Consider the following 57671-nt stretch of genomic DNA (forward strand, 5'->3'; position numbering starts at 1 on the left):
CCCCAGAGTGCCAGCTGAACCCCGGAGAGCTTGATCGTCTCGCCCTCGTACTGACCCATCGACGTGATGACGATGGTTCCGCCCTTGGAAGTCGCCTCGGTGGCCTGCGACACGACCTCGGCGGTCAGCTCGTCGACCGTGATGATGGTGCTGTCGGCGCCGACCCCGCGCGTGAGCTGCGTGACCAGCTCGAGTGCCTCATCCGCCGTGGCGGCGGTGTGCGTCGCCCCGAAGCGCTTCGCGCTCTCCCGTCTGTCCGGCGCGGGATCGACGGCGATCAGGTGCTGCGCGCCGGCGTAGGCCGCACCCTGGACCGCGTTGGTGCCGATGCCGCCGATGCCGTAGATGACCACGGTGTCACCGGGCCGGACCTCGGCCGAGTTGACCGCGGAACCCCAGCCGGTGGNCACCCCGCAGCCGACGAGGGCCGCCTTGTCCAGCGGGAGGTCGTCGTCGATCTTGACGATCGAGTTCTGGTGCACGGTCGCGTACTGACTGAAGGTGCCCAGCGTCATCATCGAGCCGTACTCGCCGCTGTTGCCCCTGAAGGGGAAGCGGCCACCCGGGAGAAAGCCTTCCAGGCCGTTCGCGCCGAGGTCGCACAGTCGGGAGTTGCCGGTCGCACACCAGCGGCACCGGCCGCACACAGGGTAGAACGAAGCGACGAAGTGGTCGCCGGGATGGAAACCGGTGACGTTGGACCCGGCCTCGAGGATCTCGCCGGCTCCCTCATGGCCGAAGACCATCGGGGCCCGGAAGGGCAGGTGGCCCTTCACCATGTGGAGATCGGAATGGCAGAGGCCGGAGTAGTCGTAGCGGACGAGCACCTCCTCGGCCCCCGGCTTGACGATCTCGAGCTCCTCGATCTCGAACGGCTTGCCCGNCTCGTAGAGGACTGCGGCCTTGGTCTTCACGTCAGTGGTCCCTCTCCTGCTTCAGGTGGATGGCTANGCGTGTCGACGCATCAGTCGCCCCACGCGGGGGCGGGGGTGGACAGTGCGAGGCCGTAGGCCCGCTTCTGAATGTCCGGCTCCATGCTGATCTGGATGGACTTGGCCTCCGTGTAGGCGTCGAGGGCGTTCACGCCGAGTTCGCGANCCACCCCGCTCTGCTTGAACCCACCGAACGGGTAGTTCTCGTTGGCCATGTGGAAATCGTTGATCCAGACTGACCCGGCCTCCAGCCGTCGGGCCACGTCCAGTGNGGCGTCCACGTTGCTGCTCCAGACGCCGGCGGCCAGGCCGAAGTCGCTGTCGTTGGNGATCTCGATGGCCTCGTCCACCGTGTCGTAACGCAGGACGCACAGGACGGGGCCGAAGATCTCCTCCCGAGCGACCCTCATGTCGTTCGTGACGTCGGTGAGGACGGTCGGCTCGACCCAGTACCCCTTGTCGGTGCCCGCGGGCACGCGCCCGCCGCACGCGACGGTGGCCCCCTCCACGCGGGCCAGCTCGACGTACCTGAGGACCCGGTCCCGCTGCGCCGCGCTGATCAGCGGGCCGAGGTTGGAGGTGGGGTCCAGCGGNTCGCCGATCCTGACTGTGGCCAGCCGGTCGACCAGCCGTTCGACGAACCGGTCGTGGACCGAACTCGGCAGCAGCAGGNGGGTCCCGGACTCGCAGGCCTGTCCGGCGTGCATGAGGAAGCCCCAGATCGCGCCGTCGACCGCCATTTGCATGTCGGCGTCCGCCAGCACGATGTTCGGGCCCTTGCCGCCCAGCTCGAGCGTGACTCGCTTGAGGTTGCTCCGGCCCGCGGCCTCGGCCACCTTCCGGCCGACCTCGGACGAGCCGGTGAAGCCGATCTTGTTGACATCGGGATGGGCGGCGAGGTGGGCGCCGACGACCTCGCCGTCCCCGGTGACGACGTTNAACACGCCGTCCGGCAGACCGGCGGCCTGCAGCTCCCGCGCCAGTTCGAGGGCGCCGATCGGGGTCTTCTCGTCGGTCTTGAGAACCACGGAGTTGCCCGCCGCGAGGGCGGGGCCGATCTTCCAGACCGCGAGGGCCAGCGGGAAGTTCCAGGGCACGATCGCCGCGCAGACGCCGATCGGCTCCCTGCGGATGACGCCCCCGTGCGCGATGCCGCCGACGACCGGCCCGGGAGCCTCGAACTGGTACCGGCGGGCCAGCTCGGCGAAGTACCGGAGATTGGACACCGGCGTGATCGCATTCAGGCCCATGGAGAGGTACAGCGGCGCGCCGCCCTCGCGCGTCGCCGTCGCCGCCAGCTCCTCGGAACGAGCCTCGAGAGCGTCGGCCACGGCTTCCAGAACCGCCGCGCGGCGCACCGGCGGAAGACTGCGCCAGATGCCTTGGTCGAACGCACGGCGGGCCGCCGCGACGGCGGCGTCCGCCTGGTCAATGCCACCTTTGGCCGCCGTGGCGACCGTCTCCTCCGTTGCGGGATTGACGATGACGTACTGTTCCGAGGTGTCGACCCATTCTCCGTCGATGAACAGCCGATAATGTGGGACCGAGACCTCGCTGGACGTGAGAGCGGGGCTTTCGATGGTGGAAGTCATAGCCTGTCCTTGCCGAGAGGGGCCCTTGCCGAGAGGAAGGACGGTTGCTCGCGAGGGAGCCGTCAGCTGGCGGGAGTGAACTCCACGATTAGAGATTCGGGACCGCGGGTGAACAGGCCCGCGTCGGTGGGTTCGATGCCGTCCGCGAAGCGGATGTCCGGCATCGCGGCGAGGATCTGGTTGATGGCCGTTTCGGCCTCGCGCTTGGNCAGCAGGGAGCCGACGCAGAAGTGGCGGCCGAGTGCGAAGGCGATGTGGTCGGCCGAACCGGCGAAGGCCTGCCTGATGTTGATGTCCGTGCGGAAGATGTTGTATGTGTCAGGGTCATCGAACCGACGCTCGTCCCGGTTGGCCGCGCCGTTGACACAGCCGACGACGCTCCCCACCGGGATCACGGTTCCCNCCACCTCGACGTCGTCGGTCGTCGTGCGGAGGATGATCTGCACGGGTGGGTGGTAGCGAAGCGTCTCCACCAGCGCGCGGGTCGCGAGTGAGGGGTCCTGGNGGACGGCCTCAAGCTGCTCAGGGTGCATGATCAGATATTTGAGCGTGCTCGCGATCGACTTGTCGGTGGTCTCGCCACCCGCGATCAGCAGCAGGCCGATCAGGGCCTTGATCTGCTCGTCGGAGAACTGCTCGTCGTTGATTTCGGCCTGGGTGAGGCGCGAGATCAGGTCGGTACCGGGATTCCGCCGACGCTCGGCGATGATCGGCAGAATGTAGGCCGGATACTCCTGCTGGGTGCGCATTCCCCAGGCATGGATCTCCGGGTCGTTCGTGAGATTCGCGAGGAACGCCATCAGCGAGGAGTACCACTCGTGAAACTTCGGCAGATCTTCACGGGGCAGGTCGANCATCTTGACGATCACGTTGATCGGGAACCATTTGGTGAAATCCTCCGCCAGGTCGACGCGACCGGCGGTCCGGAACTTGTCGATCATCTCGGTCGCCAGTTCGTCGACCTGGGGAAGCAGCTCCTCAAGGTAGTTGCCGCGCAGGGCCGGCGTGATGAGCTGCCGGTTGATGGCGTGTTCGCGTCCACCCATCTGGATGACGGTCTTGCCAATGACGGGCTCCATCTGGAACGCGTAGTTCTCGTTCGAGAAGCCGACCGAGTCCTTGTAGATCCGGGCCACGTCCTCGTACCGACTGACGAAGTAGTAGCCGCTGACCTCGTGGTGCAGCACCGGATAGAAGTCACGCATGATCTTGTAATAGGTGTGCGGGTCGCGAGCGAACTCCGCGGAGAGGACGTCGGGCTTCTCCGGGACGGTGGTGGGGGTGGTGGTCACCGTTCTCCCAACTCTCGGTGGTCGGCTGGCGGGGCCGGTCGATGTGACGAGCGTCTCCCTCTGGACGCCCGTCGTCTTGCGCGAAAACACCTGATCTGACACCTGACCCGGCACCTACTCGTCGACGGACGTGCGTGAAGAGTCACAGCGTGTGACGAGGTGCGACTGCGCATATCGGTGCAAAGCCGGCTGGAGGTAAGCGCTGGTCGGGCGGGCGGTGCGACAGCGGCTCGCCCCCGAACACGTGAGCAACCGGGNGTTTTCACCTGAGACACAGGTCACCAGGCGATGGGACAGTCCTCGACGTCACGAGGGTGCCTCGCACCGGCCTGACCGCCCTCACCGGCCTGACCGCCCTCACCGTTCTGACACCAGACACCAGACACCAGCGCCGCTGAAGCGGCCGGCGGCTGCCCACATTCACTTTGGGCTATCGGAGGACAGCAGTGCGTACGAGAAAGANGATCGGCCTTAGCCTGGCGGCGGCAGCAGTGCTTGTGGGCGTCGCCGCGTGTGGCTCGAGCGGTTCGTCGGACACCGCCGGCGCGTCTGGCGCCGCCGAACCGCGGAGCACGGCCAGCTCGTCGTCGGAGGCGGCAGAATACCTGGCCAAGGTCGTCGCTGCCCCGCCGGGGATCGGCTACTCGACGCCGATCACCAAAAAGGCTCCTCCCGGGCTGAGAGTGGTCGTCCTGGAGGCCAATGTGCCCATCGCTCGCCGTATCGACGAGGAACGCGCGGCCGCCGCGGAGGCGTTGGGCTGGAAGTATTCAAAGATCGTCATTGGTACTGGCGCGGAGGACGCCGCCAAGGCGATGTCGCAGGCTCTCGATCAGAAGCCGGACTTCATCTTCGAGGCCGGCTACAACATGTCGGCGTTCGGCGACCAGGTGGCCCGCGCGCAGAGCCAGGGCGTGAAGATCATCGCACAGTGCATCACCGACAAGCCGTCCGGCCCGCTCATCGCCGTCGACTGCGACCTGCACTCGACCGACCTGATGGNGAAGGCCACAGCCGCCTATATCGCGGCTCACGGCAACGGCGAGGACGTCATCCAGCTCCTTTCGTCGACGGCGTTCCCCATCGACGACTACTACGGGAAGTCGCTGGCCAACCAGCTCAAGCCGTGGTGCCCCAAGTGCGAGGTCAAGACGGTGTCGTTCCAGCTTTCCGACCTCGGGACGAAGCTGCCCGGCATGGTCGTCAGCGCGCTGCAGCGCGATCCCGACACCACCTACATCGTCTCGTCCTTCGGTGACGCCCTGACCGGGGTCGAGCCGGCGCTGGCGGCGGCTGGGCTGACCGGCAAGGTCAAGATCGGCGGCTACCTGCCCGGCGTCGACCAGTACCAGGCACTGCGCGACAAGAAGCAGGTCTTCTGGGCCCAGGATCAGGCGCCGATCGCTGGTTGGCGAGAGATGGACATCGCGGTCCGGGCCNCTGTCGGCGATCCCATCAGCACGGTGACGAACACCGCCCCGGTGTCCCAGGTGCTCACGTCGGACAACATCGGCAGCGCGTCCTTCGACACCTCGGGTTTCTGGCTCGGCGTGCGCGACTTCGCCGACACCTACAAGAAGCTCTGGCTGCTGTCCTAGCAGTCTCGCCCACTGGGTCGCTTACGATTGAGGATTCTGGATGAGTAACTCGTCGTCACCAGCCCTGCGGGTGGTGAACCTTGCGAAGACCTTCGGCGGGGCCCGGGCGTTGAAGGACATCAGCCTGGAGATCGCACCAGGCGAGATCCACGGGCTCGTCGGCGAGAACGGGTCAGGGAAATCCACCTTTGTGAAGATCCTTTCGGGCTACCACAGCCCGGAGCCGGGCGGTGTGATTGAAGTCGGTGGGAACGAGCTTTCCTTCGGTAAACCCGCCGATTCGCACGCCGCCGGGCTCCGGTTCGTGCACCAGGATCTTGGGCTTATCGACGACCTCAACTGCGCCGAGAATCTGGCCCTCGGCCGGGGATTTGACACCGCGTTCGGCCGACGTATCCGGTGGCGCTCCGAGCATGAGGNGGCGCGCAGGGCGCTGGCCGCGCTCGGTTACGAGATCGACGTCCGCCGGCCGATCGGCCGCCTGTCGGTCAGCGAGCGAACCGCCATCGCTGTCGCCCGGGCGGTGTCCGACCACGGCGGGCGGACATACGTCATCGTCCTGGACGAGCCGACCGTCAATCTGCCCAAAGCGGAGATCCAGCGGCTCTTTCGGCTGCTCCGACTCATCCGCGACCGGGGCGTAGCGCTGATATTCATCTCCCATCATCTCGAGGAGATCTTCGAGCTCGCCGACCGTGTGACCGTCCTACGCGACGGCGAGGTAGTCGTGAGCCGTTCGGTGACCGAACTCAACCATGACTCCCTCATCGAGCTGATGCTCGGCCGTGCGCTACGCGCCGTGCGGAGTGACGCGCGGGCTGCCGCCGGTGCACCGGTGCTGACCGCGAGTGGCGTGTGCGGNCAGGTCGTTCAGGACGTCGACCTGACTGTCCACGCCGGCGAGGTGGTCGGCGTGGCGGGCATCACCGGATCGGGCCGCGACGAGCTGGCTCGGCTCATCGCTGGCAGCGCGCCTTTCACTGGACGCGTCGCCATTGACGGTGAGCCGCTGCGGTCCAACCGCCCGGACCTGTTCATCAGAGCCGGCGTGGTGGGCGTCCCGGCAGAACGTACGGTGAACGCCGCGCTCCCCGACCATTCAGTCCGTGAGAATCTGACGATCTCCCACCTTGCGCCGTACTCCAGTTTCGGATTGCTGCGGCGCTCTGCCGAGCGCACCGACGTGCGCACCCTGCTGGAGAAGTTCGACATCCGCCCCGCGCGTCCGGAGCAGCCGATCGACTCGCTGTCCGGCGGTAACCAGCAAAAGGTCATGATCGCCCGAGCGATGCGGCTGGGACCGAAAGTGCTCGTCCTCGACGAACCGACGCAGGGCGTCGATGTCGGAGCGCAGGCAGAACTGCACAGACTCGTCCGCGCGTCCGTCGAGAACGGTCTGGGTGTGNTCGCCTGCAGCTCCAGCAGCGAAGAACTCTCAGAGATCGCCGACCGGGTGCTGATAATGCGCAGCGGCCGCGTCGTCGATGAGCTCACGGCGCCGCTTGTCGCCGACGATATCAGCGCCGCGACTCTCGCTAAGCAGAAGGAGACAACGTGAGCACCACCGACACCGCGGCAACTTCGGAAGCGACGCGAGTAACCGGCCGCGACTCGGCTGGCCCCACGAAGCGCTCAGGCCGGATCATTCCGCGGCTGGGCCTCGATCGGTTCAGCGGCCTGTACGTGCTGGCCGCCTTGATCATCGCCTACGGCATCTGGCTGCCCGACACGTTCCTGACGAGCCAGACGGCGCGCAGCGTCGCGGACGGCCAGGCGATAGCCGCCATCGTCGCCCTCGCGTTGGTGGTGCCGCTCGCCGCCGGAGTCTTCGATCTTTCCGTCGCTGCGACTCTAGGGTTCAGCGTCTGCCTGGTGGCGTGGCTGNAGGGTCATCATGTCAATGCCATTCTTAGCGTGCTGACTGCTGTTGCTGCTGGCATCGTCATTGGTGCTNTCAACAGCCTCGTCATCATTGTACTTCGGGTCAATTCTTTCATCGGGACCCTGGGGATGGGCAGCCTGCTGGCTGCCGGCTCCTACTGGATCACGGATGGCCAGACGCTGATCAAGGGTTTCTCGCCCGATCTACTCAAGGCCGGGCGCGCGCAACCAGCGGGCATTCCGGTGACGGTGTGGTACCTGGTTGGTATCGCCCTGGTCCTGTGGTTTGTCCTCGAGTACACGCCGGTGGGCCGGTATTTCTACGCGGTGGGCGCGAACCCGCAGGCCTCTCGGCTGGCCGGCCTCCGAGTGGACCGCCTGGTGGCCCGCTCGCTGATCCTCGCGGGGTTCCTGTCCGCCCTGGGAGGCGCGATTCTCGCCGCCAAACTGGGGCTCGGCAGTCCCGACGTGGGGCCGCCCTACCTGCTGCCCGCCTTCTCGGCCGCGTTCCTCGGCGCGACGCAGATCAAGTCAGGACGGGTCAATGTTCTCGGCACTCTTGTCGCCGTCTACCTGCTAGGTGTGGGCGTGAAAGGCCTCCAGCTCGCCGGCGCACCGTCGTACGTCGGTGACCTGTTCAACGGGGCTGCGCTCATCATCGCCGTCGCNCTCGCCGCCCGGACGAGCCGGAAGTGATTTGGCCGCTGGACCGACCACAGCCAGGGAAGGTGCTGCTTGGCCTGTATCTCCAGTACCCGGTGTTCGGTGTCGTGCAATGTCTTCGCCGGTTGAAAAATAACTGGGGGGCGAGGCGGCAGGCGATCTTTCGGCCGGCACGGCTTCATCCCGACCAGAATCAGCTTGACTCCGACCGCATCATAGGTTCCACGCGCGCGTGCATCCCTTGTCGCGAGGGCCAGGCCATGCGCTTTGGCGGCGAGCGCCACCAGCCCGTCATACACGGCGCCCCCGGCGATGCCGAGTTGGCTCAGGGTCGTGTGGATTTCCTGGGCGGGCGGGCCGCTCAGCGCCAGCGGCGCCGTGAACCTCGCGTCGAGCAGGCGTGNGGCGTCCGGCCCGGACAGCCGGGCGTCGCCCGGCAACCTGGTGAGTACCGAGTAGGTCTCCGCCAGGGCGTGCCCACTCAGCGTGAGNTGCTGTCCGTCCCACCATCGCGCTACGTCCGTGTGATGTTGATGTGAGCGGACAAGCAGAGGAATGGCGACGCTTGTGTCGACGGCAATGGTCACTTGCGTCCCGCGTCGATGAGGCCGAACAGTACATCGTNATCGACAGGCNTGTCGCCGGCCGACACGAGCACGCCGTTCTCCTCGACGAGGCGCGCGGTCCTGCCGGCTGGCACGACCTGCACACCAGCCCCGTAAGGCGAGATGTCCACCTTCGTGCCCGGGAGTAGGCCCAGCGCGTCGCGGATGAACTTGGGCAGCACGATTCGNCCCGCCTGATCCACAACAGCTTCCATGGGAGGACGATACCATTCCGATCCCAGCTGCGCCGCTGCCACTTCGATGCTCATCGGAGACCCGCACGGCCGTGGTCAGCTGCCAGGCGTCGGCGGGTCTCTGGGGTGGGGCTGTCTGCTTCGCCCTGGCTGCTTCCGTACCGGTTGCCACACAGGGGCGGAACGATGGCGCGGCGCTGGCCCTCTGGGGAGCGAGGGATGTGTGGCAGTGCAGGTGGCAACGCTGGCCACCAGAGGGGTACTCCAACGGCCGGATATGGACGCCAGGGCACGTGTGCGGACGTTCCTGGACGGTAGGGACCGGCCTGAAAAGCGGAAGGTCGGCGGTTCGACCCCGCCCCTGCCCACGCGCTGGCTTTCGCTGCTCGCCGCCCTTTGGGCGGCTTCGCCGGGGCCGTTATGCTGGCCGGGGGGCCTAGCCCCCCGAACCCCCCGAGGGCGTGCTCCAATCCCGGCGGGGATGGTTCCCGCGAGGTTGTGGATGTCGCAGGCTGGCCTTCCTGATGTGGGTGGAAGGCGTCGAGCACCAGTCTCGCCACCCAGCGGCTCGTCGATATGGCGAGGATTTTCTCGTAGCTACGAACCATGTGCCTGCTCACCGGACTGTGGAGCAACNCTGGCCGTGATTCGAGGCCGGGGCGGGGAATGTCCATCATGGCGACGCAGTTCCGCGCAGCGCAGAGTCCGGGTCCAGGTCGGACGATGAACGCCGCCGTGTGGGTCTACGGTGACCGGCATGGTCTTGTCGTCCTTGTCCAGCTTTGAGGTTGCCGGCCGGCCGGTCGTCGTGGCCACGGGCCCGAAGACGCAGACCATCAACGTGTGCAGGCCGGCGAAAAGGCGGTGGGCCCGTGGCTCACAGGGGTGATTCCGATGGTNGAGCGGGCGATCGATGAGCTGGTCGACGACTTTGTCGCGCATCCATTCCGGCATCGGGTCGAGCATTCCCTGCTCCTTCAGCTGTTTCGCGCGCTCGTCGCGCATATCGAGCTTGATGCCCCCGTTCGGATCGGTGTGTCGAGCTTCAGGACTGGTCTGGTCCACAAGGAGTGGCCCATGCCGGTGGTCGACGGTGATCGTCGCGGGCTGTTCGCCGATGTCTCGACGGCTGTCGGTGGACTGCTCGCCATGTTCTCCGTCGTCGTCCCGTCGGCGAAGGCGATGCGTCGGCATCGGCGACGGCGGGCGCCGACGGCCGCCGGCCGCATCGGGGGCGCCTGGAGGGAGCCCGTCGACCGGCTGATTGAGACCAGCGTGAGCGCCCCGTCCGCGCTTACCCGCTGCGAGCTCGCCGACGCGGCGCGGGCAGCCCATTCGCGCGCCCGGCTGTCTACAAGGGCGCGGCGTTGCTTGGGCTGGTGTCGGTCCTCATGGCCGATGTGGACAGGTGTCGCCCACTGAGAGCGTCGCGAGTACGGATCGCTGGTCCCTCGTCGAGGGCCCGGTGCTGCCGCCCGAAGGCGGTGTCTGGCCGTCGGCTCCGTCGCCGTTGCGATCCTGGCCGCACGAGGACGCCCGGACAAACAGCCCACGNGGGAGGCCACAGGCCCTGCATCTGGCGGCGTACANTCGGCGCCATGAAGCGGATGGTCCAGATCCCGTACGAGCTGGAGCAGACCGAAGACGGCACCTGGGCGGNCCATGCGTCGTTCCCCAGCGGTGGGGCGCATGGGCTCGGCNACACTCCCGAAGACGCCGTGGCCGATCTCTATGAGGCTGTCAGCCTGGTCATCGAGGAGTTCGGTGTTCCACCGGTCCTGACGATCGTGCAGGACGTCGCCTGATGCCGCCCCTTCCTGTGCTGTCTGGCGGGGAGGTGGTCAAGGTCCTTGAGAAGCTCGACTTCGAGGTGGTCCGCATCAAGGGAAGTCATCACATGATGAGGAACGCCGAAGGTCNCTTCACGGTCGTACCTGTTCATCCGGGCCGTGACATCCGGTCGNGACACTGCGTCGGATCATTCGTGACACGGGCCTGTCGATAGCGGAGTTCGTCGCCACGCTTTGACCCACGGCCCGTTGGTGTTCCGACGGTCAGCGCGAGTGGGGGATCGGGACAGCGGGGCGACTGCAGTAGCCGGAGCAGTTGATATTGGATGATGCCGGCTGTCATCCGCGGGTCGTCGTCGAATGCGGAGAGGTCGCTGCCATGAGGGAACGTCTGGNCGGTTGGCAGCCACCGGAAGGTGATGACCAGCAGATCTCCCGTCGTGCTGGCCTCCAGTAGGTCGACGTCCGCCCATGGGGTCGGCGGCGCAACCGGCGGATTCCCGGTCAGCGGGGCGCAGGCCTGCCATCCGGACGCCTGATCCGGGCGTGGCGGGCTGTCTGNGGCCGGCTCTCGATCCCGATCATTGTGGGAGGAGTTCCGGCAGTAGGCGGTGAAGGCGTCCCGGAGCCGCCCGGCTGATGCCCGGCCCAGACCCGGCAGCGGCCGGTTGACTCGAGAGGGCGCGCTTCGCGCCAGCGCGCCGACCGCCGGCGCCCGCCGCCGACCCGGCGCGGCGCCGACCTAAAGCGGAGTATCCATGGACGGTTCGGAACCGGTGCACATCCNGATCACGCAGTGCCTGCAGAACGATTTCTTCTTCAACCTCAACTGCCGGCTGCACTTACCGGAGGATGCGGCGGCCAAGCTGCTGATCCACCCGGACAGTCGCAGCGGCTTCGGCCTGCGGCGCGGCCGGCGCGTACTGGACGCGCGCACGCAGCGGTCGGGCCCCCTCGGGCGGATGCTGTCGGCGACCGTGGGCGCGCGGCTGGGCGGCGGCGGCCGGGGAGTGCTGCACCTGGTCAACGTCCGGGACTGGCACGTGCCGAGCGACGACTACGATCGTGAACGGAGTGAGTACGGCACCCACTGCGAGGCCGGGACCTGGGGCGCGGACTATCCCGACGCGCTTGTCGGCCTGCTCGACCCGACCGGGACGCGCCCGCGGGCCGGCGGGCCAGGAACGGCTCCGTTCGACCCGACCGGCCGCCGCCGCGGCTCGGTCATCGTCCATCACGTCCATTCCAACACCCTGTTCGACCTCCGCGAGGATGCCTCCGGCCTGGACCGGTCGGAACTGGGAGAGGTACTCGGCGCGATACTTCCGCCGAGCGGGCACCAGGACGTCCGCATCGCCGTCGTCGGGCTCTACACCGACATCAAGGTGCAGCTCCTCCTGCAGAGCCTGCGGACTTCGTTCGGCGGGGCGCGCCAGGTCGTCGTCTCCGACTCGCTCACCGCCGGCGTCAGCCTGGAACGGCACCTGGCCGCCCTGGACTTCGCGCGCAAGGTCCTGCGGGTCGAGGTCATGCAGGGCGTGTCCGACCTGGCGCGCCTGCTCGGCACCGACCCCGGTCAGGACGAGGAGCTGGAGTCGGCCGCCGGTGCGGTCGCCTTCGCCGACTACGCCGAGTACTTCCAGGCGAAGCAGCGGATCGTCTCCTCAGAGGACGCGCAGTCGCGGAGCTACCGGCAGCAGATCATCGGACGGCTGGACGCGACGGTGCGCCTGGTCACCCTCACCAACGTCTTCCTCATCGTCTGCGGCGCGCTGACCCTCGGCGCCGCGGTGGTCCTGGCGGTGCTGGCCGCCGCGGCGCCGGGCACGATACCGGTGGCCCTGCCGGCGCTGGTGCTGGGNCTGTCCGCAGTGCAGGTGGTCTCGGTGTTCTTCCACCGTCCCGCGCAGAGCCTGATCCNGCTCCTCGGGAGAGAGGNGATCGTCCGGATGTCGCTGGAGAGNCGCAGCCTCCGGCTNGCCCTTGCCCGGTATCACCTGACGACGCCGGACGCGCTGCACCCGGACGAGGGCTCAGGACTGCGGGCCGAACTGCTCCAGCGGCAGATGGACATCCTCGCCCAGATGGACCGGGCGGACATCGAAGCGATCGAGAAGCTGGGCGGCCCCGTTTCGCCCCCTGATGCGCCGCCCGTCGAGTGAGNCGGCTAACCGGCCGCCGTTTCGTCGCCGGGCGGGATGTGCGCCAGTATCGCCGCGCCGATCTCCGGGTTCCGTGCCACGAAGTGAATGTGCCACGAGGCGTCCCGCGCGAGCTCCACCTCCAGNCTCCCCCATATCCAGGTGAGGCTGGTCATCGGGTCGAGGCCACCCCGGCCCGCGCCGAGCAGCGGGAGGGCGATCGAGGTGAGCGGCGGGTTCAGGGCCCGGTTCTCGGTCCGGGCCAGCCGGAAGATGTTGGCGACCGCGAGCCCGACGGCGGCCGGGTCGGTGTCGTACTCGTTGGTCCCGGCCCGAGGGCAGGCCACCGCCGCGTGGTAAACCCGCCGGACACCCTGGTGGCGCAGCTCGCCGCCGCTGGTGGCGAGGACGGTGCCCGGTTCCACCGCCAGCCCGGGCGCGCACTGGGCGGCCAGTTCGCGCGGCACGACGTCGTCGGCCACCTCGCCGGCCGGGCCGCGCACGGCGGCGCGGCGCCGGATCGCGGCCGAGACCGACGACTTGAACATCGTCGCGGTCGCGAAATAGACATTCTCCGGCGAGACGAGAATGTCCACGCCGCTGATCAGCTCAATCGACCGGTGGTGGACCGAGATGGGCACCGAGCGGCCGCCGAAGACGACATCCAGAGTTCGGGAGCTGGTGAGGCGATGGGCGTCCGGCGGCCGTTGTCGCGGGGACTCCGGCCGGTCGCCGGCGACCGCCGCCCGGCATATCACGTGAATCGCGTCGGCGACCTCGTCGACGATGANGCGCTCGTAGTGCTTGCGGAACCGGTCCGTGCCCACCCGATAGATCTCGGCGCTCTTGCGCCGCCGGTCGTAGGCCGCCCAGTCGCGGGTGCCCGGCACGAGGCCGAAGGTATAGCGCGCTGCGTCCCGCAGACGGCCCGGCTCGAGCCCGTCGACCGCTCGGCGCAGCAGCGTCTCGATGGTGACGGGATCGGCTTCGGCCTCCTCGACCAGCCCGACGGCTTTCTCCAGCGCAGCCAGCGGGACCCGGCGTGCCGCGGCCAGCCCGATCTCCCGCAGGGCACGAAGGTCCGTCACGAGGTCGTCGAAGGTCACGGTCATCGGCTACCGGCTCCGTTCCGTTGCGTTCCGGTGAGCGTGGGCGTTCACCGGTCACGCTGCCGTCCCTTGCGGGTCGGCGCTCCCGGTCTGACCGGCCGTGGCCGTGCCGGGTTCCCNCTCCCGGGCAACCTGCCGATCAAGGTCGGGTTTCTGGTNCGCGGACGAGACACGGGCGTACGCCACAGACTCTCCGGCGGCGGGGGTCCGGTCGACATCCCCGACGATGATCAGCTCGCCGATCGTGCGGGCCGGGACGGGCAGCTTCCCGGCGTTGAACCAGCGGTGGGCCGTCACCTAGGCAATGACCTGCGACCCGGCCCACTCCTTGAGCTTCACAGGAACATCCTAGAACGCGCCCAGCGGGGTAGTACCGCTTCTTTCAGCATCCGAGGTGGACGTAGCCGNCCCAGCGCGGGATGCGCGAGCCGGGCGTCCGACAACGCGGCCAGGTAGCGACCTGCCTGGGCCGCGTGTGACGGCCGGGGCACCCGCGGTCTGGTCCCGGCCGCGGTGTCGGCGTCAGGGAGATCGTCGCGATCAGCACCCCCGACGTTGACCGACCGCGACGATCCGGGCCCTCACGCCATCGGCGGGAAGCATTGTCACTCAACCGCCGGCGGCCGGTCGGCGGCCGGGTGGGATCAGGGCGGAAGTTGGGTTTCCCGGATGTCTCCAGAGATCTCCGGAGACTATGGCGGTGGCACTGGCCGGGGCGACGTTCACAGCGCCCGACGAACTGAGTTTCCCGTACCCGGATGTCGTGGCTCTCGGGGCACCGGAAGGGGGTCTCGTGCCCGGAAATAGGTGGCCGAGAAACGAGGACGGACGGGCACCACGGCGCAAGGCGGCGCGTTGACGTGCCCAGGAGCGGACGGGTCGGATTTCCGCAAACGCATTGGTGTACATTGCAGACGGCATCGGTCGTCGGAACGGGGAACGACGGGCGGTGGCNGCGCGTCGCGGTGGCCAGGACGGTCCGTGCGTGGAGGCAGCATGCCATTCCCCGTTCCGGCNTACGGGGAGGGTCACGCCGATGAGCACACCGACGCCACCCGGCGTCCCGTCCTTCTCCTTCCTGGGCGCCCGGCCGCGGGCTGGCGTGCGCGGGGACGTCTACGAGCTGAGCTGGGTCGCGACCGGCGCCAGTCGGGTCGAGATCGACGGGTACGGCATCCACCCGCCGGAGGGCTCGACGCTCGTCGCCTTCGACGGCACCGTCTCCCGCCGGCTGGCCGCGCGCGGTCCGGGAGGCGTGAGCAACCGGTTCAGCCCGCCGGTCTGGACTCTCGAGCCGCCCGATCCACGGCTGCCGCGGCGGCCGAATGCCGGTCGCGCGCTGGGCCGCGCCCGGCCTGGCAGCGCTGTGACCACGGTGCCGCAGGTACCGCGGGCATCCGAGCTGCTGGCCGACGCCGCCCCGCCGTCGCCGGCCGGCGCGGGGCGTGGGCCGGGGCCGGCCGACGGCGGTGATCCGCCCCGGCTGGCCTGGCAGGCCGCGAACCTTCGTCCGTCCCGGTGGTTCTGGGCGAGCCGTCGCCGCGCCGACGGTGGCGGGCGCGGCTGGGGCCCACCGATGTGGACGCTCCTGCCGCGCCGCCGGCCCGGCCGCGCAACACCCACCGACGCTCGCCGGGACACTGGCAAAAATCGGGCAAACAGGACAGGACGCCAAGCATCATGACGTTCAGGGAGCGGCTCGCTTCTCCGTTCCGGCTATTCGGTGAGCTCGCGCTGTGGTTGTCCTCAGCCGACATGGAAATCCTGGAGCGGTTCCGGGCGGNCCGGGCAAAGTTTGTCGGCCTCGGCAGCGCCGTAATCATTACTTCCGGGATGGCGGGGTTCTCCGCGGCGTTTGCCGTGCACATGGCCCTGAAGCTGCCCGTCGTGGCCTGTGTGATCGTCGGCCTGCTGTGGGGTGCCGCGATCATGGCATTCGACCGGTGNCTGGTCGCCACCGCGAGCCGCGGCAACCTGTGGCTCCTGCTGCCGCGCTTCCTGCTGGCGCTGCTCATCGGCGCCGTCGTGTCGACCCCGTTCGTCCTGCGCGTCTTCCAGCCGGAAATCCTGGACCAGGTCGCGTTGATGCAGCACACGCGGCAGAGCGACATCACGACGCAGGCGCAGTCCGATTCCACCGGCACCCGGATATCGGCGCTGCAGCTCGACGAGGCGAAGCAGAACGCGATCATCGCGGCGGGCGGGCCGCCGCTGACCGTCGAGGACGATCCACAGGTCAAGGGCCTCGAAGCCAAGATCGCCCCGCTGCAGGCCAAGTGGGACCAGGCCAACGAGGCGGTGATCTGCGAGGAGGCCGGCAACAGCAACTGCGGCGTGGCCAGCACGGGCGTCCACGGCGACGGCTTCATCACCGCCCAGCGCAAGGCCGCGCGGGACCAGATCGGGGCTCAGCTCGATCCGCTGAAGGCCAGCCTCCAGGCCGCACGTGCGGCGGCGACCGTGAACATCGCCCAGCAGAAGGCGAAGGCCGTCGTGGACGCCCAGCAGAAGGTCAAGGCCGACCGCGCCGAGCTGGCGCGACTCACCCCGATCCAGGACGCGGACACGAAGCGGCGAGNGGAGGCGAACAACGGCAACACCGGCCTGCTGATCCGGATGGAGGCCCTGAGCGCGCTGACCAAGCACAACCCGACGATGCGCACGACGCACTGGACGCTGTGGGCGTTCTTCACCGCGATCGAGTGCTTCCCGCTCCTGTTCAAGCTGTTCATGTCGCTGGGCCGACCGACCCGCTACGAGGAGGCNCTGGCCCTGCAGGAGCGGGCCGACCTGGACGTCTCCCGGCAGCGCACCCGCCGCCAGCGCGCGACGGACCTNCTCAACGACGCCGACCCGCTGGCCGAGGCCCAGGCCGAGCGCGAGGAGAAGGACACCCAGCTGGCGAGGCTGACCCGACAGACGATCCGGGCCCAGGCGTCGCTCGCCGAGGAGGCGCTCGCGCTGTGGACCGAGCAGGAACGGGAGCGGATGCTGGCCAACCCCGGCGAGTACCTGCGCTCCGGCCCGACGGTGTCGCCGCCGCCGCGGTTCGCCTCCCGGGACCAGGCCGCGCCCGACAACACCGGGACCGGCGTCGCCCGCCCGTGGCCACCGGCCCCCCGCGAGCAGCCGCGCGGTGCTCGGCCCCGCCCGGCGGCGGGCAGCCGTCCCGCCCGCGGCCCGGCCCCCTTCGTTGCGCCCACCGGGCCCGTCCCGTCCACCGTCCCTACGACCGTGCCCCCGACGCCGATGGCCGGCACGGAGTCCGTGAACAGCACTGTGCGTCGCAACGACGCTGTGTCCGGCAACGGCGCTGTGTCCGGCAACGGCGCTGTGCCAGGCAACGGCGCGGAGCCGGCGACCGGGACGGCACCGGCCGACGAACCGCCTGGCTACGNCGATGCGGCTGCCGGGCGCGAGATCGACGGTTTCACGGTCGGNCGCATCGACCGTGCCCGGCAGCCGGAAACCGACGCCGACGCCGACGCCGACGCTCCGACGGTCGTCCCGGACGGCTCTGTAGGTACCGACAGCTCTGTCGGTTCGGCCGGCTCGGTCGCTCCGGGCGGTTATGCCCCGCCGGCCGCCTACGGCGTCCCGGCGACGTATGTCGCTCCGGCCGCCTACGACGCGCCAGACAGCGGCGTCCCGCTGGACGGTTATGGCGATGAGGTCACGATTGAGCGTGACCTGTCCGAGGAGGAAACCTACTTCCCTGGCCGGAGCCAGCCGCCTCGGCCGGGACGCGGCGAGGACGGCGGCGAGCCGCGGTGACAGGCGTCAGCCGGCCCGGCAGCCTTCCGCTCAACGTCGCCGCGACGGCGACGGGCACGCGGGCGCTGGGCCCCGGTGTCCGGTCGGCGGTGTGGGTGCAGGGCTGCCCGTTCGACTGCGCGGGCTGCGTCGCCCCGGACTGGATCCCGGACCGGCCGGCCCGGGCGGTGACGCCGGAGGTCCTGGCCGAAGAGCTGTGCGCGGACCCCGCCGTCGAGGGACTGACCTTCTCCGGCGGGGAGCCGATGGCGCAGGCGGCGGGCCTGGCCGAGCTGATCCGCCTGGCGCGGCTGCGCCGCCCGGAGCTGTCGCTGGTCTGCTTCACGGGCTACCGGCTGCAGCGCCTGCGTGCGGCTGCGCCGTCGCCCGGCGTCACCGACCTGCTCGCCGCGGTCGACGTGCTCATCGACGGGCGGTACGTCGCGGCCCTCAACGACGACCGCGGCCTGCGCGGCAGCTCCAACCAGCGGATCCACCATCTCACCGACCGGCTGCGCGGCGAGGCCGACTACTTCGACGGCCCGCGCCGCGCCGAGATCCGGCTCGGCACCCGGGATGTCCTGGTCGTCGGCGTGCCGCCGCGCGGCCTGCTCGATGCCGTGGACACAGCCCTCAACGGCCCGCCCCGGTCGGGCGCGGGTTCGGCAGTCGCGGCGCCGGGCGGCCGGCCTGCCGAATCGGTGGAGACGGGAGACCAGAGATGAGCTGCGTCCAGATCAGCTTCGTGTCGCTCGCCGGCAGCGGGACCCGGGCCGCCAAAGCGGCCCGAGCAGCTCGGGCGGCCCGGGAGGCCGCAGCGGCGCGGGAGGCGGCGGTGGCCGCGCGGGCGGTGGCTCGGGCGGTGGCCGAGCGCACGCGGGAGGCCCAGCGCCAGGCCGAGGCCATGACCGAAGCGATCCGTGTAGCCGCCCAGCGTGACCTGGCCGACGCCCTGGGCCCCGTGGAGGCCCGTGCCGCCGCGGCCGAGGCGGCGACCACGCGGTTGTCCGCGGCGGCTGCCCACATCGAGCGCCAGACCAACGCCCGGCTCGCCGAGCAGGCCCGCCAGATCGCCGGTCTGCGCGTCGAGACCGCCGAGCGGTTCGACGCCGCCCAGCGAGAGTTCCGGGCGGCGTTGCGGGCCGAACGCGACGGGCGCGAACAGGCGATGGAGTCGCTGCGCGCCGAGATCCGCTCGGCGCGGGCCGGGCGCGGCCTGGCGCTGGAGGACGCCGGACGCTGGCTCGACGACGCCGGTGTCCTCGTCGAGCTGATCGGCGCCACGCTGCCGCACGAGCGATTCACCCCCGGCCGGCTCGCCGCGCTCGGGCGGAACCTCGGCCGGGCTCGCGAGAACGTCGAAGCCGGCTTCGCCGAGGCCGCGCTGGCCGCGGCGCAGGGCGTCTACCAGCAACTGTCCGACCTGCGCGTCGAGGTGGAGTACCTCGACCGGCAGTGGCGCACGCTGCGGGCCGGGGCGCTCGACGCGCTGGGGATCGTCGTGGACCTTCTCGAGCGCGGGGCGGTCCAGCCGGTGCTGGACGAGGACGGCGACCCGCTGCCCGGCGTGACCCTCGACGTCGACCGCTGGTCCCGCGGCGAGCTGACCGCCCTGCGCGCCGAGGTCACCACCCTGCTCGCCGACGTCCGCGCCGACGAGCCAGGGCCGGCCGGGCTGGCTGGGCTGGCCGGGCCGGGCTCGTCGGCTGGGCCGGCCGGGGGCGCGCGGCGGCTGGACCCGGCCGACCTGCGCGAGGTGGTCGAGACCCGCGCGCCGGCCTACGAGGCGCGCCTGGCCGCGGTCATCGAGGCGGCCGGGACAGCCCAGCTCGGCTCCCAGCTGCGGGTGTCGATCGCCGACGCCGTCGTCGGGACTCTCGTCGGCGACGGCTTCGTCCTCGCCGACCACACCTACGCCGGCCAGGACGACCGCAACGGCTTCTACGCCCGCGTCGAGCACCCCGACGGCGGGATCGTCGTCGTCGACGTGTCGCCGGCCGAGGACGATCCGGGCGCATGCGAACTGCGGGTCCTCAGTTACGACGACGTCGGGGCCGAGGACATCCGGGCCGACCGGGCCCGCGCGCTCGCCGGCGTGCTGCGCGCGCAGGGGCTCGAGGTCACCGACCCGGCGCCCGGGCCGATGCCGGCCGAGGTCGCGCTGCGCGATCTCGACCGCGTCCGACGCGGACCGATCCCGCGGGAGGCCCCCGCGGCCGGCGGCGGCCACGGCCATCACCACCAGCAGCACCATCTCCACCACCACCACCACCACCAGCACCAGCACCAGCACCACCACCAGCACCACCAGCACCACCAGCACTGATGACCATCCACAGGTGCCAGCGCGGGCCGGTCCCGCCGCTGACAAGCGGAGGTGCCCGATGAGCGGCGTGAAGCGGACCTATGTGTCGGTCGACCAGACGGCGTGGGCCGAGGCCCAGCGGGCGGCGGCGCGGCTGCGCGACGTGCGCCGCGACCTGCCCCGGATGGTCGAGGGCGTCCGCGAGCAGGCCCGCCGGGACGCACAGGCGGCGATCCGGCCGGTCGAGGAACGAGCCCGCGCGGCCGAGCGCCAGATCGCGAAGCTGTCGGCCCGGGCCCGCCGGTTCGAGCGCGAGACCCAGGTCCGGCTGGATCGGCAGCGTCAGGACCTTGCCGGCCTGCGGACGGACACCGAGAACGCGTTCGCCGCCCAGGAGCGGCAGTTCCGGGCGGCGATCCAGGCCGAGCGCGCCGCCCNCCAGAAGGCGGTCGACGAGCTGCGCGCGGATGTCGATGCCCTGCGTGACGAGCGGAGCCGGGCGCGGGACGCGGCCCGGGAGTGGATCGCCGACGCCGAGGGGCTGGCCACCCTGATCCGCGACACGCTGGCGTCCGAGCGCTTCCGGCCGGGACGGCTCGCCGGGCTGGAGCGTGATGTCGCGACGGCCCGCCAGAACGTCACGGACGGGTTCGGCGAGGCCGCNCTCACCGCCGCCCAGCGGGCCTACGACGGCCTGTCCGACCTGCGGTACGAGCTGGAGGTGACCGACCGCGAGTGGCACGCCGCCCGCGACGCGGCCAACGAGGCATTGCTGCTGGTCGGCCGGATCGCGCAGGAGCAGGGCGTCCAGCCGGCCCTCGACGAGGACGGCCGGCCGATGGCGGACGTCACGCTGGACGTCGACCACTGGTCGAACGGTGAGCTGGCGGCCCTGCGCGCCGAGGTCGAGACGCTGCTCGCCGAGGTGCGCGACGACAGCCCCGGGGCCGGGNCCCGGGCCGGGCGCGAGGTGACGACCCGCGAGGTGACGACGGACGAGCTGCGCGAGATCGTCGAGGAACGCGCGCCGGAGCTGGAGGCCCGCCTGGCCGACATCGTCGAGCGGGCCGCGCTGAACCAGCTCGCCTCCCAGCTGCGGGTCAACGTGGCCGACGTCGTCGTCCAGACCCTCGTCGACAGCGGCTTCGCCCTGGCCGACCACACCTACGCGGGCGAGGACGACCGCAACGCCTTCTTCGCCCGCGTCACGCACCCCGACGGAGGTGTCGTCGTCGTCGACGTCTCGGCCGCNGAGACGGCCCCGGCCTGTGACCTGAAGATCCTCAGCTACGACGAGGTCGGCGCCGAGAACATCCGGCTCGCCCGCGCCGAGGAGCTTGCCGCCGCGCTGCGGGCGCAGGGCCTGGACGCGGCGGCACCGCGCGCGGACGCGGCGCCGCCCGACGAGTCGCTGCACCACGACCTGAACCCCGTCCGGTATGCGCCGCCGGCGCGGCCCGTACCGCTCGCGACGCCCGTGGCCCGGCCCCGGTAGCGCTCGATGACCGTTCCGACCGACCCGGCGGGCGGCGGCGGGTCCCCCCGCTCGGCCGAGCGTTTGAGCAGCGCGTTCCGCTACACCGGCGACCCGCTGTTCGTGCTCCACGGCCCCGGCGTGCTCGACGCCCTGGTCTGCCGCGACTACCTGGAGCGCGACTTCGAGGCGGCCCTGTGGGAGGAGCTGTCCGCCGCGGGCTTCGAGCGCATCGTGTTCTGGACCCCGTGGGAGAAGGGTCTCTACTTCCGCGACGCCGACTCCTCGGCCGGGCGCCCGCGGGGGACCGGGAGCCCGCTGGGGACCGGGAGCCCGCGGGGAATCGGAGCGAGCGAGACGGCGAACGCGGCGGGGCCGGTCCCGCCCCCCGCCGCCCCGGGCGGTCCCGCCGGCGGGACCATGCGCTTCTTCAACGGCCCGATGGGTGCCGTCAACCGGCTTGGCGCGGGCCGCCTGGGGCCGGGCAGGCCGAGCGGGCCGGGCGGGCCGGGTGCGGGCGCCGCGGTCGGTACCGGCCGCCCGCCGGCGGCGAGCACGGTGGGCAGCATGACGGACGGGGCCGCGGTCCGGCTGCTGGCGACCTGGCTCAGCCCGCGCGGCCCGCGCAACCCGCTGCGCACCGCGGCCGTGTTCCTGTCCACCCCCGAGCTGCTCACCCACCTGAGGCCGGAGGCGGTGCGGCCGTTGGCCGGGCTCTTCGGCGAGCTGACCGGCGGGCCGCGCACCGACCATCTGTGCGTGCTGATCTCCGGGGAGTCGGACCGGTCCCGCATCATCGCGGAGGTCCGCCGCACCGGCCTGTTCACGACGCTCGCCGACTGGCTGGAGGGCACCGCGGCGGACGGCTGCTACGGCTACGTCGGGCACGCGCCGCCGGCCGAGATCGAGCGCGCGATTCACCGGACCCGCCTCGTCGACGGGCTGGACATCGGTGACTGGGCCGGGCTGCCACGGCTGGCGGCCGCGATGTCGGCCGAGTCGAACGCGACCCGCAAGTGGCTGAGCACCATGCAGTTGTGGGCGCGTGAGCGACGTCCCCTGGACGGCCCGGAGCTCGCGAAGGCCGGCCATCTCACCGGCGGCTCACCGGACGGGCGCTCCGCCTGGGAGCGGCTCGACGCGATGACCGGCCTCGGGACGGTGAAGGAGCACGTCCGCCGGCTGGCGGGCGCGACGCGGCTGCTGGCGGCGCGGCCGGCCGGGTCGGGCCGGCGGGCGCAGGCGGGTTCGCACCATCTGGTGTTCACGGGTGGGCCGGGCACGGGCAAGACGACGGTGGCCCGGCTGATCGGCGAGATCTACCGCGCGATCGGCGTTCTGCGCCGGGGTCACGTCCGCGCGCCCGAGGTCTCCCAGCTCGTCGCCGGCTACGAGGGTCAGACCGCGATCGCGGTGAACCGGGAGGCCGACGAGGCGCTGGACGGTGTGCTGTTCATCGACGAGGCGTACCGGCTCACCGAGCGTCGGGACAGTCCGTTCGGGCAGGAGGCGGTCAACGCCCTGCTGAGCCGGATGGAGAACGACCGTGAACGGCTGGTCGTCATCGTCGCCGGCTACCAGGAACACATGAGGCGGTTTCTGGACGCGAACCCGGGGCTGCGCGGGCGCTTCCCCGAAGCGAACATCATCCACTTTCCCGACTACGAGCCCGACGAGCTCACCACCATTCTCCTGCGCCAGCTCACCGCCGGCGGCCTGACCTGGGAGCCGGAGACCGAACAGGCGCTGCGCGCCGTTGTCGCCGGCATGTACCGCCGCCGCGGCGAGGACTTCAGCAACGCCCGGGCCATGCGGTCCCTGGCCGACGAGCTGCGCGCCCGGTGGTCCGGCCGTGTCCTGGCCGACGGCGGCCCGGGCGGCGACCCGGCGCGGCTGGCCGCGCTGTGGGAGCGCCCGCTGCTGCCGGCGGACATCCCCGAGCGCCTCCAACGGGACCTGCCCGGGCGGGTCCCGCCGATCGAACAGGTACTGGCCGCGCTGGACGCGCTGGTCGGCATGGGGCCGGTGCGCGCAAGCCTGGAGGCCCTCCAGCGCAGGCTGCGCCACCGCCAGCGGATCGGCGCCCCGGGCGTCGTGGCGCCGCACCTGCTCTTCCTCGGGCCACCCGGGACGGGCAAGACGACCGTCGCCCGCCTGGTCGGCGAGATGTTCGCGGCGCTCGGCCTGCTCAGCAAGGGCCACGTCGTCGAGGTGAAGCGGGAGGACCTGGTCGCCGGCTACCTCGGCCAGACCGAGCAGAAGACCAGCGACGCCATCGCCAAGGCGATCGGCGGGGNGCTGTTCATCGACGAGGCGTACGCCCTCGCGCGGGGCGGCCCGCAGGACTTCGGCCGGGAGGCGATCAACACGCTCGTCCCCGCGATGGAGAACCTGCGCGGGCGGCTCGTCGTCATCGCCGCCGGCTACCCCGGCTCGATGCGGGAGTTCCTCGCCGTCAACGAGGGCCTGCCCTCGCGGTTCGGCGAGACGATCGAGTTCCCGGACTACGAACCCAACGACCTGGTCGAGATCCTGGAGCGGATGGCCGGCGCGGCGGGCTACCGGCTCGACCCGGCGGCCCGCCCGGCCGCCGCCGACTGGTTTCGCCGCCGGCGGGACGCGGACGGCCCCGCCTTCGCCAACGCCCGCACCGCCCGCGGCCTGCTGGACCGGATGGAGGACCGGCTGACCGCGCGGATGGCGCAGCGGCCCGACGCCGACCAGGCCGAACTGACCACGTTGACCGAGGCGGACCTGCCCGCATGACGTCCCCGACCCAGCCCAGGGGCCAGTTGGGACCGGTCGATCCCGTCGGTTCCGTCGGTTCCGTCGGTCCGTTCTGCCCGGTCTGCGAGCTGGCCATCCCGCCCGTGCTCCCCGGCCAGGCCGGCGAGCAGCGCTGCGACGGGTGTGGCTGGACGCTGCGCGGCCCCGTCCTGCTCGGGCCGCTCACGCCCGAGGTGACCGCCGCGTTCGACCGGCGGCTCGGCGCGGCCAGCCGGGGTTACGACCTGGGCGCCGCGGCCCGGGTCCTCGCCGCGTTCGGTGACGCCGAGCCGGGCTTGGCCGACGAGCTGGGACGCGCGGTCCGGGCCGGCCCACCGGCTCCGGGCGAGCTCGAGGCCGCGCGTGCGGAGCTCGCCGCCGCTGCCCGCGCCGCCGGCCGCGGAGCACGGCCGCGCGGCCCGACGCTGACGACGGCGCTGCTCGGCCTCGTCGGCCGGATGGGCCGGGCCGGACTGGGCGGCGGTGTCCGGCCGGGCGTCGCCGAGGTGACGGCGGATGCAGTGACCCTGTCCGTCGTCGAGGTCGACGAGCTGGGGCTGCCCGTCGCCCGCGAACTCGTCCGCCGCGACTGGGCGGAGTTGCTCCCCGGCCTGCCGAGCGACCGGCCGACCCGGCTGCTGCGGCTGGCCGGCGGGGTCGGTCCCGTCGGCGCGGTGCCGTCGGCCGCCGTCGGGGCCGTCACCGGCGCGCTGAGCGCCGCCGGCGTGACCGACGTCGTCGTCGCCTGGCGGCTCGACGACGGCTGGCCGCCGCTGGAGCGCTTCGCCGAGGCGCTCGCCGAGCCGGGGGCCTTGCGCGCGAACGTCACCTGGTGCCGGGCCTGGCCCGGCGAGTCCCCCGCCGCCGTGCTGGCTCAGGCGCCGCTGCCCACCGGGTACGGCCTGGTCGTCGCCGAGGTGGCGCAGGGGAGCCGGAACGTGCGGCTCACGACCGTCCCGCTGTTCGACGCCGGGCTCGTCGTCGGACCGAACGGGACGCCGTCCGTCGAGGTCACCGTCGGCGCGCCGCGGGGAGGCTTCGAGCTCGCGCTCGTCGTGGTCGCCCGCCCGGGTGGCACGACGGATCCGGCAGCCTGGCGGCCGGTGGCGATCGGCCGGTGCGTCGCGGCACCGGGCAGCACGCTGCCCGTCCGGGTGGCGCTCGAGGGCCCCCGGACGGTCCGGTTCCTCGAACCACCCGGGACCCGCTCGGAGCAGGTCCCGCCCGGCGGCTCGGCCGGCCCGGACAGCCCGCTGGCGGCGTCCTGGCGCGAGCTGCGCGACGGCCAGCCGTCGACCTACGGCGCCGAGCCGCTGGACCTCGTTCTGCTGGTGGAAACCGGCGGGCTCCCCCGGACGGTCGCGGCGCGCCTGTCGTTGGCCGAGCGGCTGCTGGAGCTGGTCGGCCGCGAGCACCCGGAGCCGGAAGCCGTCCGGGTAAGTGTCATCGGGTACGCCGATCACGACGTGCTCGACCCGCTCCGGGCCGGGCAGCCGGTCGTGCGGTCGGTGATCGCCCGTGCGCCCGCCGAGGCCGCAGGGGCGCCGCAAGGGTGGCGGACGCCGCACGTCACCGACGTCGCGGCGCCGATCGAGGACGCGCTGCACACGGCGCTCGACCTGCCGTGGCGGCCGGACGCGTACGGTGTCCTGATCACCATCGGGGCCCGCGGGCCGCACCCGCCGACGAAGCGAGGCGACACCTCGCTGGCAAACGAGTGCGAGTTCGGGCACGACTGGGAGCGGCTGCTACGCCGGTTGGTGGAGCGGGTCGACCCGGTCCGGATCGCCGCGCGGGGCGGCCTGGACTTCGTCCCGACCGAGCGGAGCAGCGAGGACGTGGGCCGCGCCGAGCGGGCCTGGGCGGCCCTCGGCGAGCATGGCCAGCTCCCGGCCGGCGCCGGCTACCGGGAACTGGCCGAGCTCGCCGAGCTGCTCGAGGACGGCCCCGCCGGCGCCGGCCGGCGCGGACGAGCTCTGGCGGTCCCGCTGCTGACGCCGACGCCACCACCGTCCGCCGGGACCGAGCCGGTGAGCAACAGATCCAGGCGGAGCCGTTCGACCGGGACGGCCGGCCTGACCGGCGCGACCGGGCCGGCCGGCTCGGGGTGGAGGGTGCCATGATCGACGTGCGGATCGGCCTGTGGGGCGCACCGAGNAGCGGGAAGACAACCCTGCTCGCGGCGTTGCCCCTGGCCGCGCAACAGTCCCGGATGCCGGGTGACAGCTGGAACGTCTTCGGGGCCGACGCGCGGGCGACGTCCTGGCTCAACGAGGAGGTCGGCCGGCTCATGGGTGGCCGGTTCTCGCCCGCGACGGCGCTCAGCACCCGGCTGAGCCTGGTCATCGCGGGCGAACGTCAGCCGGACTACGGCACCCGGGTGCTGCGGACCCGCATCACCGTCGACGTGCTCGACGTGCCCGGGGACCTGTTCCAGCAGGGCGTGGTCGTGGGGGCCGCGGGGGCCGAGGGGGCCGCGCAGGAGGTGAGCTTCGACGGCGCGCCGGCCGGCGGTGGTGGGCCCCCGGTGGCCAAGCAGGCGAGCGGCTACGAAGAGCTCCTGCGGCACCTCACCGCCTGCGACGGGATCATCCTGCTGTTCGACCCGATCCGCGAGATTCGGGACCGGAACAGCTACACCGCCTTCAACGCGGTGCTGAGCGAGCTGCTCCAACGTTGCTACCAGGCCGGGCGGGTGCAGGGCGGCAAGCTGCCCCACCACCTGTTCGTCTGCGTCACGAAGTTCGACGACCCGCGGGTGATGAACGCGGCGCTGACTCCGGGTGAGCTGGCGGAGCTCAGCCGGCGAGCGGCTCCCGTGATCGACCAGTCGATCGCGGGGCGGTACTTCGACCAGCTTGCCGACCGACCCGGCACCGGCGCCGGCCACGTCCGCGCCGCCATCCGTTCGGCGTTCCGGCGCGAACGGGTCGAGTTCTACGCGACGTCCTCGATCGGCTTTCGGGCCGGGCCGGGCCGGCCCTTCAACCCGCATCACTATCAGAAAACGGTGCTCACCCAGGGTGAGACGCGCATCGTGGGCGAGGCGGCGCCGGTGGGGGTCCTGGAGCCGTTCCTGCGGATGGCGGGCAAGATCACTCGTCAGCGCGGCGGGCCGGCGGCGTGAACGGGCCCACCGGCACGGTCGAGTTCGACTGGGCACTGTTCAGCAAGCGGCCTGGCCAGCGCGACGACTACACGGTCATCGCCGCAAGCGCCGCACGCGTCCGCCCGGCCAGCCTCGCAAAAATGATCACGTACTTCGCGGTCGGCCAGCCGGCAGGTCCGGCGCCGGGCCAGCCGGGGGCGCTGCCCTGGGTCACCTTCACCGCGGCGACCGTCAGCGGCACCCCGTACATNGNCATCGCGATCAAGGAATGGCCGGCGGCACCGACCACGGACGCCACCGGCCGGATCATNGTCCCGACCCGGTTCTTCTGCCTTCCCGAGGTCGACTTCCACCGGGAGCTGGGTAGCTACCTCGCCTTCCACGACGCCGTGCGCGACGTGGCGCCCGACGGCCTGCCCAGCCAGATCGGCACCGGCCTGCTCGCTCTGCGGGTCAGCCGCCTCGACCGGCGCACCGTGCTCGCCTCGCCCGCCTGGGAGCCGGTCGGCGCCGGCCGCGCGGCCAGCCTGCGCGCCGCGCTGGCCACGGCGGCACTGCTCGTCGAGCGACCGGTGACGCTGACGCCGGCGCGCGTCGTCGACCTGCGAGCGCGAGTCTCCTACCTGGATCTGACCGCCGCGATGCTGCCGGCGGGAGCCGCCGGTGCGCTGGCCGCCAGCACGTGGGCCGATGTCCGGGCCAGCCAGCAGGTGCGGCTGGCGTTCGGCGACGACCTGGGCGCGGGTGAGGCCGCCCGGCTCGACCCGGCCCGGCCGCCGAGCCTGCGCCAGCTCGCCACGGCTTCCGGCACGGGCGGCGCCACGGCTGCCGGCGCTTCGACGATCGGCGCCACGAATGCGGGCGGCCGCTACGCCGCCGTGCTGGCCCATCTCGTCGGCGCCAGCCGGTCGGCGCCGGGCGGCGAGGACGAGCCGGCGACCGAGCGGCTGCTGACCGGCCTGGTCGAGGCGCTCGCCGCCGACCTGACCCCGCGGGCGTTCAGTCGCCCGCAGGAGTTCGCCGAGCACCTGGCGGTGACCGCGGCGACGAGCCTGGCCGCAGCCGTCCGCTCCGGCAGCCGGAGCCCGCGTGACGCCCGCGGCTACCTGGCCTCGATGCCGGTCGGCTCCGACCCGTCCCAGTGCCTGTTTCCCCTGCTCCTCGACGGTCCCGAGCCCGACGACCTGCGTCTCGCGCTGCGGCAGTGGCCCGGGCCCGGCGTGGCCGGCTCGACGCATCCGGCGACGGCGCTGGTGCGCGCGTTCGTCGGCGCCGGCGTGCCGGTGGGGATCATCGAGGAGCGGTTGACGGACGCGCCGACCCCGGTACGCGCCGCGGTCGTCGCCGCCCTGCTGGAGCCGCAGTCCGGCGAGACCGCGCCCCGCGAGGACGCCGTCAACCTGGCCGCCGAGCTGATCCGCGGCAGCCAGCCGGGCCGGGACGACGACGACTGGGCCGCCGTGCGCTCCCGGCTGCTCGCCGCGCCGGAGCTGGCCCTGCTGATCGTGCTCCGCCACATCGAGGCACGCCCCGGCGTCGGCCTCAACAACCTGTTCCGCTGGCTGGAACCGGGGCCGTCGTCGCGTACGGCCGGCGTCCTGAAGCCCTACCGGCTGCTTGCCGACAAACGGCCGCCGGCCGCGGCCGACCTCACCACGCTCACCCTGGTCGACCCGGCGGTGGTCGATCGCGCGATGCAGGCGCTGGTGAGCCTCGCCGCCGCCTGGCGGCTGCCCAGGTACGTGCTGCCCGCCGTCGGCGGCTGGCTGGAGACCGAGACCCAGTCCGGTCAGCTCCACTTCGGGCCGCGCCGCAAGGAGGAATGGCGGGCGCTGCTCGAGCGGCTGGACGAGGAGCGCGCCGAGCGGGACCGGTTGCTGCGCCTGATCGGCGCCCTCCCACCCAAGCAGTCGAAGTCGCTGCTCAAGGGCGGGAAAGGACGGAAGGCGGCCCCCGTCACCGTCGCCCTCGGTTGGCTCGGCGGCACCCAGGCCGTGCTGCGGACGGAGGACCGGGCGCTGATCGAGCTCGTCCTGAGCCACCTGCCCACGGTGACGGACGCGGACCCCGGCGCGGCCCGCTCGCCCGGCGAGCCCGACGCGACCGAGCTGTCCTTCGCCGGGGACGGTGCCGGGGTGGCGGTCGCGATCGCATACTCGGCCTCCGGCGGCTGGCGGGCCGGCCATACCGAGTTCGCCCCCTTCGTCGCCGCCGGGGGGCGGTTGGTCGAGTTCTGCGAAACGGTCCACACCCGCCTGGAGACCGGCGGGGAGCCCGGCAGCATGACCCTGCCCGGCGTGGCGGATCCCCTGGTCGTCGCCCGGCTCGCGGGCGAGGTCGCGGCGTTCGGCTTCGCGGCCGTCGCCCGGGTCGCCGCCCGGCTGCTCGAGGGGCCGGTCGTGATCGTCACCGGGCCGGACCGGCCGCCTCTCCGGCAGCGCCTGACCTTCCTGCGGGCCGTGTTCGCGCTGCTGCCCGCGGGCGTGTCCGCCTCGATGACCGTCGCGACCTGGGCGGCGGACCCGTCGCCGTTCCGGCTCGCGTTCACCGCGCGGACGCCGAGCACCGACACCACCGCTGTCAGGTGGCCGCCCCGGCCGGACGACGGGTTGCACGGCCTTGCCGGCATCTACGCCGACCGGNTGGGCTGGGCCCGGGCGCTGAGCGAGGGCACGGAACCGATCGTCGGCCAGCTCGCCGCGATGACCGACGCGGTGACCCTGGACGACCTGGCGGACCGGCTGGCCCTCGTCGGCGGTGCCAACCAGGCGTTCGGGCCGCCAGGGGAGTCCCGGCCGGTGGCGCTGGCCACGGCGAGGGAACGCCGCCGCGCGATCCTGGCCGGCCGGGCCGACACCGTCGAGGCCATGGTCCGCGCGCTGGTCGTCCTGCTTGCCGACGGCGGGGTCGCCGATGTCGAGGCGGCGTACCGGCTCGCCGACCGGGCCCGGCAGCAGGGCCGGCTCGACGACGTTCTCGCCGCCCTGCTCCGGCGCTCGGAGGCGGACCGGGAACGGCTGGCCCGCGTCCACCGAGGCGCCGTCCGGCTCGGGCTGATCCTCCCCGGCGAAGGCCTCAGACTCGTCCTGCGCGAGGCGCTGCAGGCGACACCGGCGGCCGCCGTCCGCCTGCTCGTCCAGCTCGACCTCGACGGCCGTGGACCCGGCGAGCTGGCGGAATGGAGCCNCTGGCTGCGCGCCGACGGCCAGCTCGCCGACCTCGCCGCGTTCGACGCACTGCTGGCCGACCAGCCCGCCAGCGAGGCGGCGAGGACCCGCGCCGAGGCCTACGGGCCGGACGCCCGGGCGCTGCTGCAGCGGCTCGCGCCCCGCGAGTCGGCGGTACCCGCGCCGCCGGCGGCCCGGCTCCCCGAGCCGGCGGCCACCGAGCGGTCCGATGCCGTGCCCACCGAGCCGGCGCCCACCGAGCCGGCGCCCACCGAGCCGGCGCCCACCGGTGCCGTGCCCGGTGTGCCGCCGCCTGCCGAACCGGCGGGGGTCGCCTCGGCCGGGTCCGGCGGCTGGGCCGGTGACGGTGCCCAGGCCACCACCGCCCACAGCGCCGGCGGTCCGGGCGAGCAGGCGGTGGCGGGCACCAACCCGGACGAGCCGTGGCGCAGCAGCGGCTGGCGGCCCGGCGGCTGGTCGGCCGGCGGTCCTTCGGGGGGAGCGGGCTGGTGACGGCCGCCTCGCCAGCCTCGGCCGCCCCCGGTACGGCGCGTTACGCGGCCTACGCCGCAGCCGGCTGGGCGGTGGGCCGCGGCCCGGCCGTCACCGCGGCGCTGCCGGACGAGCAGGTCGGCCGCCCCTACCTGCTCGTCTGCCAGGTCGCAACCGCCGCTGCGGCCGCCACACTGGTCGGCCTCGGGACGGTCGCCTCCGGGGCCCGACTGGTCCGGATCCTCGGCCACGAGACGGCCAGCGGTCCGGGCGCCGCCTGGTTCGCGCAGCGGGCCGGCGCCGGGGACGGCCACGCCGCCGACCTGGCGGCGATGGTCGGTGCCGGCGGCGCCAGGCTCTCCGAACTGCTCAGGCAGGCTGCCGAGAGACCGCGGATACGGGGCAGCGCGGTGGCGGCGTTCGGGCCGGCGAGCGAGTTCCGCCTGACCCTCGGCGATCTGCTCGACGGCTCCGGGCCGGTCGGGGCGACCGCCGAGGCCGCCGTCCGCGCCGTCCTCGAGCGCCGGGCCGACCTGTTCACCGGCCGGGATGCCCCCGGGTCCGTCGGTACTGCCGGCGGCGGTCCGATGCTGCAGGGACTGGTCGTCGGGCCGCTCGGGGTGCTGCCCTGGCTCGCGACGGCGGTCAGGGCGGCGGCCGTCGAGCGACTGGCGGCCGTCGATCGGCTGGCGGCCACCGGCGCCACGGCCGCGGTGGAGATACTCGCCGCCGACGACCCGTCCGGTGCGGCCGCCCGCGGCGACGAGCTGGTCGCCGCCGGGCGCGCGCACGTCGTGGACCGCTGTGAACGCGCCGTCCGGCTGTACACGCACCAGGTCCGGGACGGGCGGCTGGCCGAGGCCACGATCGCCGTCGCCGCGGCCGGCGACGCCTGGCCGGAACGGGTCACGACGGACGCGGGACCACTGCTGGTCCGCGTCGACGGGGACGCCGCGGTCGAGATCGCGGTGGAGGTGCGGCCGGCCGACTCGGGCCCGGCCCGGCGCGCGCGGCTGNGGCTGCCCGGCGGCCTGGCGGCCGGTGACTACCACGTCGGCCTCCGGCCGGGCCGCTACCCGGCCGGCGGGCTCGTCCTGAGCCCGGCCGGCGGTGGCGAGGCCCGGGTGCTGGAGATCCCGGCCGATCCCGACAATGAACATCCACGCATCTGACCATCCCGGGGCACGCCGGTACCGGCCGCGCCCGCCCATCAGCCAGGGGGGTTCCCGATGTCCGAAGGGGCGTTCGACGCGCTGCGCGCGGGGCTCGCGGACGCCGCGAAGACGCTGCGGGCGCTGACCGAGAACGGCGATGCTGACCGGCTTGACCTGCTGAACGCCGTCATGGGACTCGACGACGCGATGGGCGACGCCGCCGAGCTGCTCGCCACGCTGCCGGCCTTCCTCGCCGCCGCCGAGCCGGTTGAGCCGATCCGGTCGGACCTGGCCGACTGGGCGTCCCGGCAGGCCGAGGCGGCCCGGCGCGTCGCCCATGCGCGGGCGCTGCTGGACGCGCGGCTGGCCGACGAACGCCAGCTCGACGGGCTGGCCGCCGAGCACGCCGAGCTGACCCGGCGGCTCGCCGACCTCGAGCGGGCCGAGCGGCTCGCCGCGTCGCTGCCGGCTCTGCGCGAGCAGCACCGAGTGCTCGCGGAGCGGGTCTCGGCCTTCTCCGACCCGGCGCTGCGCGCCGAACAGGCCGTCGAGCTGGCCGCCGTCCAGCTTGACCTGCTGACCGGCCTGCGCGCCGGCGGCTGGCGTGCCGAGCTGGCCGACGCGCTCGCCGCGGCGGCGGCCGCGCAGGCACGGCTCGCCGAGCAGCTCGCCGTCGACCGGGAACGCCTGAGCGGGCTCGAGGGCGAGAACGACCGCACCCGCGCGGAGCTGGCCGTCATCGACGAGCGGGCCGCCCGGCTCGAGGACGAGCACCGCGAGCTGCAGGCCCGGCTCTCGGCGCGGCTGAAGGCCAACCAGCGGGTCGCGGGCAGCATGGCCGGGCTACGCGAGGCCGACCGGCGCCTCACCGAGATCGACGGCATGCTGGCCGCGGCCCTGCGCGAGCGGGAGACCGCCCTGGCCGACAGTCGTCGCCGGCGGCGCAACGGCGAGGCGACCTGAGACGCGCACTACTGCCTGGGCAGGTATCCCTCGATCATGTCCCGCCAGGCCCTGGCCGTCTCGCTCGGGAGCTTCGGCCGTCCGAGCAGGTAGGTGCGCACCGCCACGCGCAGGCTGTCCGGGAGCATGTGGCCGGTGTCCCGGACGAGGCTCTCCAACAGCCGCAGCGTCCGGTCGGCGACGGCGAGGTCGGCCGGCCAGCCCTCGGCGTCCAGCGACCTGCCGAGCTCGTGCAGCAGCCGGACGCCCATGTCGGAGGCGAACCGTCTCGTGAGACCCATGACCGTCCGATGCAGCGCGACGCCGTAGTCGGGCACCGTCATCCGTGCCGCGATCGGCCGGACCGGGCGCCCGTCGAGCAGCAGCGCCACCGCGTCGGCCAGCGCCACCGCCGCCAGCTGGCCACCGGGCCGGTTGGCTCCGGGTGCGCCGCCGGTTCCCTGGCCGGCTGACGCACGTAGCTCACCNGCCCAGGCCGCGGCCACCGGGGCGGCCAGTGACCTGGCGGCCGCCTGCTCCAGCAGCCAGCGCGTCATCGGGACGCGCAGCGGCTCCCCGACGCCGACCAGCCTCNCCAGCCGCGAGAGTGCCAGCAGATACCGGTGGTCGGCGAGCAGCGGCAGGCCCGCCTCGCTGCCGGCGGCCGCGAACACCTGCCCGTCCGGCCGGTTCGAGAGGACCTCGACGAACGGCCGTACCGCCTGGGCAAGCGCGGGCTCGCGGACCAGCCAGGCCAGCCAACCCACGCTGTGCGCGGCTGCCTGGCCGCCGTCGAGGCCTGGGCCGCCATTGCGGGCCGCAGCGCCCGCAGGGCGGGCACCGGCGGCGCGCTGGTCGTCCGCGACGGCCAGCCGCGCGAGCTCCAGCGACACGTACGGCGCGCCGTGGTGGTGCGCGAGCGCGGCGCGCACCGCGTCGTCCTGCTCGCGGGTATCCAGGCCCGCCAGCTTCCCCCGCAGCCGCTGAGCGCGCAGCAGGGCGGAGGTGTCCTCGGCGCTCCGGAGGGCAGCGCGTCGGCGCGCCTGCTGGTCCTCGGTGCCGGCCGCGGCCCCCGCGTGGGCGCGCCGAGCCCGGGTCAGGACCGGGACCAGCGTCGCGAAGAAGGCCGGCCCCGGCAGGTCAGCCAGGCTGAGCAGCGCGTGGCGCGGGTCGGCGATCGGGTGCGCGCCCTGGTAGGCCGGCTCGGTGAGGTGCGCGACGATGCGCTCCACCGGCTCGCCGTACCGGTCCCGCAGACCGATGAGCAACCGCTGGTACTCCGCGGCCACGTCGGGCAGCGCCGGCAGCTCACCCGGGTGACCGCCGACGGGCACCCGGGCCGCCACCGCGCCGGGCCACGCCTGGTCGCTGAACGCCAGCCGGATCCGGTGGTCGGCTCCGGAACGCACCCAGGTGGAGGCGACGAGCTGGGCCCGTTGGCCGAACGGCAGCAGCGCCGCCACCGCGTCCAGCAGCCGCAGCCGCTCCGCCACCCGCTGTTCCGGCGGCAGCGCGGGCGCGCCGAGCAGCGCGACCGGGCCGCACAGCACCAGGCCCGCGACGCCGGCGGCGAACCGGAACCGATCCTCGTCGGCCAGGTACTGCGCGACCACCGCCGGGTCGAGCCCCGGGAGGTGCCCGAGCCGGGCCGGGGCGCCGGCCTCCGCATCGGTCGCGGCGTCGGCCTCTGGGCGTAGGACCGCCGCGACCGCCGGGTCCAGGCGCAGCGCGCTGTGGAGATCCTCGTACGTCACCTGTGCGGCGGCGAGCTCGTCGAACGGCGCGCACAGGTAGGTGGTGCGCGCGATCCGCCGGCCCGCGCCGTCGACCTCGGCGGTCCAGTCGCACCGCGCGACCCCGAGCAGACCGCCGCCCGGGCGCGGGGCGTAGCTCACCGTCACCCAGGGAAGTCCACCGGTGTCCGGCCGGCCAGCGGCCTCCGGCGGGGGCGGGGTGCCCGGGGTGAAGCGTCGCAGGATCGCCCCGTAGTCGCCGCGCCCGAAGTAGACCGAGCTGCACCGCAGGACCGCGTAGTCGGCGAAGGTACCCGGCAGCTTGCCCTTGACCGCCCATCCGGCCTCGATCCGCGCGGGCGGTCGACCCGCGCGCGGGGGCTCGTCGGGGGGGTGGTCTCCGCCGCGGTCGGCGGCCCCTCCGTGCATGGCGCCAGCCGCCTACAGGACGAGCGGGCCGGGTGGCGGCGGCGGGTTGAAGGTCCCGTCGCCCGCGCCGCCGGCCGGGCGGGGCCAGTCGCCGCCCGTTCCGGTAGGGGGCCCGAGGCCGTCGGGGTTGTCAGGGCCGTCGGGACCGCCGAGGTCGTCGAGGTCGTCGAGGTCGTCGCCGGGCTCGCGGGGCCGCGTCGGCTCGACGGCCCGCGGCGGGCGCGCGCGGCGGATGGAGTCCNCCAGCCAGAGAAACGGCTCCAGCACGTTGACCGGGCGGGCCCGGCCGCGGATCCGATTGACGCCGCCCACGCCGTCCTCCACATTCCGGAAGTCCTGAATGCGGAAATAGCCACTCGGGCCGATGTAGAAGCCGACGGAGGATGTCGCGAAGTAGCGAATCCGGTCAGGGTGGAAGTACCGCTCGAGCATGNCGCGGACCAGCACACCGCTGCCAGCCCGGCCGCCTCGGCAGAGCTCGGCGAAGAAGTCGGCCGCGTCGTCGTCGACGATCTCCGGCTGGAGCGTCTCGTCCTCGCTGATCCCGACGAAGCCGCCGTCGTAGGCCTGCCGGAACACCTCGGGGTCGTCAATCTTGGTGACGCAGATGGCCAGGTAGTGGGGGAGTTTGCCGTCCGGGAGCCGGGAGAGCTCCTCCGCCCGCAGCGCCACTCGTCCGAGCATGCTCTCGAGGAACTGGTAGGAGTCACCCCGGCCGGCCTCGCGCAACGGATCGAACAGATAGACCATCCCGTCCGCCCGGGCCAGATGGTCCACGAGGTTCTCGACGTCGTCGCCGGCCTCGGGTGTCTGGGCGAACAGGTCACTCACGTAGTCGTCCGAGGACGGGNCGAGGACCGCCTCCTCAGGCTGGTTGCGGAACATCGTGCCGCTGACGTCGAGCAGGGTGATGCGGAAGTCACGGCGACGGGCGCGCTGGCGCAGCATCCGGGCCAGCCACGCGCCACGCGACCGTGGCCGGAGCATCCGCAGCGACAGCGGCTCGGGGACGTCAGTGCTGGCCTGCGGAAACTCGCCGTTGGCGAGCTGGGTGCCCGCCTCGGCCAGGAACCTCGACGTGCGCGCGTTTCCCGGGAACATCAGCCAGTCCTGCTCGCCGCCGCGCTGGCGGGCGACCGCGACCTGCAGAGCGGCGAGCATCGTCGTCTTGCCGCTCTGCGTCGCGCCCCACAGCCCGATCCGGCTGCCGGTCTCCGCTTCGTTCTCCTCACGCCGGCCGGTCCGGCGCCCGCCGGCCGCGGGGCCGCCGCGATCGGCCGCGCCGCCGAACCCGGCTGCGCCGACACGGCGGCGTTCGCGCGCGCGGTCACCTCCCCGCCCAGGGCGAAGACCATCGCCCCGCCCGGCGGGGCCGCGCCGCCAGCCCCGGGCGCCTCGCCCCGGGCCGGTCGGTTCGGCCGGCTGCGTCATCCGTTCCACCACCGGGTACCGGCAGGATCGCCGGACTCGTGCCAGGTCATGATTCCCCCGTACTCGTCTCGCGGACGATGCCNACCACTCCACCTCGTTCGCAGCCACGGCGAAGATGGGTCTGGCCGGATAAATCTACCATTTACCCGGTGTCGGGGCTTCGGGTGCCGGTCCGCCGTCACGGTCCCCGCGAGCCGACCACGGCGCTGCCGGCGGTGCTGTACGTCCATGGCGGCGGCCGCAGGGGAAGAAGACTCGGCGAAAAGCGACCGGACTCCGTCTCAGCGCGGCTCCTGCCAGCGTGGTTCCTCAAGCGTGGTTCCTGGAAGCGTGGTTCCTGGAAGCGTGAGTCCGGTAGGCGTGGTGCCGCCTGAAGAAGCATTTTCGTGTACGGGTGCCGTGGGTTGTCGAAAACCGCCTTCGCGGCTCCTTCCTCCACGACCTCACCGTCTTTCATGATGAGTAGTCGGTCGCTGACGTGTGTTACGACGGTGAGGTCGTGAGTGATGAACAACCTGGCGATTCCCAGCTGCCGTTGCAGCTCGGACAGCAGGNCGAGCACCTGGGCCTGCACCGACACGTCCAGCGCGGAGACGGGCTCGTCGCAGACTGGATGAGCTGGATGCGCCGCCAGCGCCCTCGCCTGGACCGCGCCGCTGCCCCTGACCAGGGCTGCCCGTGGAGCAGCACGCGTCCCTGGTCGGGGTGGGTCAGACCCGTCACCGTCCGCGCGAGTGTGCTCTTGCCGGAGCTGGACTCGCCGACCAGTCCGACGGTCTCGCCCNCCCGCGGTGTCAGAGACACCTCGGCCACCGCACGCCGGTCGCCGAAGGACCGGGTCACGCGGTCGACCTCGACCAACGGGTCGCCGTCACGGACGCGGGCGCGGGTCGCGCGTGTTCCCCGCGCGATGTCGAGCGGATACTGAAGGGACCCCCGCTTCTCGTGGTCAGATGGATCAGACGGAGCGGATGCGCCCCGCGAACGGCGAACCGCGAACGGCGAACCGCCGGCGGCCGTGAACCGCGTTACCTCGCGGGCGCNGGACCGAGGCCGGCGGCCACCGCCAGGCGCCGCAACGAGTTCCGTCGATCCTCGGGATCGTGGATGTTGGAGATGGCCATCACCTCGTCGGCCCCGCTGGCCGCGACGAGTTCGCCAAGCCGACTCGCCACCCGGTCGACGCCGCCGACCACGTCACCGCGGACATCCAGCGTGTCGCGCGCGGCCCGCTGGGCGTCGGTGAGACGCCGGGCCAGCGCCCGCTCGACGGGCTCGAGCGGGCTGGGGTTGCCGGTGAGATGGTCGAGCACGGCGAGCCGCTCGGGGGCGGCGAGGGCCTCCGCGTGCTCGTCGTCCTCGCCCACCCAGACCCGGGCGGCGAGGATCCCCAGCGGCCGGTCTCCCGGCGCGGCCGGCACGAAGGACTCGCGGTAGCAGCGCAGCGCGCGGGCGGCCACCGCCGGGTCCTGGTAGACGCAGAAGAAGCCGTACCCGAGCCCGGCCCGAGCGGCGAGCTCGGCGCTGCCGACACTGGAGCCGAGCAGGAACACCGGAGGCAGCGGGACCCCGGCCGGTGACGCGACGAGCGCTCGGTGGGGATCATCGGCGGGAAGCTGGCAGCGCCCGCCGATGCCGAGCAGGTGCCGCAGGTGGTCGCCGAACCTCTCCAGTCCGTCCGGGGTGCGCAGCAGCGCGTCGCGGGTGGGGTCGTCGCCGGTACCGGTGGACCGGCCCACCCCGAGATCGATCCGTCCCGGATGCAGTGCCTCAAGGGTGCGGAACTGCTCGGCGACGTGCAGGGGCGCGTGGTTGGGCAGCATGACGCCACCGGAGCCAACGCGTATCCGGCTCGTTCGGTCGGCGATGTGGCCGATGAGGATTTCCGGTGCCGCGATCGCCATGTTCCGCACGCCGTGGTGTTCGGCCAGCCAAAACCGGGTGTAGCCGAGCTCGTCGGCGAGCTGGGCGAGGGCGGTCGAGTGACCGAGGCTCTGCGCCGGCGTGATCTCCGCGGACACGGGACCCTGGTCGACGATGGAGACGGCGACCACCTACAGCGCCCTCGCCAGCGGTCGCCGGGCCGCGACGTCCGGGATCGGGAGCCCGTAGTGCTCCCGCAACGTCGTCCCGCGGTAGTCCGAGCGGAAGATGCCACGCCGCCGCAGGATCGGCACCACCTGGTCCACGAGGGCCGGNAACCCGTCGACGGTGACGTCCGGCATGAGGGTGAACCCGTCGACCACTCCGGCGGCGAACCAGGTCTCGATCACATCGGCGACCTGTTCGGGGTCGCCCACCGCGACGATGTGCCCCCCACCGCCGCCCCGGCGGATGATGTCGCGCAGCGTGTGCCCCGCCGCGGCGAGGCGGGCGAACGGACGGGCGTGGCCGCGCACGCGCGCCAGGTTCTCCCGCAGGGTCGGCGGAACCGGGCGGTCCAGCTCCAGATCCTCGGCGGGCAGGCCGAGCTGCGCCGCGAGGGCCCGCAGCGAGCCGCGCGGGTCGGACAGCTCGTCGAGGGCCTGGCGCCGTTCGAGCGCCTCCCGCTCGGTGCCACCGACGGAGGTGACGAGTCCGGGCAGGAACCGCACCGCATCCGGCGGACGGCCCAGACCTGCCGCCCGGGACCGGACGACGTCCAGCTCCGCCCGGGCCGTGTCCAGGTCCACCGCGGCCGTGAACATCGCCTCGCCGGTCCGCGCGGTGAGCGTCCGCACCTGGTCGGACACCCCCGNGTGGTATAGCACCGGGTAGCCCTGTTCGGAGGGGGGAAGGCTGAGNGGCCCCCGGACGCTGAAGAACCTGCCCTGGTGGTCGATCGGCCTGATCTTCGCCATGTCGGCATACAGCCCGGACTCCACGTCCGCGACCAGGGCGTCGGGTGCCCAGCTGCGCCACAGGTCGAGCACGACCGCGACGAACTCCTCGGCCCGGGCGTAGCGCGTCTGGCTGCTCGGCTCCTGTGCGACGAAGTTCGCCGAGACCCGTGGACCCGATGTGGTCACGGCGTTCCAGCCGGCCCGGCCGTGACTGATCAGGTCCAACGCCTGGAACCGACGGGCGATGTTGAACGGTTCGTTGAACGTGGTGGACGCCGTGCCGACCAGCCCGATCCGCTCGGTGACCGTGGCCATCGCGGTCAGGATCAGCGTCGGCTCCAGGCCGTTGAGCTGCGGGTAGTTGTCGATGTCGGCGTGCAGGCCCGGCACGTCGGCGAGAAAGATCGAGTCCAGCCGTCCACGCTCAGCGAGCTTCGCGACCTCGAGGTAGCCCTCGATCCGGGCAAAAGCGAGCGGGTCGGAGCCCGGCCACCGCCACGCCCCAGGATGGTGCCCGGCCGCCACCGGATGAACGCTGAGGTGCAACTCGCGCCCGCGCAGATCCGGCAACGACATCAGGTGCTCCTTGTCAGGGTCATCGGTTTCAGGGTCATCGGTCGCCGCCGCGGCACGGCGCTGGTGCGGCACGGGCGGGACAGGAGGGCGCGCGGCGGCGGGGCATACCAAAAAGGCCCACGGAGATCGCGGCGATGGGCGACGCGGGTGGTGCGCGGCCACTCTCAACCGAANGAAGGCATGAATCCGAAAGAAACATGAATCGGTGACGTGGTGAACCGGAGTCCGTACGTGCGTGCGCGGGGGAGCACGGTCGGGCTGATCTCCGGCGGATGGCGGAAAAAGTCGATCGCCGGNGGGGTGGAATCCCCGCCCGCGTCATCGGGGACGGACGGGATTTCGCTGCACGGCGAAAGGCCGCCGCTTGTCTCGCTGCCTCCTTACCCGATGATCCGCCGCCGTCGCAGCTTACCGGCGCGGTACTCCGCTTTGCAAGAGTCCTAGGAGTCCGTTGCTCTTCGGGGTGGTGTGGTTCCCTGCTGTTCGCCCTGTTCCCCCGGCGACGGGAAAGTCCGCAGCCCGTCGACCATCACGGTCAGCAGTGCACGCACGTGGTCGTCCCGGTCGGGGCTTTGTTCCTTGACCCAGGACAGGGCGCTGACCAGCGAGATGACCTCGTCCGGCCGCACGTCCGCCCGGACCTGCTCGGTCCGCTGGGCCCGGATGAGCAGCGATTCGGCGGCCAGGTCGACGGCCCGGCAGGATCTGTGCAGCTCCGAGCCCTCGTCCCGGGAGCCGGCGAGCAACGCCGCTGAAACGCCCTGATAGATGGCGACGTGCGAGATCAGATCTGCCAGCCAGTCGAACAGCGCGGTGGCCGCGTCCGCGGCGCCGAGCAGCCGCTCGGCCTCGGCGCAGAGGGCCGCGGTCCGGTCGTGCAGCAGCGCCTCGAGCAGCGCGTCCCGGCTCGGGAAATGACGGAACAGCGTGCCCGTCCCCACGCCGGCGCGGCGCGCCACCTCGTTGAGCGAGATGTCCCCGTCGCGGCTGGCCAGCGCCTCCCGGGCGACCGCCAGGATGCGCTCCCGGTTGCGGCGCGCGTGGGACCGCATCCCCCGTTCCTGGCTCTCCGCCTGGTCGACCACGCGAACCTCCCTGATCCAGGCCGGGCGCGTCGGCCGTCCGTCGAGCCTATGAAGTTCCGCTGGCCGGTACGACCGTTCGGATGCGGCCGGGCGGGTTGCCCCTCGGCATCCTGTCGCTCAGGTGAGCCGCACCCGCCTGTCCGCGTCGACCGAGAGCCCGCGGGCCAGCGCCCGCAGCCGCTCCTCGGCCGCGCGACGCGACACGGCCGCACCGGGCGCGAAGATCTCCGCGCCGTGGAAGGTGCCCGGAAACGAGTGCACCTCGACGCTGACCCGGGCGGCCAGGAGCCGCAACGCGTACAGGATTCCCTCGTCCCGGGCGGGATCCAGCTCCATCGTGCTGAGGTACGTGCTGGGTAGGCCGCGCAGGTCCGTCGCCCTGGTCGCAGCCGCGTAGGGCGACACGTCCGGATCGCCGGGCCGCTGGTCCGGGCCCAGGTATGCCGTCCACGCGGCGGCCNCGCCGGCGCGGGTGAACCCCGGGGTGTCCACGAACTGCGCCATCGACTCGGTACTCAGCCTGTCGTCGAGCAGCGGAACGTCGAGCAGTTGGAACACGAGAGGAACCTCCCTCCGGTCCCGGGCCAGCAGCGCCGTACCGGCCGCGAGAGCGGCACCGGAACTCGCTCCGCCGATGGCGATCCGGTTTTCGTCCAGGCCGAGGCTGCGCGCGGCGTGGTACACGTACCGAAGAGCCGCGTAGCAGTCGTGGAGCGGACCAGGGAAGGGCGTCCCGGGGGCGAGCCGATACTCGATGTTGGCCACGGCGATGTCCAGGCGCGAGGCGATCTCNGCGCAGAACGGGTCGAGTGCTTCCGCGCTCCCGGCCNTGAATCCGCCTCCATGTATCCACAGAAACACCGGCAGGCTGGANGGGCGCCGCTGCGGGCGGAACAACCGCACCGGTACCGCGGGGTCTGCGGGGGCCGACAGGTCGACGGCCTCGACCGGGGGTAGTTCGGCGCGTGCCAGCTGCTCCGCGAGCTCGGCCTGCGCCTGCTCCCGCACGCGCGTGAACACGTCCGGCCCGCCGCTGGTCAGGGCGTCGGCGACGGTGGCGAGTTCCGGGTCGAGGGTACCCGGACGAGGCGCGCTGGAGGACATGGTCATCCTCTCGCCAGGGCGATCGGCAGNAAGGTCGGTGATGCCAGGGCGAAAACCGCTCCGATCGCGGCCTGCCGCGGGAGTCTCGCCGCGGTGACGATGCGGAGAACGAAGTCGAGTGGCCGAACTGGTGGGAACGCAGACACGAAACAATCGTGCCAGACCGACGGCACCCTGCCGCTACGACCGGTGTTGGGAGCGGGCGTCGAGGGTGGGTGCCTCGGTGAGTACGTGGTCCACGCCCGATGAGCGCAGGACGTTGAACTCGTAGACGATCCGGCCGTCGGCGATCATTGCCGAGCGGAACGCCTCCTCGTCATATTCGGTCCCGAAGAATTCGATCGGTCCCGCCGGCCGGCCTCGGATCTTACGGAACAGGCGGACGTTCGCGTCTGTCCCGGCCGGTCCGTCGAGGATCGTCACCGTCGTCTCGAGTGAGCGGTAGCCGTGGCCCTGTTCGAACACGAACAGCGTCGACCGGGGATCGCGCAGCAGCCGGCGGGTGCGGGCCCGATCGACGGTACCGGCACTCCACAGCCTGCCGCCGAGGATCGCCANGATCACCCGCGNCGCCTTGGTCGGGCCGTCCGCGGCCAGAGTGATCATCGCGGCAGTGGGGTTCTTCTCGATGAAGGCGGTGTCCTCGGCGGAGAGCGTCATATCGGCAGCCCTTTCGCTGGTGGGAGTGCTTCCCGGCTCGTACAATGGTTTTTTTGTCAGCCCGGTGCGGAAGAGTCACCAGCGAGAGCCGGAAGTGAGAGAGAGGGCGATGGCGGCCTCTCGCTTGCGGTCGGATGCCGACGCAAACCGGGCCAGGATTCTCGCGGTGGCGCGGGAGGCCTTCGCGGCCGAGGGGCTCCGAAACCTCGATGGAGGAGATCTCGCGCCGCGCCGGACTGGCGACGGCCACCGTGTACCGGCGGTTCCCCACCAGGGCGGCCCTCGCCGCCGCGGCCTTCGCGGAGCAGCTGGCGGCCTGCGGAAACATACTCGACCTGGCGCTGGCCGCCCCCGACCCCTGGCGGGGGTTCTGCCGTTTCGTCCTCAGGCTGTGCCCCCAGCCCCCAGCCCCCATCCCCGCCCGGTCGGCGTCGCGGTTGCGCCGTCTTCATGCCGGTGGATGTGCAAGACTTCAGCCACGGCGTTTCTTTTCTTCCCGCGCTGCGGAACGGTGGCTGTCGGTCCGGGCCGCGGCGGGGAGGAACGGTCAGAAAGGAACGGGGACGCCATGCCTGACCCTGAGAACGAGTGGGAGCTCGCGGACGTGCGCGAGATAGGGCTGGACCAGCTCCGGGACAGCGCGGACCAGAAGCTTCAGGTAGGGGTTCGGCGGCTGGTCGACACCCTCTCCCTCGACGTACCCGCGCGGAACTCGGTCGGCAATTCCTGTCCTCCCATACGCCGGCAGGACTATTGATGCGGCCGGTGCCGGTGGCCGCCGTGCGTCCCCGCCTTGGCACGCACCGGCTGTCGGCATCCGACGTCGACGCTCTTGCGCTCGGCACGCTCGACGCCGACATCGTCCGGCGGCTGGCGGAGGCCGAGATCAGCCATCGCCGGATGGCGTTTCGCGCCGTTCTCGACCTCCTGCGGGACCAGCCCGCGGCGTCAGCCCCGCTGACACCGGNGGACCAGGCCTGGGATCTCCTCATCGCGCTGGAACGGCGCGATCGGGCGATGGTGCACGCNGTGCTGGACCGGNCCTTCGCCGGGGCCTGGGCCGCCAGGCTGCTGCGTCGGTTGCGCGCCCGGCCGCACGACGACGTGCCGCTGTGGGTGGACGTCGGCTATCTGCACGCCCNGGCGGCCGCGGCCGCGGTCCGGGTCGGTGTCCCGGCCGAGATCGCGGTGCCGGTCCGCGCAGGCGTCGTGCACCTTCCCACTCTGGGCCACACCCGACTTCCGGNCGGCGAGCCCTGGGAGACGGCGATGGTCCGGGTCGGGGTGGACGGTGCGGAGGTGATCGGATCCGCGGGCCGGGCCATGGTGGGCCGCGGCGTCGGGAGCGACGGCTGGACCGACGGCGGCAGCTGGACAGACGGCTGGACCGACGATCCCGCGCAGCCCCCGGTGCGGGGCACCGCAGCCGCCGCGGTGCAGTGGCATCCCACCCGCACGTCGCGCGCCGTCGGTGTGGTCATCGAGGACGCCGACCCGTACCGCCTGGTGAACCGGGCCGCCGCGCCGGTGTGGCTGCCGGCCGCCGATTTCGCCCGCTGGGAACGCCGCCTGGCCGACACCTGGCGGGTGCTGCGCGACGGCCACGCCGAGCTCGCCGCGGGCGTCGGCATCGTGCTCTCCACCGTCGTTCCCGTTCCCTGCGCGGCGCGCTTCCGGTCCTTCAGCGCGACCTTCGGTGACGCCATCGGCGGTGTCGAGCTCTCCGAGCCGCATGACGCGCTGGACGGTGCCGCCATGCTTGCCCACGAGCTTCGGCACGCCGTCCTGGACGCGCTGCTTCACGTGGTGGGCGATTTCGTCGACCCGGCGGCTCCCGCCGATCCGCGGTATGCNCCCTGGCGGGACGATCCGCGTCCGCCGCTGGGCACGCTCCACGGCGTCTACGCGTTCTTCGGCGTCGCGGAGTTCTGGCGAACCCAGCGTCGGCTTTCGGTCGGAGCGGACGCGATGCTGGCCCACTTCGAGTTCGCGCTCTGGCGCCGGGCGGTGCTCGACACCGCGACCGACCTGCTTCGGACCGGCCCGCTCACCCCGCCCGGCCGGCGTTTCCTGACCGGGATCGCGACGACCGTGCAGGGGTGGATCTCCGAGCCGGTCCCGGTCGAGGCCCGACGGCTGGCCGACCTGGCGGTGGTGGACGGCCAGGCACTGTGGCGCGTGCATCACCGGGCGCCGGAGCCGGCCGCCGTCCGCCATCTGGCCGAGGCCTGGTCGGCGGGCGCCGACCCGGTAGCCGTCGGCGTTCCCACCCGGATCGTGCCCGACCCGGGCGCGCGTGCCCTGGACACCAGGGCCTGCCTGGCCCGGCTGTGGCTGGCCGACCGGGACGAGTTCCGCCGGCTCGAGCGGGACGGGCCGCACCGTGCCTACCGCGGCGCGAGCCGGGCGGACTGCGCCCTCGTGGCGGGCGACCGTGCCCGCGCCCGGCGCCTCTACGAGGCGGAGCTGGCGCGGACCGGCGGGGATCGCCGCGCCCTGGTCGGCCTCGGCCTGGCCATCGGCGACGACGAGCCGGCGGGCCGGGTGCTGCGAGAACGGCCCGAGCTGGTGCACGCCGTCGCGGCGGCGGTGGCGCGCGGCGGCGGCAGGGCGGCGTCGCCGGCACTGGCCGAGTGGCTGCTGCCGGTGGTGGCCCAGCCCGCAGGTTCCTAGATCGGCATCGGGTCGACGTCGGAGTCCAGTCGCACCCCGGCGGCCACCTGCCGGCTGGCGGGGTGATCGCGGCCGAGCACCGCGTCCACGCGCGTCAGCGTGGCCGCCTGCAGCTCCAGCGCCTCGTCCTTGNGCTCCAGCGCGCGCAGGTCCAGGGCGAGGTTCGCGGCCACGACCAGCGTGGACGGGTGACCCTCCCCGAGCACCTCGGTCGACGACGCCAGCGTCACGAGGTCGCGGTCGTGCGCCTCCTGGAACCGTCCCAGGGCGTACAGGTCGCTGGCCAGGTTCGTGGCGCACGCCAGCGTCGACGGGTGCGTCTCCCCGAGCCGCTGAGCAAACGCGGCCAGCGTCTGCTCGTTCTGGTCGAACGCCGCGTCGGTCTGGCCGGAGAGCCGGTCGATGACGGCGAGGTTGACCTGGGCGGCCAGCGTGTACGGGTGCGTGTCGCCGAGACGTTCCGCGTACCGCCGGCGGGTCCGCCCACAGGTCTCGCGGGCCTCGTGGAGCCGGCCGGCGTGCCGCAGGTCGATCGACAGGCTCAGGGCGGCCGCCAGCGACGACGGGTGCTCCTCCCCGTAGCGGTTCGTCAGGCGCTGCTCGGCGTCCCGGGACAGCGCGAGCGCCCTGTCGTGGTCGCCGGCCTTCCGGTGGGCCACGGCCAGGTCCAGGCTGGAGTACAGCCGTGCCGGATGGTCCGCCGACTCGGAGAACAGCCGCCGGTAGCGGGCGTCGATGGCCTCCTGCGCCGCCCGGGCGCCGAGGTAGTCGCCGAGCTCCCTGCGGTCGATGGTCAGCCCGGTCAGGACGGCCAGGCTGTTGGCGTTGTCCTCGCCGTACAGCAGGACGGAGCGCCGCCAGATGTCCTCGTCCAGCGCCGCGGCCTCGGCGTAGCGGCCGAGCAGCCGCAGCCCGCCGCCGACGCTGCGGGCGGTGTTCAACGTCGCCGGATCGTCGGGGCCGAACGCCTTCACGGCACGGCGGTGAGCGTCCTGGGCGACGTCGAGCGCGGCGGTGAACTCGCCGTGCGCGCGCAGGTCGGCCCCGATGTTGCCCATGAGCACGATGGTCAGCTCGGCGTCGGGGCCGTTGACCCGGGTCGACAGCTCGAACGTCCGCCGGTTCACCTCGGCGGCCTCGGTGTAGCGGCCGAGCGTCGCCAGNCCCCAGCCGAACCGCAGGCCCATCTGCAGGCTGTAGGGGTCCTCCTCACCGAAGCCGGCGTGCCACGCGGCGCGGACCTTCCGGGAGAAGTCGTTGCTGACCTGATGATCGCCCCACCACCAGAGGTAGTCACTCAGATTGAGCAGCAGCTGACGGACCCGGGGGTCGTCACACTCCTCGGTGTTCGTGGCGACCACGTGCGGATACAGGTCGGCGTAGGTCCGCCAGAGGCCGGGGTTGGNCCCGTCGTTCGGGTCGCTGGCGGAGANCAGGACGTGGGCCCCGTGCTTCATCTTTCCCCGCTGGTTCTCCGTCATCNGGTCGATCAGGACCTTCTGCACCAGACGGTGCATGATGATGGAGTTGTCCCGATGGTCGATGCGGGCGAGGGAATAGCGATTGATGTCCCGGATCNCCCGGTTGAGTTTCACCGGGTCGCGCAGGGCCTCGTCGAGAGCCGGGGAGATCGTCTCGCTGTGAGCCCGCGACAGGAGCTGCCGGGAGATCGGTGTCGGCGCGAAGAACGCGCACACCTGGAGCAGCTCCAGCGCGGCGGCGTTGTTCTCGGCGAGTCGGTCGAGCGACATGTTCCAGGCCGCCGTCACCGGCAGGGTGTAATCCGCCGGTGGGGTGCCGAGCAGCTCGGTCAGCTTGTCTTCCAGCAGCCCCAGGTACTCGTCGGCGGACATCCCGGTCTCGCCGAGCCAGGTCGCCGCCTGCTCGATGGCGAGCGGCAGGTCCCCGAGGGCGGCGGCGACCCGATGGGCGTCGGCATGGGCGAGCGAGGCCCCGCGGCTGCGCAGCAGCTCGATGCTTTCCTCGCGCTTGAACAGGGCCACTTCGAGCTGGCCGCTGACGTTGATCCAGGCCGGATTGCGGGAGGTGACCAGAATGCGGCCGATCGGACCGGCGGGGAAGAACCTGCGCACCGCCTGCGGGTCGTCCGCATTGTCGAAGACCAGCAGCCACCGCTCGTACGGATCGCCGATCCGCAGGGCCTCGATCACCCGGCGGACCGCGACGTTGGCCTCGGTGCCGACGTCCAGTCCGAGTTCCTGTCCGAGCTCGATGAGGGCGTTGCCGATCGGGACCGTCTGCTCGGCGGGGATCCACCAGATGAGGTCGAAGTCGGACAGGTGGCGGTGGACGTACTCGGTCGCGAGCTGGGTCTTGCCGATCCCTCCCATGCCGTGCAGCGCCTCGGGCAGGACCGCCGTCGTGCCCTCGCCGATGCGGGAGTGCAACGCGGTGAGCAGGTCCTCCCGACCCGTGAAGTGGGGGTTGCGCGGTGGCACGTTCCCCCAGACCCGAGGCAGCCGACCCGCCGTCGACGTCGGTCGGAGGGTGGTGCCTGAAGTCACGGGTGGTCCTCCTGGTGGGGCGTTGGTCTCGCCGCCGGTCACCTCCGCGCCGGCCGCCGTCGTCGAGGTCGCGTCTGCGCTGGATCTCGGAAGATCCGTTCCAGCAATACTGCTCATAGTATTGAGATCGTCACCTTTGGTGTCTAGCTTGTGTGGCGGTGTCGGACCACCGGCCAGGGCGCCCAGGTGCTTCGGCGGTGGTGCGGCGGGGGGGTCGGCGACCGGCGGGGTGCCGAGCGATTCTGCCTGGCCGGCGCCGCGGGCGGATCGGACCGCCCGACCGACCCGGTCGACGTCGCCTCGACTGACCAGCAGACGAAGCCTCCGCCGGACCTCCGGATCAACCGCGAAGGCCGGGCCGTCGACCGTGAGCAGCCCGAAGGCGAAGACCTCGGAGATGCTGCGCCGCTCGGCCCCGGCGATTCCGGCGACCGTGCGCAGAACCCGCGGGTCGAGGAAGGGCGCAGCCGCCAGGAGACCCGCAAGTCGTCGTGCCGCCGGGGACGCGAGGGCGAAGAACTCGGTCAGGCGTTCCGCCGGAGCCGGAGCCGGCGTCTGCGCCGCATCCTCCCGACGTGGGCTCCGCTCGGACCCGGTGACCACCGCGATCGTCTCGAACCACGTGGGCTCGTCCGCCGCGACGAAGCGGGCCCAGGAGCAGATCCAGGACGGATCGAGTTCCAGGACCGGCACGGGTGTCGTCGTTCCGGTCGTCTGCCGGCCGGTCGGTTCGTCGACGTCGCCGTGTAGCAGCGACAGATCGCTGTGATTCCAGGAAAGCACCTGTCCCGCGGCGCGCTGCCCGGCGCCGCGCATCCGTACCCCTTCAGCGCCCAGGTCGGTCTGGTCCCAGACATGTGCCGCGAGAACACTGACCACCGCCACCGGTCCGCAGACCGCCCAGCCGGCCAGGACCTCCGACATCCGGCCGCTGCGCCAGGCCGGACCCAGCCCGTCGGTGAGCAGCCAGACTATCCGCCGTCCGCCCGGCCCGACCAGCCGGGACGGCGACCCGATCGATGGGCCGTCCGGCTCACCGCGCAGTCGCGGCGCGCCCCCCTGCTGGTCGTCGGCGGTGAGATGGGCGACGACGACATCCCGGAAAGCCGGCTGGCGCGCGAGGACCCGGACCAGGCCAGGGACGGCGTCCGCCCAGGCCACCGAGAACGTCGGGCTCAGGTCCACGACCAGGGCGAGCTCCCAGCGTGCCTCCGTCGGCCGCACGAGCAGCGAGGGTGCGACCGTGCCCTGGAGCAGGCTCAGAGCGGTCGCCTCCTCGTCGAGGACGGCGGGCCCCGGGGACCGGGCGGGCTCGGAGTCGACGAGCGGGGACAGCGCCCGGGTGAACGCGTCCTCATCGCGGACGGCCGGCGGAAGGTCGACCCGGACCGGTCCCGGCAGGTAGCGCAGGAGCGGCTTGTCGGGCTGGTCCGGCTGATCCGGCTGGTCCGGCTGGTCCGGCTGATCTGGCTGTTCGCCGACGCCGACGCGGTCGTCAGCCCACCGGGTCACAGCAACCTCCCCGGCAGTCTCCTCGCGGAGCCGGCGGACTCACGCCCCCACACGGCGTCGAGTGTCCTGGCCGCGTCCTCGTCGAGAACACCGGCCGAGGCAAGGTGCAGCGCGTCGAACAGGTGGTCCACCGTCAGCTCGGCGCCCGCGCCGCGGCTGTTCTCGAACCGCTCCACCAGGGCGGCGGCCCGGGAATCCGCGCCGAACTCGGCGGCCACCAGCGCCTCCAGCTCGTCGCGGGACGGCTCGGGAAGCTGGACGGCCACGCAACGGCGCCGGAAGGCCGGCGAGAAGTCCCGTTCACCGTTACTCGTGATCACCATGACCGGGAACTCCGCGCACGCGACGACCCCGTCCCCGACCTCGGCATGGCCGCCCGGATCGTCCACGGCCACCCTGAACGGCCCGTCGGCCGAAGGCAACCTGGCCAGCTCGGGCACGACCACGCGGCCCTCCTCGATCACGTCCAGCAGATCGTCGGGCAGGTCGTGGCCGCAGNGGTCGAACCGGTCGACCAGCAGGACCCGTGGGCGGACGCGGGGGAGCAGCGCGGTGGCCAGTGGCCCGAGGCGGATGTGCCGGGGAACCGGCGGTGAACCCGCGGCCGGGCGGTCAGCGAGGTGATCGCCGACGGAGCCGCGCGGGCCGGAGAGGCCGCCGGCCTCCCCCGCGGGCTCGGTGGGGCGCTCGAGCAGCGCGCTGTGGGCCACCCCGAGCACGTCGTAGTCATAGATGCCCTCGCGTAGCGTGGTCCGGCTGTTGACGGTCCACCGCAGGACGCGCCCCAGCCGGAGCTCGCGGGCGATCAGCTGTGCCAGCCCTGCCCCGCCCATCCCCGGGGGGCCGGTGACCAGCAGCGGCCGGCGCAGCAGCAGCCCGACGTTGACAGCCGCGATCTGCTCGGGGCCGAGCAGGAGGGCGGCGATCGCCCGGCGGTGGCGGGCGATCGCGTCGTCGTCTCCGGGCGGTGCGGCGCCCTCGTGCGCCGGGGCGGGGAAACGCCGCCATGCCGGGGCCGGCGGCCAGGGGAGCTTCCCGTCGACCGGTTCACCGGTGCCACGGAACAGCCACCAGGGGGGCGCGTCGGGCCTGCGGGCACCGTCCGCCCCGCCTGCCCGGTGGTCGTCGACCATCATCTGGGCTCCTCCACTGGCCGTCTGTTCACCGGGGCGGTCGAGGGTNGGGCCGTCTGGCCGGTGTCCTGCCGGAGGTCCTCCCACAGCAGGGTTGCCACGCGACGCCTCGCCATGTCTCGGGAGTTCGCCATGTCTCGGGCGTTCGCGGTGTCCTGGGAATTCGCGGTGTCTCGGGAATTCGCGGATCCGGCGGTTTCCGGGAGCCGACGCTCCAGCCGGATGAGATTCTCCTCCCGGAACCGCCGCGGCAATGTCAGCGGAAACACGTTCGAGAGTGAATCCACGTCCGCGTGAGCGTCGACGCCTGTGAAAGCCCCGACGCCCGAGTGAGCGTCGACGCGGGTGAGGAGGTCGAGCAGCGCAGTGTCGGTGGCCGGCCGATCCGGGTCGGCATGCTGCCACGCGACGACTCCGATGCCCTCCCGCAGCGCGTCCGCGAGTTCCTTTCCGGCCGGCGAACCGGGTGTGGGCGGCCCACTGAGNACCACCGCGACGATCCTGTCGTTTCTGGCCAGCTCGAATTCCTTGAGGTCCGCGGCGTGCGCCGCCGCCATTGCGGGCGGGCTCGGCCGCAGGAGCTGGGCCCACCTGCGCCGCTGGCGCAGCGACGGCCCGCGCTGGCGTGTGCGCTCGAAGCTGCGCACGACGACCGTGTGGTCCTCGATCAGAAGCCGAGGGTCGCCGTCGGACTCCCGGCGCCAGCTCGTGACGGGAAGATCCATCCGGGTGAGGGGCAGGAAGACCTCGACCGCCAGACTGACGGGCTCACTCAGGGGAGTCTCCTCCTTGAGGATCTCCTCTGCCTCGTCCACGACGCCGGCGGCGATCTCCTCGAAGCCGCCCGGGCGAGCCATCCGAGGAGTGCCCAGGTGCCGCACCTCGTGGTCCGCTCCGTACAGCCGCGCGGACGCAAGGTGGTCCTCTGGTGACGGACCGACCGGTTGGAAGCTCAGTGAGACCACATAGGTGCGCTGGTGNCCCGGCCGNCCGACCGCGAGCTGAGTCTGGTTCAGCTCGTGGGTGAGGCCCGACCGGTGCGCCTCACCGCGCAGCCACGCCTCGACCCGGACGCGTGTGCCGGGCGTGAGCACGTGCGCGCACTGCAGAAGGAACCTCGCGTGGGACGGAAGCCGGGCTGGCTCGGGCTCGCGGCTGGCCGCCCACAGGAACAGGTGCCACGCGTCGACGCAGTGGGCGGGCGGGTGCGCCGGGTGGCAGGCGTCGTGGAAGGCGCGGACGACCCGCCGCGCCGGCATGTCGGCGAGCTCTTCCCGCAGCAGATCCCACAGGCCGCCGGCCTCGTCGGCGACCTCCGCGGCCTCCCACTCGTCGCGCAGGCGCAGCAGCAGGTCGACGAGGACGGAGCCGGGGCGCAGGTCGTGGATGGCGTCCACCAGGCTCGCGAACCCGTTCGCCAGGTACTCGCGCCTTTCCTCGAACCTGTTGTCGAGGTCGTTGAGACAGGCCTCGACGAAGCGGAACCACCAGTCTCGGGTCACGTCGGAATGAGGGATGAACACCCGCTGGCCGGAGCGCTGCTCGAAGCGGCTGATCAGCAGGTTTCGCGCCGCCGGGCTGTACAGGTCGGTGCTGGCATCCAGGCAGTTGACGACGTGGACGAGGATGTCGGACCGCAGTTTGTCGCGCTGTGAAGACGACATACCGCGTTCGGTCACGATGCCCCNGCATGGTCGCGACACGTTCGGCGGCGCGTGGATTCTGCCACCCGAGCCGCCGACATTGCTTGGTACACCGAATGCCCTGCTTAGGGTAGCCCGCGCGGTGTCGGGTCGACGGCCCTTTCGCCGGTGCCGGAACGATGCCGATGGTCCGGGCAGGGCTGACGTGGCCGACGACATGAAAGGCAGCCGGTGCTCAGCGTCGGCCGGCCGCGTGGACGGCGCCGGCGGTGAACCGGAAGGCGACCTCCAGGACCTGGCGGCGGTTGTCGAGGAGCAGCATGCGGTCGAACACGTTCCCCGGTCGACCGAGAATGCGGCAGAAGCCGCCTGCCTCGCCGCACGGTTGCGTGCGCACCCAGCCCCCCTGCCAAGGGCATCCGGAAGCCCCGCCGCGAACGGCGCCGACCCGCACCAGGGCCGACGAATATCCGCCTATTCTCGCCCGGGTGAGCGCACTGATGCAATATGCGGCCGCAGGGCAAGCCGGCCGAGCGCACCGATCGGCCCTGTACCTGACGCCTAGCGGGATTCGCCGGTCCCGAAGACCGTGTCGGTGGGGCCGTGCGGCGGGCCGACGGCCGCGGCGATGCGGGCGACCTCCAGCGCCAGCCGGGAGCCGGGCCGAAGGTCGCCCACGGCACGGGACAGCGCGCTGAGCCCGTCCGGCTCCTCGGAGAGCTGCTCCACGAGCGCGACGAACCACAGGCGCGCCACGTCGTACTCGGCCAGGTGCAGCCGACGGCCTGGCCCGAGGCGTCGGGCGATCCTGTCCTGCAGTAGCCGCCGTGCCGCCATGCCGGCGAACCCGGGCGCCGCGTCGAGGATGTCCACCAGACGGCCGAGATGTCGGTCGTCTCGGTCGTCTCGGTCGGGAGAGTCGGCTGGCTCCCCCGACCGTGCGCCTACGACGTGGTTTTCGCCGGGCTCCGCATCCGGCCGGAGCATCCGGAACCCCCTCCAGCGTGAGAAGTCGACGAATGCGCAAGTGTCCGCCGCATGCCGCTGAAGATGCAACACGCGCGGGACGGGTCATGGAGCCGCCGATGAGACCGGTTCCGAGTTGGCCGACGTCGGTCCGAGCGTGGCGCCCGGGGTACGGACCGGGCTCGACAGTGTCGAAGTAGGCGGCGGCGTCGACCACGTCGACGAGTCCACCGGGGCGCACGCGGTCCCCGGTGCTGAACCGGATGGGCCTGGCGAGGTGCGCCGGGTCGGCCACGCCGCTGGCCTCCACGATCACCGCGTCCAGCCGCAACCGCGGATGGTTCGGCTGGCTCAGCGGCCGCAGGCTCCGCGACGGGCGATCCCGACCGACCCGGACGTTCTCGCGGCGATACGGGCGCAGTCAGTAGGGACTCGGCGGTTAACGCGCGGCGCGAAGCCGTTCGTGCCCGGTGGGCCGTTGTGGGTACCACGGGNGGACGCAGATCATTCCTCCGAAGTGGACCGCTCCAGCAACGCGGCGATACCGGGTAGGATTCCTTCCGGTATCCAACTCCGCTGACCCGAGGAGGAACGATCCGACGTGCCAGGCCCGCGGCGGGATCCGATCGTGGTCAACTTCCGCGCTCACGAGCTGAATACCGGCAGCGAGGAGGGGGCCNGGGGCGATTTCGAGATGATGATCGCCCAGCTTGTGGATGCCCTGNATCCCGGCGCCCGGCGGATAAGCCCCAACCCCGGGGACGGCGGCATCGACGTCTTTCTCGGTCGGCTCGACGACGGGATCATCGTCTGGCAGTCGAAGTACTTCATGCCGCGGGTCGTGGGGAAGCATCGCCGCCAGATCGAGGAGTCTTTTGCCTCGGCGCAGAAGAATGCCCGAGCATCCGGCTATCGGATCGACGAGTGGATACTGTGCATCCCCAGCTCCATGGATCATCCCACCACCCTGTGGTGGGACGGTTGGAAACGCACCCGGCAAGCTGAGACGTCGACGAAGATCTGCAGCTGGGACGAGACCGGGCTCCGGAGCCGACTCGCCCGGCCGGAGGCGGNCGCGGTGGTCGCGGCGTTCTACCCGCAGCCCGGCGGGTCGCCGCGGCCGTCTGCCGAGCAGTTCGGGATCGCCGTCCCGTCCGCGGATCTCGGACCAGGCGGGTCGGCGGCTCCCGGCCCGGTCGATCAGCAGCCTCGGGGCGGCGAGACGATCCGGATCGCCGGCCGCAACTGCCTGCTGCAGGGTGATCCGCAGCAGTGGCGTGGCGGCGATGCCTGGGTCCTGCGGACAGGAGCGGCCACGGTCATGGCCACGCCGCCCCGCCCAGCCTGGTTCCGACAGGTACTGATCCGGCGGCCGGATTCGGCTGCGGATGCCCACGTGGCGGCGATCGACACCCAGCTACGCCTACTCGACCGGATCGGCGGCCGGCACGGCCTGCCCCGGCTGATCGAGGGCCGGGTGAGCTCGGCGGAGGCCGCCGTCCTCTCGGCCCGGCCGGCGGGCCGAACCTGGCGGGAGGTGTTCGGCCCGGTGGACCCGACCCGAGCCCGCCCGCTGGACCAGGTGACCGCCGTCGGTCTGCTGACCGTCGTCGAGCGGGTGGCCGATGTCCTGACCAGGCTGCACGACGCCGGGCACAGTCATCGGGCCCTGACGCCGGACGGGGTGATCCTCACCACCCCGAGGGGCACCCCCACCCTGCGTGACCTCGGCCTGGTCGGCGTCCGTCGTCGGCCCGGGGAGGGACCTGCCGAGTACCGCGCACCGGAGCAGGAGCGTCTCGGGTTCCACCGCCCCGAGGTCGGATTCCGCACCGACGTCCACCGGCTGGCCGCCATGGCCTACCACTGTCTGACGGGACGGCCGGCCGGTGGGCTGCCTGCCCCGCTGCGCGCCTTCGGGTTCGACGTGCCGGCCGAACTGGACGAGGTTCTCCTCGCCGCCCTCGACTCCGATCCGGACCGGCGACCCGGCCGGCCGGGCCTGCTCATTCCCGCGCTGCGCGCCGGCACGGACCATCTCGCTCGGGCCGGGCACTGATGGCCACAGCCCCGATCACCCTGCCCGGCGGGATCGCCCTCGCACCGAGCGCGCGGGTGACTGAGCAACTGGCCGGCGCCCGCGTCCAGGGCAACGAGGATCTCGACCCTGAACGCTTCGTCGACCAACTCCGGCGGATGTCCGGCACCGGCGTTCCGNTCCGCCTGGAGACGGACCGGAACAACTCGACGACGTTTCGCGTCTACACCGACACCCACGTCGCGCTGCTACGACCGACGAACCGCGATGACGGATACATCGTGACCCACGTCGCCCGGTGGGGCTTCCGGGATCACCGGAGTCTCGCCCAGGGCTTTCTGCGCGTTCACTGCCCGCAATGGTCCCTCTATCCGCACGTCAGATACATCGGGGCTGGTCACCGCAGCTATTCCGGTGTCCTGGGCAAGGCCTGGGCGGCGCTGGNGACGTCGGCGGCGGCGTCCGCCCGGGTGCCCGCTCGACACCTCGACTTTCTCGACACGGTCGAACGGATCATCATGCGGACTCGGGATCTGGAGCGGGAACGGCTCGCCGCCACACCGTTTCTCTACCGGGCCCGGCGGGCGACCCGTGAACAGCGGTACTCAGCCCGCGGCGTGTACGAGTTCCGGTTGNCCGAGACGTACCAGATCTCGGAGGGCGCNCAGGTTCAGGTCAACGACGACCGGGAACTACGCGGCGTGGTCCTGCGCAGCGAGAACCTCGACGTGACGGTTCGGTTCGACGGCATTCCCGACTTCGCCCGCATCCCGGCGCAGGGCGCGCTGACGGTTCTTCCGAGCGATGTCGTCTACAAGGCTCAGCTCGGCGCGGTCNCCGCCCTGCGGGATGGGGAGGCGACCAGTCCCCGCCTGCTGGCGACCCTGGCGGAGCACCGAATTCTGCGGCCGTCCCAACCCGACCGGTCGGCGATTCCGAGCCGCCCGCTGGACGGCGGCCAGCTCGAGGCCTACCAGCGGGCGCTGGGAGAACCGGACCTGCTGCTCGTGCTCGGCCCCCCGGGCACCGGGAAGACCTGGACCATCACCGAGATCGCCGTCGCCGAGGCGGCAGCCGCCCGGGCCGGCGCCGGGGGCCCGCGGCGCATCCTGGTCACCTCGCAGAGCAATCGGGCCGTCGACAACGTCCTGGCAGGTCTGGCCGACCTGCTGCGCTGCGTGCGGGTCGGCAACCCGGAGGCGCTGACCGGCCCGGCCCGCGAACTCACCGCCGAGGTCCAGGTGGAGGAGTTGAAGGACAACCTCCTGCGGTATACGGAACCGATCGTCTCGGCGCTGGAGCCGTTTTCCGGGGCGGGGGGCACCGGCGATGCCGCCGGGGTCCAGTTGGCGCTGCTGCGCACGCAGATCGGCGCCGCGCAGCAGTCCGACGTGGTCGTCCGGAGCCGGGATGCCGAGCTGGACGACATCTCCCGGCGGGTCCGAGCCCCACTCGAACCGCAGATTGCGGCGGCCCAGACCACGGTCGAGCGGCTGGCGGCGGAGGCGGCGAGGAGGCAGGAACGTCACACCCGGGCCCGGCTGCGGCACTCCAAGGCGGCCGGCCGACGCGTTCCCGGCTGGTGGGCGGCGATTCACCGTCGAGGTGTCGCCCGACGCCAGCGGGCCCTGCAGGCCGCGCAGGTCCGGGTCGACGAGGCGGAGCAGGAACTCGCCGCCGCCCGGTCCGATCGCGACGGCGTGCTGGCACAGATCACGATGCTTGTCGCCCGGGACAGCGTCGGTTCCCGGCTGCTGGCGGAGCGGGAGTACGCCTGGGGTGACCGTGAACGCGCGCTCACCCAGGCGGCGCGGGCCGCGGAGCCGCTGCGCGCGAGGCTGGAGCTGGCGGGCTGCGGCTCCGGCTTTCCCGACGGGGAGGCCGACGACGTCGCTGGCTGGGAACGGCGCGAACAGGGCCTCCTCGACGCTGTCGGTCTCGCCCGCACCCGGGCATCCCTGCTGGCCGACTGGCGGGGCCGGGTCCCCACCGCGGACGAGGAGCTCAAGCACGAACTTGTCGGCTACGCCGACGTCATCGCCGCGACCTGTATCGGTGTCTCGACGAAGAAGCTGCTGACCGGGCTGTCCTTCGATCTCGCCATCGTCGACGAGGCGGGTCAGATCGCCCTGCCCGACCTGCTCGTCCCCCTGGTCCGGGCCCGCCGGGCGGTGCTCGTCGGCGATCACCATCAGCTTCCCCCGTACCTGGACAGCGAGGTCGCCCGGTGGGCGAAGGGGCTCGCTCCGGGCGCGGAACTGTCCGCCCCGGTGATCAGTGAGACTCGGGACATCGTCGAGCGCAGCGAGTTCGAGCGGCTTTTCGAGCGGCTCGGCGCGGAGCACGGGGTGACCCTGACGACCCAACGCCGCATGCCCGCGA

At 72.5% G+C, this 57671-nt stretch carries 19 protein-coding genes and 35 pseudogenes (1 of these 54 running past the window's edge); 14 read left to right on the forward strand and 40 right to left on the reverse strand.

Annotated features, from left to right (window positions below; genetic code table 11):
- From UK94_RS52235 to UK94_RS52290, 14 genes and pseudogenes are all read right to left on the reverse strand, one after another.
- A partial coding sequence (locus tag UK94_RS52235) for a zinc-binding dehydrogenase (protein ID WP_235487931.1) occupies nt 1-353 on the reverse strand: 353 nt, incomplete at its 3' end.
- Nucleotides 354-407: 54 nt separating this feature from the next.
- Nucleotides 408-827: pseudogene (locus tag UK94_RS52240) on the reverse strand (alcohol dehydrogenase catalytic domain-containing protein); the annotation flags it as partial.
- Between the two features lie 137 nt (nt 828-964).
- On the reverse strand, nt 965-1097 hold a 133-nt coding region (locus UK94_RS73885), incomplete at its 5' end, for a hypothetical protein (RefSeq protein WP_268761363.1).
- A gap of 1 nt (nt 1098) precedes the next feature.
- Nucleotides 1099-1203 (reverse strand): annotated as a pseudogene (locus UK94_RS52245) (aldehyde dehydrogenase family protein); the annotation flags it as partial.
- A gap of 1 nt (nt 1204) precedes the next feature.
- Nucleotides 1205-1260 (reverse strand): annotated as a pseudogene (locus tag UK94_RS52250) (hypothetical protein); the annotation flags it as partial.
- Nucleotide 1261: 1 nt separating this feature from the next.
- A pseudogene (locus UK94_RS52255) lies at nt 1262-1525 on the reverse strand (aldehyde dehydrogenase family protein); the annotation flags it as partial.
- A gap of 1 nt (nt 1526) precedes the next feature.
- A pseudogene (locus tag UK94_RS52260) lies at nt 1527-1604 on the reverse strand (hypothetical protein); the annotation flags it as partial.
- A 1-nt stretch (nt 1605) separates the two neighbouring features.
- Nucleotides 1606-1870 (reverse strand): annotated as a pseudogene (locus UK94_RS52265) (aldehyde dehydrogenase family protein); the annotation flags it as partial.
- 1 nt (nt 1871) lies between these two features.
- Nucleotides 1872-2524, reverse strand: a pseudogene (locus tag UK94_RS52270) (aldehyde dehydrogenase family protein); the annotation flags it as partial.
- A gap of 62 nt (nt 2525-2586) precedes the next feature.
- Nucleotides 2587-2732 (reverse strand): annotated as a pseudogene (locus UK94_RS73890) (cytochrome P450); the annotation flags it as partial.
- Nucleotide 2733: 1 nt separating this feature from the next.
- Nucleotides 2734-2926, reverse strand: a pseudogene (locus UK94_RS52275) (cytochrome P450); the annotation flags it as partial.
- Between the two features lies 1 nt (nt 2927).
- Nucleotides 2928-3028 (reverse strand): annotated as a pseudogene (locus UK94_RS52280) (hypothetical protein); the annotation flags it as partial.
- 1 nt (nt 3029) lies between these two features.
- Nucleotides 3030-3377 (reverse strand): annotated as a pseudogene (locus tag UK94_RS52285) (cytochrome P450); the annotation flags it as partial.
- 1 nt (nt 3378) lies between these two features.
- Nucleotides 3379-3930, reverse strand: a pseudogene (locus UK94_RS52290) (hypothetical protein); the annotation flags it as partial.
- Between the two features lie 3038 nt (nt 3931-6968).
- Between UK94_RS52290 and UK94_RS52295 the strand changes: the two are divergent.
- The 3 pseudogenes from UK94_RS52295 to UK94_RS52305 all read left to right on the forward strand — a co-directional run.
- A pseudogene (locus UK94_RS52295) lies at nt 6969-7298 on the forward strand (ABC transporter permease); the annotation flags it as partial.
- Nucleotide 7299: 1 nt separating this feature from the next.
- Nucleotides 7300-7367, forward strand: a pseudogene (locus UK94_RS52300) (hypothetical protein); the annotation flags it as partial.
- Nucleotide 7368: 1 nt separating this feature from the next.
- Nucleotides 7369-7963 (forward strand): annotated as a pseudogene (locus UK94_RS52305) (ABC transporter permease); the annotation flags it as partial.
- A 1-nt stretch (nt 7964) separates the two neighbouring features.
- Here the strand turns inward: UK94_RS52305 and UK94_RS52310 are convergent.
- The 4 pseudogenes from UK94_RS52310 to UK94_RS52325 all read right to left on the reverse strand — a co-directional run.
- A pseudogene (locus tag UK94_RS52310) lies at nt 7965-8356 on the reverse strand (hypothetical protein); the annotation flags it as partial.
- Nucleotides 8357-8362: 6 nt separating this feature from the next.
- A pseudogene (locus tag UK94_RS52315) lies at nt 8363-8449 on the reverse strand (VapC toxin family PIN domain ribonuclease); the annotation flags it as partial.
- A 1-nt stretch (nt 8450) separates the two neighbouring features.
- Nucleotides 8451-8545, reverse strand: a pseudogene (locus tag UK94_RS52320) (VapC toxin family PIN domain ribonuclease); the annotation flags it as partial.
- Nucleotides 8546-8594: 49 nt separating this feature from the next.
- Nucleotides 8595-8751 (reverse strand): annotated as a pseudogene (locus UK94_RS52325) (AbrB/MazE/SpoVT family DNA-binding domain-containing protein); the annotation flags it as partial.
- A 1810-nt stretch (nt 8752-10561) separates the two neighbouring features.
- Between UK94_RS52325 and UK94_RS52330 the strand changes: the two are divergent.
- The coding region (locus UK94_RS52330; protein WP_235487984.1) for a type II toxin-antitoxin system HicA family toxin at nt 10562-10676 on the forward strand (115 nt) is incomplete at its 3' end.
- A gap of 3280 nt (nt 10677-13956) precedes the next feature.
- Here the strand turns inward: UK94_RS52330 and UK94_RS52335 are convergent.
- Nucleotides 13957-14094: pseudogene (locus tag UK94_RS52335) on the reverse strand (IS607 family transposase); the annotation flags it as partial.
- A gap of 3473 nt (nt 14095-17567) precedes the next feature.
- Here UK94_RS52335 and UK94_RS14580 point away from each other — a divergent pair.
- The 5 genes from UK94_RS14580 to UK94_RS14620 all read left to right on the forward strand — a co-directional run bounded on the left by UK94_RS14580 (nt 17568) and on the right by UK94_RS14620 (nt 32980).
- The gene (locus UK94_RS14580; protein ID WP_011601479.1) at nt 17568-18275 is read left to right on the forward strand and encodes a 4Fe-4S single cluster domain-containing protein; all 708 of its coding nucleotides are present in this window, start codon (nt 17568-17570) and stop codon (nt 18273-18275) included.
- Nucleotides 18272-19876, forward strand: coding sequence for a hypothetical protein (locus UK94_RS14585; protein ID WP_055750266.1), 1605 nt, complete (start codon nt 18272-18274; stop codon nt 19874-19876). Before UK94_RS14580 ends, UK94_RS14585 begins: the two co-directional genes overlap by 4 nt.
- 4215 nt (nt 19877-24091) lie before the next feature.
- Nucleotides 24092-26218: a hypothetical protein gene (locus tag UK94_RS14600; protein ID WP_157734260.1), complete on the forward strand. Its 2127-nt coding sequence runs from the start codon at nt 24092-24094 to the stop codon at nt 26216-26218.
- A gap of 4662 nt (nt 26219-30880) precedes the next feature.
- On the forward strand, nt 30881-31879 hold a 999-nt coding region (locus UK94_RS14615), incomplete at its 3' end, for a hypothetical protein (RefSeq protein ID WP_235487933.1).
- A 213-nt stretch (nt 31880-32092) separates the two neighbouring features.
- Nucleotides 32093-32980, forward strand: coding sequence for a hypothetical protein (locus tag UK94_RS14620; protein WP_055750273.1), 888 nt, complete (start codon nt 32093-32095; stop codon nt 32978-32980).
- Nucleotides 32981-32988: 8 nt separating this feature from the next.
- On the opposite strand, the gene UK94_RS52340 is transcribed toward UK94_RS14620, so the two are convergent.
- From UK94_RS52340 to UK94_RS73895, 12 genes and pseudogenes are all read right to left on the reverse strand, one after another.
- On the reverse strand, nt 32989-33447 hold a 459-nt coding region (locus UK94_RS52340; RefSeq protein ID WP_235487935.1), incomplete at its 5' end, for a hypothetical protein.
- Nucleotides 33448-36730: 3283 nt separating this feature from the next.
- Nucleotides 36731-37009, reverse strand: a complete 279-nt coding sequence (locus tag UK94_RS52345; RefSeq protein ID WP_306281763.1) for a hypothetical protein — start codon at nt 37007-37009, stop codon at nt 36731-36733.
- Between the two features lie 98 nt (nt 37010-37107).
- Nucleotides 37108-37320 (reverse strand): annotated as a pseudogene (locus UK94_RS52350) (ATP-binding cassette domain-containing protein); the annotation flags it as partial.
- 276 nt (nt 37321-37596) lie between these two features.
- Nucleotides 37597-38606, reverse strand: a pseudogene (locus UK94_RS14640) (LLM class flavin-dependent oxidoreductase); the annotation flags it as partial.
- Nucleotides 38607-38750, reverse strand: a pseudogene (locus UK94_RS52355) (nitrilotriacetate monooxygenase); the annotation flags it as partial.
- A 1-nt stretch (nt 38751) separates the two neighbouring features.
- Nucleotides 38752-39289: pseudogene (locus UK94_RS52360) on the reverse strand (LLM class flavin-dependent oxidoreductase); the annotation flags it as partial.
- Between the two features lies 1 nt (nt 39290).
- Nucleotides 39291-39335, reverse strand: a pseudogene (locus UK94_RS52365) (hypothetical protein); the annotation flags it as partial.
- A gap of 1 nt (nt 39336) precedes the next feature.
- A pseudogene (locus UK94_RS52370) lies at nt 39337-39950 on the reverse strand (LLM class flavin-dependent oxidoreductase); the annotation flags it as partial.
- Between the two features lie 440 nt (nt 39951-40390).
- Nucleotides 40391-41035 carry a TetR/AcrR family transcriptional regulator gene (locus UK94_RS14650; protein WP_011601494.1) on the reverse strand — a complete coding sequence of 215 codons (645 nt, stop codon included), beginning with the start codon at nt 41033-41035 and terminating at the stop codon, nt 40391-40393.
- A 117-nt stretch (nt 41036-41152) separates the two neighbouring features.
- Nucleotides 41153-41495: alpha/beta hydrolase fold domain-containing protein (locus UK94_RS52375; RefSeq protein ID WP_235487937.1), on the reverse strand; the 343-nt coding region annotated here is incomplete at its 5' end.
- 1 nt (nt 41496) lies between these two features.
- Nucleotides 41497-41827 (reverse strand): annotated as a pseudogene (locus UK94_RS52380) (alpha/beta hydrolase fold domain-containing protein); the annotation flags it as partial.
- 38 nt (nt 41828-41865) lie between these two features.
- Nucleotides 41866-41908: pseudogene (locus tag UK94_RS73895) on the reverse strand (hypothetical protein); the annotation flags it as partial.
- Between the two features lie 1100 nt (nt 41909-43008).
- On the opposite strand from UK94_RS73895, the gene UK94_RS32615 reads away from it, so the two are divergent.
- The 4 genes and pseudogenes from UK94_RS32615 to UK94_RS52395 form a co-directional block, all read left to right on the forward strand.
- Entirely contained in the window at nt 43009-43416 is a 408-nt protein-coding gene (locus tag UK94_RS32615) for a TetR family transcriptional regulator (RefSeq protein WP_011601497.1), read from the forward strand.
- Nucleotides 43368-43556 (forward strand): hypothetical protein, encoded by a 189-nt coding sequence (locus UK94_RS34350; protein ID WP_041938642.1) that lies wholly within the window; start codon nt 43368-43370, stop codon nt 43554-43556. Before UK94_RS32615 ends, UK94_RS34350 begins: the two co-directional genes overlap by 49 nt.
- A gap of 566 nt (nt 43557-44122) precedes the next feature.
- The coding region (locus UK94_RS52390; protein ID WP_235487986.1) for an HEXXH motif-containing putative peptide modification protein at nt 44123-44652 on the forward strand (530 nt) is incomplete at its 3' end.
- A gap of 1 nt (nt 44653) precedes the next feature.
- A pseudogene (locus UK94_RS52395) lies at nt 44654-45472 on the forward strand (HEXXH motif-containing putative peptide modification protein); the annotation flags it as partial.
- Here UK94_RS52395 and UK94_RS52400 read toward each other — a convergent pair.
- The 9 genes and pseudogenes from UK94_RS52400 to UK94_RS52435 all read right to left on the reverse strand — a co-directional run.
- Nucleotides 45469-45604, reverse strand: a 136-nt coding sequence (locus UK94_RS52400; RefSeq protein ID WP_235487988.1) for a hypothetical protein, incomplete at its 5' end; no start/stop codon positions are given. The pseudogene UK94_RS52395 and the gene UK94_RS52400 sit on opposite strands and share 4 nt — an antisense overlap.
- A 1-nt stretch (nt 45605) precedes the next feature.
- A pseudogene (locus tag UK94_RS52405) lies at nt 45606-46635 on the reverse strand (tetratricopeptide repeat protein); the annotation flags it as partial.
- Between the two features lies 1 nt (nt 46636).
- Nucleotides 46637-46877: pseudogene (locus tag UK94_RS52410) on the reverse strand (hypothetical protein); the annotation flags it as partial.
- Nucleotides 46878-46905: 28 nt separating this feature from the next.
- Nucleotides 46906-46954 (reverse strand): annotated as a pseudogene (locus tag UK94_RS52420) (hypothetical protein); the annotation flags it as partial.
- Nucleotide 46955: 1 nt separating this feature from the next.
- A pseudogene (locus tag UK94_RS52425) lies at nt 46956-47050 on the reverse strand (hypothetical protein); the annotation flags it as partial.
- Nucleotide 47051: 1 nt separating this feature from the next.
- Nucleotides 47052-49509: pseudogene (gene fxsT / locus UK94_RS73900) on the reverse strand (FxSxx-COOH system tetratricopeptide repeat protein); the annotation flags it as partial.
- Between the two features lie 3011 nt (nt 49510-52520).
- The gene (locus tag UK94_RS33780) at nt 52521-52682 is read right to left on the reverse strand and encodes a hypothetical protein (protein WP_157734266.1); all 162 of its coding nucleotides are present in this window, start codon (nt 52680-52682) and stop codon (nt 52521-52523) included.
- 164 nt (nt 52683-52846) lie between these two features.
- Nucleotides 52847-53158 (reverse strand): hypothetical protein, encoded by a 312-nt coding sequence (locus UK94_RS14690; protein WP_011601502.1) that lies wholly within the window; start codon nt 53156-53158, stop codon nt 52847-52849.
- A gap of 274 nt (nt 53159-53432) precedes the next feature.
- Nucleotides 53433-53606: pseudogene (locus UK94_RS52435) on the reverse strand (cobalamin biosynthesis protein CobW); the annotation flags it as partial.
- 2630 nt (nt 53607-56236) lie between these two features.
- Between UK94_RS52435 and UK94_RS52440 the strand changes: the two are divergent.
- Nucleotides 56237-57671: part of an AAA domain-containing protein coding region (locus UK94_RS52440; protein ID WP_268761364.1), annotated on the forward strand (this coding region is incomplete at its 3' end). 217 nt of the annotated region lie beyond the right edge of the window; the window shows 1435 of its 1652 annotated nt.

This window comes from Frankia sp. AvcI1 (genome assembly GCF_001420875.1).
Lineage (GTDB): Bacteria > Actinomycetota > Actinomycetes > Frankiales > Frankiaceae > Frankia > Frankia alni.

Coding starts and splice junctions, on each gene's coding strand:
- UK94_RS14585 (WP_055750266.1), top strand. CDS start 18,272: ATGAGCTGCGTCCAGATCAGCTTCGTGTCGCTCGCCGGCAGCGGGACC.
- UK94_RS14600 (WP_157734260.1), top strand. CDS start 24,092: ATGACGTCCCCGACCCAGCCCAGGGGCCAGTTGGGACCGGTCGATCCC.
- UK94_RS14620 (WP_055750273.1), top strand. CDS start 32,093: ATGTCCGAAGGGGCGTTCGACGCGCTGCGCGCGGGGCTCGCGGACGCC.
- UK94_RS52345 (WP_306281763.1), bottom strand. CDS start 37,009: ATGAAAGACGGTGAGGTCGTGGAGGAAGGAGCCGCGAAGGCGGTTTTC.
- UK94_RS32615 (WP_011601497.1), top strand. CDS start 43,009: ATGGAGGAGATCTCGCGCCGCGCCGGACTGGCGACGGCCACCGTGTAC.
- UK94_RS34350 (WP_041938642.1), top strand. CDS start 43,368: ATGCCTGACCCTGAGAACGAGTGGGAGCTCGCGGACGTGCGCGAGATA.